This window comes from Streptomyces sp. bgisy159 (genome assembly GCF_965341775.1).
GTDB lineage: Bacteria > Actinomycetota > Actinomycetes > Streptomycetales > Streptomycetaceae > Streptomyces.
On record NZ_CBDQZH010000028.1, the window covers coordinates 57,106 to 104,045 of the forward strand.

Below are 46,940 nucleotides of genomic sequence, written 5' to 3' on the forward strand. Positions count from 1 at the left end.
GACACGCCGTACGGGCCGTGGGGCGGGCTCGCGATCATGGCGGTGTGGGTGGCCGCGGCGGTCGCCGGCGGATACGTGGTGCTGAAGCGGCGGGACGCCTAGCTGTTCTGTCCGGGGAGGCAATCTCGTTTTTACCTGCCCTTGGGCGGAACCGTCAGCTCCCCGATATCCTCCTAACCCTTACGGGGGCACGGGCTCCCCGCTGTCCTGAACCTTTCGATGGGTGCGGAGCATGATCGAGGCAGTCGGCCTGACCAAGCGTTACGGCGACAAGACCGCTGTGTACAACCTTTCCTTCCAGGTGCGGCCGGGGGCCGTCACCGGCTTCCTCGGGCCGAACGGCTCGGGCAAGTCGACGACCATGAGGATGATCCTCGGCCTGGACAACCCGACCTCGGGGGCGGTGACGATCGGCGGCTACCCGTACCGCAAGCTGCCGAACGCGCCCCGCCAGGTCGGCGCCCTGCTGGACGCCAAGGCGGTGCACGGCGGGCGCTCGGCCCGCAACCACCTGCTGTCCCTGGCGCAGTTGTCCGGCATCCCGGCGCGCCGGGTCGACGAGGTGCTGGGCGTGGTGGGCCTGCAGGAGGTGGCGAGGAAGCGCTCCAAGGGCTTCTCCCTCGGCATGGGCCAGCGGCTCGGCATCGCGGCCGCGCTGCTCGGCGACCCGCAGGTGCTGCTGTTCGACGAGCCGGTCAACGGGCTCGACCCCGAGGGCATCCTCTGGGTGCGCAACCTGATGAAGGCGCTCGCCGCCGAGGGGCGGACCGTCTTCGTCTCCTCCCACCTGATGAGCGAGATGGCGCTGACCGCCGACCATCTGATCGTCATCGGGCGCGGGCAGCTGCTCGCCGACATGAGCGTGCAGGACTTCATCCAGGCGAACTCCGCGGGCTTCGCGCGGGTGCGCACGCCCGACACCGAGCCGCAGCTGCGCGAGAAGCTCACGACGGCGCTGACCGAGGCGGGCGGCCACGTGCTGCCCGAGCAGGACGGCGCGCTGCGGGTGACCGGGCTGGCGCTGCCACACATCAGCGACATCGCGCACGACGGCGACGTACGGCTGTGGGAGCTGTCGCCGCACCAGGCGTCGCTGGAGGAGGCGTACATGCGGATGACGCAGGGCGCCGTCGACTACCGCTCCACGATCGACCAGAAGGCCGGCCTGCAGCAGCCGCTGCCGCCCGGCGCCCAGCCGCCGATGCCGGTGCCGGGCCAGGGCCAGCCCGGCTGGTACGCCCCGCCGCCGCCCCAGCCGGGAGCCCAGCCGCCCGCGGGGCCGTACGGCGGCCCAGGAGGCGGGTACGGCGCTCCGGGCGCCCCCGGCGCGCCTCCCGCGCCGGGCACGGCCAACCCGTACGCCCAGCAGGCGCCTGCCCCGGCCGCCCCCGTTCCGGCGGACGCGCCCCCGCAGGCGCCCGCCCCGGCGCCGCAGACCCCCGCCCCCGCCCCGACCCAGTCCGAGGACGCACGATGAGCACCCCCCAGTCGCCGCTGCCGCCGACCGCGCCGGGAGCCGCGTACTCCGGCTACACCTCGCCGATCCCGGTGGTGCGCACGCACCTCGGGCACGCCATCGGCTCCGAGTGGACCAAGATCCGTTCGGTGCGCTCCACGATGTGGACGCTCGGCGTGTTCGTCCTGCTGGTGGTCGGCATCGGCTTCGCGACCGCCGCGCTGGTCGCCGCCAACGCGTCCGAGGACGACATGGCGGGCGAGAACGCGCTCGGCCTGGGCTTCTTCGGACTGCTGCTCGGCAGCATCTGCATCATCACGCTGGGCGTGCTGACGACGGCCTCCGAGTACGGCACCGGCATGATCCGTACGACGATGACGGCCTGCCCCTCGCGCGGCCGGGTCCTCGCCGCCAAGGCGCTGGTGTTCTTCCTCGTCGCGTTCACCGTCACGCTGGTGTCCAGCCTGCTGGTCGCGATGATCGACGTGGCGCTGGTGACCGACGCGGACAGCCCGACGGGCGGGGAGTGGCTCAAGGGCACCGTCGGCGTGTCCCTGTACATCGCGCTGCTCGGCATGATCTCGCTGGCGATCGGCTCGGTCATCCGGCACTCGGCGGGCGCCATCACCATCATGATCGGCCTGCTGCTGGCGCCGCTGGTCATCGCGCTGTTCATGTTCGCGTCCTCGCTTCAGGACCTGCGCGACTTCCTGCTGGAGTACTCGATCCCGAACCAGCTGAGCGTGTTCTACCAGTCGTCCCTCTCCGAGAGCGGCCCGTCGGGCTGGGACCCGCTGTGGATCGCGATCGGCGTCACCGCGGCCGTCTTCGCGCTGGCCGCCGCCCTGCTGGAGAAGCGGGACGTCTAGCAGCCGGCCGCCAGGGCCGGCCGAGGCTCAGAACCTCGGCGCGTTACGGGACCGCCGCACCCCCGGGTCGCGGCGGTCCCGTGCGTTCCAGCACGCCTTGTGCCAGTGCCGGCGGTCGTCGACGCCCGCGTGCTCCGGCCAGGCCACCACGTGCGGCACCCCGTCGGGGATCAGCTGGTCGCAGCCGGGGCACCGGTAGCTCTTGCCCTGCGCGCTGGCCCCGGCCACATGGCGCACGCTCCACTCGTCGCCCTGCCAGCTCACCGTGGACTGCCAGCCGCCGTAGCGGCTCGCGCGGTCGTCCTCGGCGCTCCGGCCGGACGCGCCGGCGGCCTTGGGTCGGTTACGACGCGGGGACACAGGACACCTCACGGGGCTATACAGGATGCGGGGATCGCCTCCAGCCTACGCGGCGGCGCACGGGGTACGCGGAAGGCGGCGTGCCCTCCAAGTCCCTCTCCGGGCACCTGATTCTGCAGACAATCCGCAAATCTCCCCGCCAGGCCGTGTCCTCGGCACGTGTCAGACGGTTATGCCCGGTGGGGGAGCTCCGCGTCGGAGCCAAGGAAGCAGGAAAGTCCCATGCGTGTAGGAAGTTTCGTGTTGGCGGCCCAGTTCCCGGGTCAGGGCCAGGGGGAGGCGCTGCACCGCGCGGTCCGCTCGGCCGAGGTCGCCGAGGAGGCCGGGCTGGAGTCGGTCTGGCTGGCCGAGCACCATTTCGTGCCGTACGGCACCTGTCCGTCCGCCATCACCCTCGCCGCCTTGATCCTGGGCCGCACCCGCCGGATTCGGGTCGGTACGGCGGTCAGCGTGCTGCCCACCGCCCACCCCGTCGCCCTCGGCGAACAGGCGGCCCTGCTGCACCTGACGAGCGGCGGCCGTTTCTCGCTCGGCGTGGGGCGCGGCGGGCCGTGGGTCGATCTGGAGGTCTTCGGGTCCGGACTCGCGGCGTACGAGGAGGGGTTCCCGGAATCACTCGATCTGCTGGTGCGGTGGCTGCGCGAGCCGGCCGTGGGCGCCGACGGCGAGCGGTACCGCTTCCGTGAAGTGCCCGTCGTCCCACGGCCGTCGGAGGCGCTGACGGAGACCGAGGGCCCCGAGGTCGTCGTCGCCTGCACCTCCCCGCAGTCGGTGCGGCTGGCCGCCGAGCGCGGGCTGGCGATGCTCGTCGGGATGCACGTGGGCGACGAGGAGAAGGCCGAGATGATCGCCCTGTGGCGGCGGCACGCGCGCGCGGCCGGGCGGTCGCCGGACGAGATCCGCAGGGCGGCGCACGTCTCGGCGGGGGTCTGCCAGATCGCGGACCGGCGGACCGACGCGGTGGAGACCCTGGTGAAGGCGATGCCGGGCTGGCTGCGGCAGGGGCTGGACGCGCATGTCACGGTGGACGGCCGGCTGCGGCAGATGCGGGACCCGGTGGCGTACACCGAACTGCTCTGCGGGCTGCACCCGGTGGGCACCCCGCGGCTGTGCGCGGACCGGCTCGCGGCGACCAGCGAGCGGACCGGCATCTCCCGTTTCGCGCTGCTCGTCGAGGGCTCCGGCGATCTGGCGGCGACCGAGGAGAACGTACGGCGGCTCGGCGCGGAGGTCCTTCCGCACCTGCGATGACATGCCGAACCGCCCATCCGTGCCGATGCTTGCCGCTCCCGTACCCCAGGCACCTCCCGCGTGAGGAGCGGCAAGCCGCAGGCTCATGGCGTCAGCAGTCCCGCAGCTCCGGGGACTGGTTCAGCAGTTGGGCGCGCACCGAGGTGAAGCGGACGAGGGTCTCGTCGACCGCGGGGTCCAGGGGGAACACGGCCACCCGGTGGCAGTTCTGGAAGGCGAGCCGGACACCGAAGTGCCGCTGCAGGGCACCGCGTATGGCGTCACTCGCCAGCGCGCGCAGCAGCTGGCCGCGCGCCTGCTCGTCCGGCGGCGGCGTCTGGTTGTCGGCGAAGGCTCCGCCGTCCACCTTCAACTGGGCCACCAGGGAGCTGATCATCTGCCACGCGAACGGCAGGGACGTCCGGACGCAGTCGACGAATTCTGCTTCGTCGACCTCGCCTCGCTCGGCCTGTTCGAGTAGGGCCGGTGAGACGTCGAGCGACATGGGTTCTCCTCTCGCACCCCGGAAGAACAGGGGTTGCCGGACAGGGAAGGGGGAGATCGCCATGCCGGATTCCCGCGCACGCTCAGTACACGCATCGCGACCTCCCGTTCACTACGGTAGGCAACCGCCGGAAGCGGCACCAGGAGAATGGGCACAAAGGGAATCCCCGTTGGGATCACAATCGGCCAGGGAGGAAACCCCTGGTTTCCAGGAGAAATGGGTGGGGCGGGGGGCCCACGGGATGAGGGGGCGACAGGTGGGCGAATCGCGTGCCGGGCGGCGCGTCGAGTAGCGTTGCCGACCATGCGTCTCGTCATCGCCAGGTGCTCCGTGGACTACGCGGGCCGGCTCACCGCACATCTGCCCTCCGCTCCCCGTCTGATCCTGGTGAAGGCGGACGGCAGCGTGTCGATCCACGCGGACGACCGGGCCTACAAGCCCCTCAACTGGATGTCTCCGCCCTGCACGCTGAAGGAGGGCAGCGGCGAGGAGGACGGCGTCTGGACCGTCGTCAACAAGGCGGGCGAGAAGCTCATCATCACGATGGAGGAGGTCCTGCACGACTCCTCGCACGAACTCGGGGTGGACCCCGGCCTGATCAAGGACGGCGTGGAAGCGCACCTCCAGGAACTGCTCGCCGACCGCATCGACACCCTCGGCGAGGGCTACACGCTGATCCGCCGTGAGTACATGACCGCCATCGGGCCGGTGGACATCCTGTGCCGGGACGCGAACGGGGCGACGGTGGCCGTGGAGATCAAGCGGCGCGGCGAGATCGACGGTGTCGAGCAGCTCACCCGCTACCTCGACCTCCTCAACCGCGACCCCCACCTCGCGCCGGTGCGCGGGGTCTTCGCGGCCCAGGAGATCAAGCCCCAGGCGCGGGTCCTCGCCACCGACCGGGGCATCGACTGCCACGTCCTCGACTACGACGCCCTGCGCGGCATCGAGGACGACAAACTCCGCCTGTTCTGATCCCTGTCCCCGGCCGCTCCGCGCCTTCCCCGGGGCGTGCGACGGCGCCCGGCCGTGTCCCGGCCGGGCGCCGTGGCACGTTCGGGGCCGGTCACATCACGGTGTCGGGTGAGGCGGGCCCGCTGCTCTCGGGCGTGCTCGTTCCAGGCGTGCTCGTCCCGGGTGTGCCCGCGGACTGGCTCATGGATTCGCTCTGGGTCGGGCTGGAGGACACCGAACCGCTGGCGGACGTCGTGGTGTCCCCCGTCGGTGACTCGGAGGCGGGCGGGGTGGTCGCCGTCGACGGGGGCCCGGTCGGGGACTTCGACGGGGACGCGCTCGGGGACTCGCTTCCCGTCGACGCCGACGGGGGCGGCGAGGTCGTCGCCGGCTCCGACGGCCCGGCCGGGGAACTCGCGCCGGTCTCCGTGCCGCCCTGGGTGCTGCCGTCCCCGGGGGTGGCACCACCCGTGCCGGTGGTGGGCGAGGGCGTGGCGGACGTGGTGGGGCCGGTGTCGGCGGGGCGGGTGGTGGCCTCGCCGGCGTCGCCGTCCGCGCCCGCCTCCTCGGTGTCCGGGCCGTCGCCGGCGAGCCCGTCGTCGGTGCCGATGCCGACGGAGGGGCTGACGCCGCCCCGGTCGGCAGGGTCGTCCGCGGTCTTGTCGGAGGTGGCGCCGAGGGTGACGACGGTACCGAGCACGGCGACGAGCAGCGCCCCGGCGCCGGCCGCGACCAGGTTGCGCCGGGCGAACCCGCGCAGCCGGTCCCGCCGGTGGGCCATGGGTCCGGTCGCCTCGACGGGCGGGGTGACCAGGGTCGGCGCGGTGGACGGCCCGGGGGGCAGCGCGCGGGGCGCGCGCTGCGCCGGTTCCGCGGGCCGGGCGTCGGGTGTCCCGGCCTCGCCGGTCCCGGCCGCCGCCGTGATCGCGGCGATCCCGGGCACGTCCCCGGAGCGGTCGGCGACCAGGGCGAGCGCCCGGCGGCCGGCGACGGTGCCGCGCTTGTCGGCGAGCGCGCCGCGCAGCCCGATGGAGGACTCCAGTTCGGCGCGGGCGCGGTCGAGGTCTCCCTCGCACAGGGCGAGCACGCCGAGTTCATGGTGGAAGTAGGCCTGCTCGGCGACTTCCCCGGCGAGTCGCGCGGCCTCGGCGCCGGCCCGCAGTGTGTTCTCCCAGGCGTCCCAGCGCAGTCCGGCGGCGAAGGCGGGCGCCGCCGCCCGGGCCAGCCGTACGGGAACGCTCTCCTCGCCCTCGGCGGGCGGTGCGGCGGCCGGGGCGAGGGTGCCGAGGGCGGCGAGGACGGCGTCGGCCTCCGCGCAGACCCGCTCGGGGGCGACCGAGGGGTGCCCGGCCCACCAGGCGTAGTGCTGGGCGGCGGTGTGCAGCAGGTCGTCGGCGTCGTCGGCGTATCCGGCGGCCTCCAGCTGGGTCTGGACGCCGGCGGCGAGCCGGTAGCGGGAGCCGACCGGGGAGACCAGTCCGCAGGCGGCGAGTTCGCCGAGGGCGGCGTCGGCGTGGGTGTCGCCCACGAGGGCGGGCAGGTGGGCCTGGTGCGGCACCTCGCCGTCGAGGGCCACGGCGAAGCGCAGGGTGGCCCGGGCGGAGGCGGAGAGCCGGGAGGCGAGCAGCGGGGCGGGGGCGGCGGCCTCGCCGAGGGAGGGCAGGGGTATCGGCTCGCCGTCCCCGGACGCCGTGTCGGCCGGGACGGCGTCGGCGGGCTCGGACAGGGCGCGGGCGTCCTCGAAGACCCCGAGTTCGTCGACGGCGTCGGCGCCGGCCCGCAGCCGGTCGCGCTGCCGCAGCAGGGCCCCGGCCTGGACGAAACGCAGCGGCAGGCCCTCGGACTCGAACCAGAGGTCGCCGGCCCAGTTGGTCTCCTCCTCGGTGAGGGCCCGGCCGACGACGCGTTCGATGATGTCGATGCCGCCGGGGCGGTCCAGGCCGGACAGGGTGACCTCCTCGACGCCGGACTCGGCGGAGGGGGCCGGGGCGCCGGGGGCGGTGCCGAACAGGTAGGCGCACTCGGGGGTGGCGTCGAGCAGGCCGTCGAGGGCCGTGCCGCCGAGGTCGAGGTCGTCGATGACGACGACCGCGCCGATCTCGCCGACGAGGGAACGCAGTTCGGCGGGGTCGGGCCGGCGGTCGGGGGCGTCGTGGACGGCGTGGAAGAGGTCGTGCAGCAGGTCGTCGGTGGTGCGGTGCAGGCCGCAGAGGCGGACCACGCCGTCGGGGGCGAGGTCGGCGCAGTCCTCGGCGACGAGGTCGAGCAGCCGGGTGCGGCCGGAGCCGGCCGGGCCGACGAGGCGGACGGAGCGGCCGCGCGCGAGGAGCCGGACGAGCTGTTCGCGTTCGTCCTGGCGGCCCAGCAGCGGCAGCGCGGGCTGGGCGGGCCCGGCGGGGGCGGGCGGGCGGGCGGCGCGTTCGGCCTCGGCGCGGGCGGTGGCCGTCCGCCGGCCGGGGCGGTCGGGGCGTGCCTTTCCGGCGTCCGGTCCGCTCGGCAGACCGGCTCCGCCGGGCGGGCACAGCTCGATCTCGCTGCCGTCGACCGGGTTGACGGTGACCAGGTACTCGCCGGCGAAGACCTGCGCGGTGCGGGCGACGGCCGGGGCGTGCTGGCCGAGCTCGGGTGTCAGGGGCTCCCTGGACGGACGTGGGCGTGGCGCGCGGCGGTCGCCCTCATGGCCGTACTCCTCGGGTCCCCGGTTGGTCGGGTCCATGGGTTCAAGCCCCCCAAAAGCGTCGTGTGGCGGTAGCCCCTCCCGGCCTTGCTGCACACTGCGCTGTCGCTTCTGGTCCGGTGCCCGCGCGAGGGATGCGGGCGGCGGGCAGACGAACGGTAAACCTTCGCACAGTATCTCCGACAGGCCGGGGTGCCATGCAGTCCGAATGTCCGACCGACAGGGGGGGCATGCCGTCCGAGACGTCACGGTCCGGTGAGGATTGGGCGCGACGCGCGGTGCGCGGCGGCCGGGCCGACCGGCGGCCGGTCAGACCCGGGGCAGCGACTCCGCCGCCAGGCCGCCCTCGATGGCCAGGATGCGGTGCAGCCGGGTGGCCACCAGCAGGCGCTGCAGCTGCGGCGGTACGCCGCGCAGCACCAGGCGGCGGCCGCAGCGGCCCGCCCGCCGGTGGGCACCCATGATCACACCGAGCCCGGTGGCGTCCCAGGAGTCCAGTTCGGACAGGTCGAGCACGAGGTCGCCGACGCCGCGGTCGACGGCCGTGTGCAGGGCCGTACGGGCGTCCGCCGCGCTGCGGACGTCGAGGCGGCCCCCGACGACCAGCTCGGCATGGTCGCCCCTGATGTGCATATGCGCTCCCCTAAGCGTGTGCGTCCTGTGCTCCGCGTGTGGCTGTCCGGCGTTGCAACCTCTGACTGCGGGAAGCGGCCGGAGGTTGCCGTCTGTGAGCGAACCGATACCGAATTCACCCCTAGGTGTGATGCGCCCGAGGTGTGTGCGGTGCGTGTGCAAGATCTCAGTATCCGTAAAGCCCTGCCCGCTCCGGTGGCGGACGTCACCGGCGTCCACCGTCCGGCGCATCGACGGCGGCCCGCCGCCCGACCACCGTGCGCGGTTCCCTTCGCCGGACATTAGCGCTCGCGCGGGGCGGCGCGGCGGGCTTAGTAACGCGTTTCACGTCTCACGGGGTGAGACGCCCGTCACGTGTCCGGTGAGAAGTCCCGGCGGCGGGCGGGAAGTTCACCGTTTCGCCCCGAGTCACCTTCTTTGTCCCACCTGTCCGTGCGCTGGAATCGCGGGCGGAGCCTCCGGTACAACCGGGCACCCACCGACCCCGAGGTCGCCCGGACCGCGCCCTCGGGAGCCCTCAGGAGCCCGCAGGAGCCCCCCGGATGAGAACCCGTTCCGCAGTGGCCGCCACCGCCCTGGCCGCCCTCCTCTGCCTGCCGCTGACCGGATGCGGCGGCGGGGACGGCGGCGCCGACGCGGCACCGCCCACGGCCACTCAGACGCCGACGCCGTCCCCCGCCGCGGAGCCGCGGAACGCCGCGGAGTTCCTCGCCCGCGCGCGGGAGGCGATGGCCGCGCGGCCCGGCTGGACGTTCACGGTGCGGGGCGACGAGGGCCTCACCTCACCCGGCGGCGACAGCGCCGCCTCGTACACCGCCACCGTCGACCGGACGACCGGTGAGCCGATGACGCTGCACTCCACCGGCACCACCCACGTCAAGGGCGCCGACAAGCCGGAGGAGGTCTACGTCGTCGACGGCACCGGCCACATCAGGAAGGGCGCCCACGGCGTGTGGACGAGCGGCCCGGTCTCCGACCCGGGGATCGCGGCCGTGGTCGAGGACCCGATCGCCGCGCTGGACGCGTTCGCCGAGCACGGGGACGCCGTGACCGTGCGGAAGTCCGCCGGGGCCGTCGAACTGCGCGCGGCCCTCGGCTCGGCGGCACCTCTGTCGGCCGTCCGCGGCCGGGCGGTCACCGAGAAGGCGATACGCGAGTTCGCCCCGACCCGGGAGCAGTTGCGGGGCGCCGGGATCGCACCGTCGGACGACCGGATCACCGTCGAGAGCGTCGAGGAGACCCTGACGCTCGACCCCACGACGTACCGTCTCACCGCCCACCGCTTCACCTGCGTGTTCCTGATCCCCTATCAGGGCGGGGCCATGCGATACCACCAGGAGGTGACGGAGCACACGAAGGGCGTCTTCTCGGGGACGGTGACGCTGCCGGCGGGGGTGACGGGCGGCTCCTGACGCCCTGACGCCACCCCGTCTCCGCCGCCCCCACCCGGCGACGACCGTGCCGCCCGTCACAGCCCCACGACGGCCGGAAGCTCGCACCAGACGTACTTCCCTCGGTCCCCGAACCGGGACAGCGGCTGCCACCCCCACACGGCGGAGCAGGCCCGCACGATCCCCAGCCCCCGCCCGCCCTCGTCCCGCGTCAGGTCGGCGCACTCCCCCGGAAACAGGGGAGGTTCGGGATCGGCGTCCCACGCCCCGATCCGTAGCACCCCGTCCGCCCACCGCACGCGCAGGGCGGCGGGCCCGTCGGTGTGCCGTACGGCGTTGGAGACCAGCTCGGCGGCGAGCAGTTCGGCGTCGTCGACGAGGTGGATGAGGCCGTGCAGGGTGAGGATCAGGCGGAGGGTGCGGCGGCAGACGGTGACGGCGCGGAGGTCGTTCGGGATGTACAGGGAGTACTCCCAGGAGTCGCCGGCCTCGGCGGCACGGGTTTCTGACATGCGTCAACTCCGTTGAGGTGGTGGGGTTTCGGAGGGATGTGCGAGCAATTCCACAGCGTGTGCGTCGCGTCACCGACAGTAGGACCTAAATTTAGGCCCCTGCAACCCACTGTCGTAATCTCACTCCGAACGGGTCGTGACCATCCGGACGGTCGAACGGCGAGGAGGAACCGCATGGGGCGGCGCAAGCAACCCACCGCGCGCCAGCTGCGCCTTGGCCTTGAGTTGCGGAAGCTACGCGAAGCGGCGGGGCTCAAGGGACTGGAGGCGGCAGCGCTGCTGGGGGCCGACTCCGTGCAGATAAGCCAGATCGAGTCCGGTATCGCGGGGGTGAGCGAGGAACGGGTGCGACGTCTGGCCGCCCATTACTCCTGCACCGACGCGGAGTTGATCGAGGCGCTGGCGGCCATGGCGACCGACCGGACGCGCGGCTGGTGGGAGGAGTACCGAGAACGCCTGCCCACGTCGTTTCTCGACCTGTCCGAGCTGGAGCACCACGCCACCCACCGCTGGGACGTGGAGCTCCTGTACGTTCCCGGCCTGCTCCAGACCGAGGACTACGCGCGGATGCTGTTCTCCTCCCGCGTACCCGAACTTCCGCGTACCGAGATCGAGCTGCGCGTCCAACACCGCACACGGCGGCGCGGCATCCTGCAAGGGCCGAAACCGGTCCCGTACACAGCGGTGGTCCACGAGTCGGCGCTGCGTATGCGGGTGGGCGGCCGGAGTACCTTGCGGGCCCAGCTCGCACACCTCCTGGAAGCGTCCGAGGCCGACCACGTGACGGTGAGGGCCATCCCGTTCGAGACGGACAGCTTCACGCCGCTCGGAAGCACCATCGTGTACGCGGGCGGAGACATCCCGAAGCTGGACACCGTGGTGCAGGACGCTCCACACGGCACGGTGTTCATCGACGCCGAAGCCCAGCTCGGCGTCTTTCGAACACTCCTCCGTAGAGTGGAAGCCGCATCACTGGACCCCGAGCGGTCACGGGACTTCATCCACAGGGTGGCAAAGGAGCTGTGAGGCCATGACGACCTCCGACACCTGGCGCAAGTCGTCGTACTCAGGCGGCGGCGACGGCAACGCCTGCGTCGAAATAGCCGTGCGTCGCGGCCAGATGGCGATACGCGACTCCAAGGCCCCCGCCCACGCCACCCTCACGTTCCCCGCTCCGGCCTTCACCGCCTTCGTCGGTTCCCTCCGGGATGGCGGGCCGGGTATCACGGGAGCCGGCGTCGCCGGTTCGACGTAATTCTCCGGGCGTTCCCGGACCGCCTTCCGGCCGCCGCACGACGACGCCGGTTTCATGGGCCGGGTGATCCCAGGAATCCACCGCTCCCCCGCCCCGTCCCCCCGTACCCGCGGGCTGTGCGTCGCCGCGGCGGCCGTCGGCGCGCTGCTCCTCGCCCACGGCTACCCGGCCGCCGGTGCCGAAGCCCCTCGCCCGGTGTTCCCCGTTCCGGTCGACGTCGGCGACGCCGCCCAGGTCATCACCGTCGAGGCCGACGGCTCGCACGCCACGGTCACCGCCTGGACCAAGGGGCCGCTGCGCTGGAGGGCGCGGTTCGGCACGGGTGCCGGGCGCGTCGGGCAGAACGGTGTGACCGACGGGACGACCCGGCGGCAGGGGACCCGGACGACGCCCTCCGGCACGTACACGATCACCGAGGGGTTCGGCGTGCAGCCGAGCCGTACGAGGATGCCGTACCACGTGGTGGACGCGGGCGACTGGTGGGTGCAGGACCCGGAGTCACGGTTCTACAACTCGATGCACGGGGAGGCCGGTGCCGACTTCCCGCTCACCGAGGCGGGTGACCGGGGCAGCGAGCATCTGATCGACTACCCCGTCCAGTACGCGAAGGCGCTGGTCATCGACTTCAACCGGTGGCCCGCCGTGCCCGGCCGGGGCGCCGGGATCTTCCTGCACGTCAACGGGTCGGGCGCGACCGCCGGCTGTGTGTCCGTGCCGCGCGCCACGATGGACCGGATCATGCGCTGGATCCGGCCGGGCGCCCACCCCCGCATCGCCATCGGGTGACCGAACGGCCGCTGACCTCACCTACGCTGGCCCCATGGTCAACCTGACACGCATCTACACCCGTACCGGCGACCAGGGCACGACGGCCCTCGGTGACATGAGCCGGGTCAAGAAGACGGACCTGCGGATCTCCGCGTACGCCGACGCCAACGAGGCCAACGCGGTGATCGGCACGGCGATCGCGCTGGGCGGGCTGGACGAGGAGGTCGTCAAGGTCCTCACCCGCGTGCAGAACGACCTGTTCGACGTGGGCGCGGACCTGTCGACCCCGGTGGTGGAGAACCCGGAGTTCCCGCCGCTCAGGGTCGAGCAGTTCTACGTGGACCGGCTGGAGGCCGACTGCGACCGCTTCAACGCCGAACTGGAGAAGCTGCGGTCCTTCATCCTGCCCGGCGGCACCCCGGGCGCGGCCCTGCTGCACCAGGCGTGCACGGTCGTACGCCGGGCCGAGCGGTCCACCTGGGCCGCCCTGGAGGCCCACGGCGAGGCGATGAACCCCCTCACCGCCACCTACCTCAACCGCCTCTCCGACCTGCTGTTCATCCTGGCCCGGACGGCGAACAAGGCGACGGGGGACGTGCTGTGGGTGCCGGGCGGGGAGCGGTAGCCGGCGGCTAGCTCCGTTTCGACGCGGGCTCCCGTTTCGGGAACAGCGTGTAGCTCGCCGCGATGAGCAGGTTGATGCCGATCACCCACAGCATCCGCTGCTGCCAGGCCACCAGGGACCCGGTGTCGCCGTCGTCGCCGACGTACCAGACCGCGGCCTGCAGCAGCGCGATGGCGACGGCCGCGGCCAGGCTCCAGCGGCCGGCCACCTTCCACTCGTGGACGGCGCGGGCGGTGCCGTACTTCGGGGGGCGCGCGGGCGGCGGGCCGTCGGCGAAGCGGTGGGCGATGCGGGCGTCGGCCCACTTGACCGTCGCGTGCCCGAGCCCCACGGTGAAGCCGATGTAGACGGCGGCGAGGCCGTGCCGCCAGTCCGGTTCGGCGCCGCCTCGGAGGTCGACCGCGGTCACGGCGAACAGCACCACCTCCAGCAGCGGCTCGCACAGCAGCAGGGCGAGGCCGGTCCGGGGCATCCGCAGCGCGTACCGGAAGACCAGCCCGGCGGCCAGCAGCACCCAGAAGGCCACCTCGCAGGCGACGATCAACCCGACGATCACGGTCCGCTCCTCTCGCTCACCCCTCCAGGCTCGCTGCGGATTCCGCCGGACACGTCGTCTCCGGCGACGATGTCGGGGCCCCTCGGGTCCGTCGAAAGATGCAGTGCGCGACCCTCCCCGGGCATCAGGCGAGCACCCCGCGCGCGGTGTTGGATGGGGATCATGGCCACCGCCCCGCCGATCCCCCGCCCGAACCGCTTCGACGTGTCGATCGCCGTCGGCGGGCTGCTCGGCGGGGTCACGATGTGGGCGCTCGGCCTGTACACCTCGGGCAGCGGCCTCCTCCCGGCCGACTGGGGGCTCGTCCCGCTGGTGGTGATGGCGGCCCTGGAGCTGCTGCGCCGGTCCCGGCCGAGCTTCGCGCTCGTCGTGGGCACCCTGGCGCTGACCTTCGACATGCTCACCCCGGGCAACGCCGCGACGATCATCATGTACACGGATCTCGCCTACGCGGCCGTGCTGTACGGCACCCCGGCCGCCGCCCGCCGGATCCCGGTGACCACCGGTCTGGCCACGGTCGCGATCACGCTCGGCTTCCTCGTCTGGTGGCGTGATCCGCAGGCGCTGTTCGTCGGACTGGGCGCGGCCATCGTCTCGTTCGGGCCGGCGGCCACCGGGGCACTGGTGCGCGACCACCGCGACGCCGCGGAGGCGGCCCGGCTGCGCGCCGAACAGACCGCGCTGCTCGCCGAGATGGACCGCTCCCAGGCGGTGACCGCGGAACGGGCGCGGGTGGCACGGGAGTTGCACGACATGGTCGCCAACCACCTGTCCGCCATCGCCATCCACTCCACGGCCGCGCTCTCCCTGGACGACCCGGCGACCTCGAAGGACGCGCTCGCCGTCATCCGGGAGAACAGCGTCGCGGGGCTGGCCGAGATGCGCCGGCTGATCGGGATCCTGCGCGACAGCGGCGCCGGGACGGAGCCGGCGGTGGCGCCGACCCTCGACGGTCTGACCGCGCTGGTCGAGGGGGCCCGCACCAACGGCCTCGACGTGACTCTGGCCGGCCTCGGAGGCGGCCCCCTGCCCGCCCCCGTCGAGCTGGCCGCCTACCGCATCGTGCAGGAGTCCCTCACCAACGCCCTCAAGCACGCCGCCCCCGGCCCGGTGCGGGTGTCGCTGGCCCGCAGGGACGGCGCCCTGGAGGTCGCGGTGAGCAGCCCGTACGGCGCGGCGGGCGGCGAGCACGGGGACGGGGACGGTGGCCCCCGGGCGCCCGGTTCCGGCGCCGGGCTGGTCGGGATGCGGGAGCGGGCCACGCTGCTCGGCGGTACGTTCGCCGCCGGGGCCAGGGGTGCGCAGTGGACGGTCCACGCGACGCTGCCGCTCGCGGACACCCCGCCGGAATGAGCCGACAAGGAGATGCCGTATGAGTCCCGCCATCCGTGTCCTCGTCGCCGAGGACCAGTCCGCCGTGCGCGCCGGACTGGTGCTCATCCTGCGCAGCGCGCCCGGCGTCGAGGTGGTCGGCGAGGCGGCGGACGGCGAGGAGGCGGTGGCGCTGGCCCGGCGGCTGCGTCCGGACCTGGTGCTGATGGACGTTCAGATGCCGCGTCTGGACGGGGTGTCGGCGACCCGGCAGGTGGTCGGGGAGGGGCTGGCCGACGTGCTGGTGCTGACCACGTTCGACCTCGACGAGTACGTGTTCGGCGCGCTGCGGGCGGGGGCCGCCGGCTTCCTGCTGAAGAACACCGAGGCACGCGATCTGATCGCGGCGGTGCGGACGGTGGCGGCCGGTGAGGGGATCGTCGCGCCGGCCGTGACGCGCCGGCTCATCGCGGAGTTCGCGGCCGGTTCCGCGCGGCGGCCGGATACGGACGGGGCGGTTCTGGAGGGGCTGACGCGGCGGGAGCGCGAGGTGCTGTCGTGCCTCGGCGAGGGGCTGTCCAATGCGGCGATCGCGGAGCGGCTGCGGATGGCGGAGGCGACGGTGAAGACGCACGTCAGCCGGTTGCTGGCGAAGCTGGAGCTGCGCAGCCGGGTGCAAGCGGCGGTGCTCGCCAGGGAGTTGGGTCTGTGACCGGGACCCGGTGACCGCCGCCGGTCCAGTGGTCCAGACCTATTGACCTATGGTCCAGACCTTTCTATTCTCGCCGCACTGTGGGCTGAAGGCTCAGTCATGCCCACGGCACCCCACACCTCGTACGAGGACGACAAGAGGAGGCGCAGGATGCGCTTCAGACACAAAGCGGCGGCCGGCTTCGCCACCCTGCTGCTCCCACTCGCCGGACTGGTCGGGCTCGCGGCGCCCGCCGAGGCCGCCACGTCCGCCACCGCGACCTACGCCAAGACCCAGGACTGGGGCACCGGCTTCGAAGGCAAGTGGACCGTCAAGAACACCGGGACCACCTCGCTCAGTTCCTGGACCGTCGAGTGGGACTTCCCCACCGGCACGTCCGTCACCTCCGCCTGGGACGCCGACGTCACCTCCGCCGGCAACCACTGGACCGCCAAGAACAAGTCCTGGAACGGCACGCTCGCCCCGGGGGCCTCGGTCTCCTTCGGCTTCAACGGCGCCGGCTCCGGCTCCCCGGCCGACTGCAAGCTCAACGGCGGCAGCTGTGACGGCGGTTCGCTCCCCGGCGACTCCGCCCCGTCCGCCCCGGGCACCCCGACCGCCTCGAACGTCACCGACACCTCGGTCAAGCTGACCTGGTCGGCGGCCACCGACGACAACGGCGTCAAGAACTACGACGTGCTGCGCGGCGGCAGCAAGGTCGCCACCGTGACCACCACGTCGTACACCGACAGCGGCCTGACCGCCGGCACCGACTACTCCTACTCCGTCCAGGCCCGCGACACCGCCGACCAGACCGGACCGGTCAGCGGCTCGGTCGCCGTGCGCACCACCGGCGGCTCCACCGAGCCCCCGCCCACCGGCGACAAGGTCAAGCTCGGCTACTTCACCGAGTGGGGCATCTACGGCCGGAACTACAACGTCAAGAACCTGGTGACCTCCGGCTCCGCGTCCAAGATCACGCACATCAACTACGCCTTCGGCAACGTCACCGGCGGCAAGTGCGCGATCGGCGACTCCTACGCCGACTACGACAAGGCGTTCACCGCCGACCTCTCCGTCGACGGCGTCGCCGACACCTGGGACCAGCCGCTGCGCGGCAACTTCAACCAGCTGCGCAAGCTGAAGGCCAAGTACCCGCACATCAAGGTGCTGTGGTCGTTCGGCGGCTGGACCTGGTCCGGCGGCTTCGGCCAGGCGGCGGCCAACCCGGCCGCGTTCGCCCAGTCCTGCTACGACCTGGTCGAGGACCCGCGCTGGGCCGACGTCTTCGACGGCATCGACATCGACTGGGAGTACCCGAACGCCTGCGGTCTGAGCTGTGACACCAGCGGGGCGGCTGCCTTCAAGAACCTGATGTCGGCGCTGCGCGCCAAGTTCGGCCAGAACTACCTGATCACCGCGGCCACCACCGCCGACGGCTCCTCCGGCGGCAAGATCGACGCCGCCGACTACGCGGGCGCCGCACAGTACGTCAACTGGTACAACGTGATGACGTACGACTTCTTCGGCGCCTGGGAGGCCAAGGGCCCGACCGCCCCGCACTCCCCGCTCACCTCGTACGCGGGCATCCCGCAGCAGGGCTTCACCACCGCCGACGCCATCGCCAAGTACAAGGCCAAGGGCGTGCCCGCGAGCAAGCTGCTCGTCGGCATCGGCTTCTACGGCCGCGGCTGGACCGGCGTCACCCAGGACGCCCCCGGCGGCACCGCGACCGGCCCGGCGGCCGGCACCTACGAGCAGGGCATCGAGGACTACAAGGTCCTCAAGAACTCCTGCCCGGCCACCGGCACCGTCGCCGGCACCGCGTACGCGCACTGCGGCACCAACTGGTGGTCGTACGACACCCCCGCCACCATCGGCGCCAAGATGACCTGGGCCAAGAACCAGGGCCTGGGCGGCGCCTTCTTCTGGGAGTTCAGTGGCGACACCGGCAACGGTGAGCTGGTGAGCGCCATCGACAGCGGCCTGCGGTAGACCCACCGCGGCCCCAGGACGCCGCGGCCGGACCACGAGTCCGGCCGCGGCTTCGTCGTTGCGAGACCGCTCGGGCGGGTGATCAGGCCACGTTCACCCGCTGCCCGGGGGGCGCCGCCTCCAGCCAGGCCAGGAAACCGGTCAGGGCGTCCTCGCTCATCGCCAGCTCCAGCCGGACGCCCTGGTGCAGACAGGTGAGGATCACCGCGTCGGAGAGCAGCGCCAGCTCCTCCTCGCCCTCGGGCAGCCGACGGCCGGCCACCTCGACGGAGGCCCGCTCCAGCACACGGCGCGGCCGGTAGGCGTAGGAGAAGACGCGGAACCACGCGACGCGGTCACCGCTGTAGCGGGCCACACCGTAGCCCCAGCCCTTGCCACTGGTGTCGGGGTTCTCCGCCACGTCCCAGCGCAGGGAGCAGTCGAAGGTGCCGCCGGAGCGCTGGATGAGTCTGCGGCGCAGGCCGAAGACGAACAACCCCAGCACCACCAGGGCGACGACGATTCCGCACACAGTCAGAGCGAGGACCATCGACACCGACCTCCTCGTCTCCTAGATCGCGGAACAGGTAACGGAATATAAAAAACACCCGGATTCACCTCAGCCGCGGCTGGGACCGGATCGCTCCGGTTCCAGCCGCGGCTGAGATACGTCACGCGTGGCAGGCTGTGTCAGCGCGCCGCCACCGCCCGCAGGCGGACCTCCGCGCGGCGCTCGGCGAAGGCGTCGGCCTTCGTCTTGGCGCGCTCCAGGGCCCGCTCGGCACGCTGGACGTCGATCTCGTCCGACAGCTCGGCGATCTCGGCCAGCAGCGACAGCTTGTTGTCCGCGAACGAGACGAAACCGCCGTGCACCGCGGCGACGACCGTCCCACCTTCACTCGTACGGATGGTCACCGGGCCCGACTCCAGCACACCGAGCAGCGGCTGGTGACCGGGCATGACGCCGATGTCGCCGGACGTGGTGCGCGCGACGACCAGGGTGGCCTCGCCGGACCAGACCTGGCGGTCCGCGGCGACCAGCTCGACGTGCAGCTCAGCAGCCAAGGGTGGCTCCTCGGGTCACCACCCGGCGCTCTCGCCGGGTGTCAGTTACAAGTCTAATGGGCGTGACTGAGGGGGCGGGACGAACCCGCCCCCTCTTACGTCACACAGGTACCGGGGTCAGGAGACGCCCAGTTCCTTCGCGTTCTTCTTGAGGTCCTCGAGACCACCGCACATGAAGAACGCCTGCTCCGGGAAGTGGTCGTACTCGCCGTCGCAGATCGCGTTGAACGCGGCGATCGACTCGTCCAGCGGCACGTCCGAACCGTCCACGCCGGTGAACTGCTTGGCGACGTGGGTGTTCTGGGACAGGAAGCGCTCCACGCGACGGGCACGGTGGACGACGAGCTTGTCCTCCTCGCCGAGCTCGTCGATACCGAGGATCGCGATGATGTCCTGGAGGTCCTTGTACTTCTGCAGGATCGTCTTGACGCGCATGGCGGCGTCGTAGTGGTCCTGCGCGATGTAGCGCGGGTCCAGGATGCGGGACGTGGAGTCCAGCGGGTCCACGGCCGGGTAGATGCCCTTCTCGGAGATCGGACGGGACAGAACCGTCGTCGCGTCGAGGTGGGCGAAGGTGGTGGCCGGGGCCGGGTCGGTCAGGTCGTCCGCGGGGACGTAGATCGCCTGCATCGAGGTGATCGAGTGACCGCGGGTCGAGGTGATGCGCTCCTGGAGGAGACCCATCTCGTCGGCCAGGTTCGGCTGGTAGCCCACCGCGGAGGGCATGCGGCCGAGCAGGGTCGACACCTCGGAACCGGCCTGCGTGAAGCGGAAGATGTTGTCGATGAAGAACAGCACGTCCTGCTTCTGGACGTCACGGAAGTACTCGGCCATGGTCAGGCCGGCCAGCGCGACGCGCAGACGGGTGCCCGGCGGCTCGTCCATCTGACCGAAGACCAGCGCGGTCTTGTCGATGACGCCGGAGTCCGACATCTCCTCGATGAGGTCGTTGCCCTCACGGGTGCGCTCGCCGACACCGGCGAACACGGAGACACCGTCGTGGTTGTTGGCGACGCGGTAGATCATCTCCTGGATGAGCACCGTCTTGCCGACGCCGGCGCCGCCGAACAGACCGATCTTGCCGCCCTTGACGTACGGGGTCAGCAGGTCGATGACCTTGACGCCGGTCTCGAACATCTCGGTCTTCGACTCGAGCTCGTCGAAGTTCGGCGCCTTGCGGTGGATGGACCAGCGCTCGCCGTCGTAGGACTCGTCGACGTTCAGCACCTCACCGAGGGTGTTGAACACCTTGCCCTTGGTGAAGTCGCCGACCGGGACGGTGATGCCCGTGCCCGTGTCGGTGACCGGGGCCTGGCGGACCAGACCGTCGGTGGGCTGCATGGAGATGGTGCGGACCAGGCCGTCACCCAGGTGCTGGGCGACCTCCAGGGTCAGCGTCTTCTTCTCGCCGGCGTTGGCCGGGTCGGCCACCTCGACGTGAAGGGCGTTGTAGATGTCCGGCATCGCGTCGACGGGGAACTCCACGTCGACGACCGGGCCGATGACCCGCGCGACGCGGCCCGTCGCCGTGGCCGTCTGAGCAGTGGTGGTCATTAGTTGTCACTCCCCGCGGTCGCGTCGGCCAGGGCACTCGCGCCACCGACGATCTCGCTGATTTCCTGGGTGATTTCGGCCTGGCGGGCCGCGTTGGCAAGCCGCGAGAGCGTCTCGATGAGCTCTCCGGCGTTGTCGGTGGCCGACTTCATCGCGCGCCGCGTGGCGGCGTGCTTGGAGGCGGCCGACTGGAGCAGCGCGTTGTAGATCCGGCTCTCCACGTAGCGCGGCAGCAGGGCGTCGAGGACGTCCTCCGCGGAGGGCTCGAAGTCGTACAGCGGGAGAATCTCGTTCTGAGGCTTCTCCGCCGCCACCTCGTCGAGGCTGAGCGGCAGCAGGCGGGAGTCGACCGCCGTCTGCGTCATCATCGACACGAACTCGGTGTAGACGATGTGGAGCTCGTCCACGCCGCCGTCCGCCGTGTCCTTCTCGATGGCCTCGATCAGGGGGGCCGCGACCTTCTTGGCGTCCGCGTACGTCGGCTCGTCGGTGAAGCCCGTCCACTGCTCCGCGATCTTGCGCTCGCGGAAGTTGTAGTGGGCGACACCGCGCCGGCCGACGATGTACGTGTCGACCTGCTTGCCCTCGCGCTCGAGGCGCGCGGTGAGCTGCTCCGCCGCCTTGATGGCGTTGGAGTTGAACGCGCCGGCGAGGCCGCGGTCACTCGTCAGGAGCAGCACCGCGGACCGCACGACCGTCTCGGCCTGCGTGGTCAGCGGGTGCCTGGTGTTCGAACCGGTACCGACCGCCGTGACCGCGCGGGTGAGCTCGGTCGCGTACGGCGTGGAGGCCGCCACCTTGCGCTGCGCCTTGACGACGCGCGAGGCGGCGATCATCTCCATCGCCTTCGTGATCTTCTTGGTCGCGGTGACGGATCGGATGCGACGCTTGTAGACCCGGAGCTGGGCTCCCATGAGTCAGGTCCCTTCCTTACGTCACTTGGAGACGCTGACGGCCGTGTCCTCGCCGAGCAGCTTGCCGTCCGAGGTCTCGAACTGCTTCTTGAACTCCGCGACGGCGTCGTCGATCGCCTGGATGGTGTCGTCCGACATCTTGGCGCCCTCCTTGATGGAGGTCATCAGGCCCTGCTCCTTGCGGTGCAGGTACTCCAGCAGCTCCTTCTCGAAGCGGCGGATGTCGTTGACCGGGACGTCGTCCATACGGCCGTTGGTGCCGGCCCAGATCGACACGACCTGGTCCTCGGTGGCCATCGGCGCGTACTGGGCCTGCTTCAGCAGCTCGACCATGCGCTGGCCGCGCTCCAGCTGGGCCTTGGACGCGGAGTCCAGGTCGGAACCGAAGGCGGCGAACGCCTCCAGCTCGCGGAACTGGGCGAGGTCCACGCGGAGGCGGCCGGAGACCTGGCGCATCGCCTTGTGCTGCGCGGAACCACCGACTCGGGAGACGGAGATACCGACGTTCAGCGCGGGGCGCTGACCGGCGTTGAACAGGTCCGACTCCAGGAAGCACTGGCCGTCGGTGATGGAGATGACGTTGGTCGGGATGAACGCCGAGACGTCGTTGGCCTTGGTCTCGACGATCGGCAGACCGGTCATCGAACCGGCGCCCATGTCGTCGGAGAGCTTGGCGCAGCGCTCCAGCAGCCGGGAGTGCAGGTAGAAGACGTCACCCGGGTAGGCCTCGCGGCCCGGCGGGCGGCGCAGCAGCAGGGAGACGGCGCGGTAGGCGTCGGCCTGCTTCGACAGGTCGTCGAAGATGATCAGGACGTGCTTGCCCTCGTACATCCACTGCTGGCCGATGGCCGAGCCGGTGTACGGGGCGAGGTACTTGAAGCCGGCCGGGTCGGACGCCGGGGCGGCGACGATGGTCGTGTACTCCAGCGCGCCGTTCTCCTCCAGCGCGCGGCGGACCGACGCGATGGTCGAGCCCTTCTGGCCGATGGCGACGTAGATGCAGCGGACCTGCTTCTTCGGGTCGCCGGAGCGCCAGTTGTCACGCTGGTTGATGATCGTGTCGACGGCCAGGGCGGTCTTGCCGGTCTGGCGGTCGCCGATGATCAGCTGACGCTGACCACGGCCGATCGGGGTCATCGCGTCGACGGCCTTGTAGCCGGTCTCCATCGGCTCGTGCACCGACTTGCGCTGCATGACCGTGGGGGCCTGCAGTTCGAGGGCGCGGCGACCGGACGTCTCGATCTCGCCGAGGCCGTCGATCGGGTTGCCGAGCGGGTCGACGACGCGGCCGAGGTAGCCCTCGCCGACCGCGACGGAGAGGACCTCACCGGTGCGCGTGACCGGCTGACCCTCCTCGATGCCGCTGAACTCGCCCAGGACGACCGCACCGATCTCGCGCTCTTCCAGGTTCAGCGCGAGACCGAGGGAGCCGTCCTCGAACTTCAGCAGCTCGTTCGCCATGGCCGAGGGCAGACCCTCGATCTTGGCGATACCGTCGCCGGCGACGGTGACCGTACCGACCTCCTCGCGCGAGGCCGCGTCCGGCTTGTACGACTGGACGAAGGTCTCCAGTGCGTCCCGGATCTCCTCCGGCCGGATCGTGAGCTCCGCCATCTGGGTTCCCTGCTCTCCTTGTTGGGCCCGAAGTTTCACTTGGGGGTATTCCACGAGTTCGGGACTCCCCCCAATAAGAGGTGAATCCTCTGCACGGCCCAACCAGGGCCGTTAAGTACGTTCTGGCTATGAAGTTGCTGAGTGCTGCTAGCTCGCCATGCGGCGGGCGGCGTCCTCGATGCGGTCCGCGATGGAGCCGTTGATGACCTCGTCACCGACCTGCACCCGGATCCCGCCGACGACCTCGGGGTCGACGTCGAGGTTGAGGTGCATCGTGCGGCCGTACAGCTTCGCCAGGGCGGCGCCCAGGCGCTGCTTCTGCACGTCGCTCAGCGGCACCGCCGAGGTGACGACGGCCACGATGCGGTCGCGGCGCTCGGCGGCGAGCTTGGACAGGGAGTCCAGGCCCGCTTCCAGGCTACGTCCCCGCGGCGCGGTCACCAGACGCGTGACCAGACGGACGGTGGCCGCGTCGGCCCGGCCGCCGAGCAGGCTGCGCAGCAGCTCGCCCTTGGCCGAGACGGTGGCCTTCCGGTCCGTCAGCGCGGCGCGCAGCTCGGTGTTGCCGGAGACGATCCGCCCGAAGCGGAACAGCTCGTCCTCGACGTTGTCGAGCGTGCCGGCGCGCTGTGCGGCGGTGAGGTCGGCGGTGTTCGCCAGCTCCTCCAGCGCGTCCACCAGGTCGCGCGACTGCGACCAGCGCGAGCGCACCATGCCGGCCACCAGGTCGGCGGCCGTGCCGCTGACCTGGGCGCCGAGCAGACGCTGGACCAGTTCGGCCTTGGCCTCGCCGGCCTGCGCCGGGTCGGTGAGGACCCGACGCAGCGACACCTCGCGGTCGAGCAGCGCGGTGACGGCCGCCAGCTCGTCGGCGAGCTGCGCCGCGTCCACGGACGTGGCGTCGGTCAGCGCGTCGAGACGCTCGCGTGCGGCTGCCAGTGCCTCGCGGCTCGCTCCGTTCATCGCGCGGCCTCGGCCTTCTCCTCGAGCTCGCCGAGGAAGCGGTCGATCACGCGGCTCTGCCGGGCGTGGTCCTCGAGGGACTCGCCGACGAGCTTGCCGGCCAGCTCGGTGGCGAGCGTGCCGACGTCCTGGCGGAGCGCCTGCGCGGCGGCCTTGCGGTCGGCCTCGATCTGGGCGTGGCCGGCCGCGACGATCTCCTCGCGCTGGCGCTGGCCCTCGGCCCGCATCTCGGCGATCAGCGCGGCACCCTGCTCCTGCGCCTCCTGGCGCAGGCGCGCGGCCTCGTGCCGGGCCTCGGCGAGCTGGGCCTTGTACTGCTCGAGGACGCTCTGGGCCTCGGTCTGCGCGGCCTCGGCCTTCTCGATACCGCCCTCGATGGCCTCGCGGCGCTCCTCCAGAACCTTGTTGATGTTCGGGAGGAGCTTCCAGGCAAGGAAGCCGAAGACGATGACGAAGGCGATAAGGCCGATGACAAGCTCGGGGATCGGCGGGACGAGGGGGTTCTCCATATCCTCGGCCGCAACCGTGAGCAACGGGCTCATGTGTGTGCCTTTCGTCTAGTCGGCTGGTCTGGCTTCGGAGATCAGTAGCCGTAGACGAACGGCATGACCAGACCGATCAGGGCGAGCGCCTCACAGAAGGCGAAGCCGAGGATCTGGTTGGCACGGATCAGGCCGGCGGCCTCGGGCTGGCGGGCCAGGGCCTGGGTGCCGTTACCGAAGATGATGCCGACGCCGACGCCCGGGCCGATCGCGGCGAGGCCGTAACCGATGGAGCCGAGGGAGCCTTCAACAGCAGCAAGGGTCTGCATGCCAGTTCTTCCTTTTCTTTACGGACCGGTGGGGGTTGGCCACCGGACGATCTGTGGAGGTGGGAGGGCAGTGGCTCAGTGGTGCTCGGCCATGGCGCCCTGGATGTAGGTGCAGGTCAGCAGGACGAACACGTAGGCCTGCAGCGCCTGGATGAACAGCTCGAAGGCGGTCATCACTACAGTCATGACGAACGAGACACCCGCGTAGGCGATCCCGATGCCGTTCAGCAGGTACCAGCTGGCGATCGTGAAGAGCAGCAGCAGGGTGTGCCCGGCGAACATGTTGGCGAACAGTCGCACGGCGTGGGTGAACGGGCGGATCAGCAGGTTCGAGAAGAGCTCGATCAGCATGGCCAGCGGGAGCACCGCGCCGAGCGACTTGTCGTAACCGGTGACGTTCTTGAAGAAGCCGACGAAACCGTGCCTCTTGAAGGTCAGCGACACCCAGGTGACGTAGACGATCCCCGCGAGGGCCGCCGGGTAGGAGATGATCGCGGTGACCGGGAAGGCGGCCACCGGGATGATCGCCCAGAGGTTCATCATCCAGACGAAGAAGAACAGCGAGACGACGAGCGGGACGTACTTCTCGCCTTCCTTCTTGCCGATCGTCTCGTAGACGACACCGCGCCGGATGAAGTCGTAGCCGGCCTCGGCGACCATCTGGAGCTTGCCCGGGACGACCTTCGGCTTGCGGAAGGCGGCCCAGAAGAACCCGACGATGACGACGGAACCCAGCAGCGCCAGCAGCATCGTCTTGTTGAAGTACAGGTTGCTGTCCCCGTCTCCCCACAGGGGCTCGAACAGGAACGAGTGCAGGCCGGGAGAGGGAAAGCCACAGCCGTCGAAGATGTGGCAGTCGGTCTCGAAGGCGAGCACCTGCGTCGGGTCAGCACTCACCGCGGGCTCCTTCAGCGTGGCGCATAGGTACGGCAACCTCGTTGTGTCGGCGCGGCGTACGGCCGCGGTTCGGCACGGGACTGGTGTTACGGATGTGGGGGCGGCTGGGGGGCATCTCGCCTCGCGATGGAACAGGCGTCAGCTCGGATGCCCGCGCCCGCGATGCCGCAGTTGGCACCGGACGATAGCAGGATCTCTCAGGCGTCTTTATCCCGGCCCTACCCCTCACGACGAGTGCCCCGATTTTTCGGGTTCGACGTAGAGGATCTTGGCCTTCATATGCGCCCGCGTCTGTGCCGCGATCCAGGCAAGAGTGCCGGCGAGCAGGGTGAACGCGAACGCCTTCGGGTGGAACAGCGTGGTGTTCTTGAACGCGGCCATGAAGATGAACAGCAGAAGAATCTGGGCCGCGTAGAGCATCAGTCCCATCGCCTGGAACAGATGCGGAAGCGATTTGGCGGTGCGCTGCAGGACGTAGAGACCGAGCCCCATGAAAAGGATCACGATGACCGTCGCCACGACGGCGCCGATCGCTCCTTTTCCACCCGCGACCACACCGCTGACGACGGCGGCGATCGCGCCGACGGCGGCTGTGGGCACAGCGGCCTGGGCAAGGATCCGGACGTCGTTGGACGGCATGGCGGCAACTCCGCTTTCAACGGGGGGCAGGGGTGTCGTCATGGACGAGCGTAGTCCCGGCGCGAGGCGGTCAGACCTCGGCGAAGGGCCCATCGCACTGGGGTCCTTCGGCTCTGTCCGGGGTTCTCGTGAACCGTATCACAAACTATTTGATGAGGTCTTTACCTGGTTGGTGTGCTGGCTGTCACACGTGAGAGTGACAGTGCGCGTCTGAGCGAGAACCGAGACCTCTTGTCTGGTATTGGCCCGATTCGCTCCCCCATGAATGGGCAATGCTCTAGTCAGATTCTTACCTTGACCGAGGACCCACGGCCGACGCCCCATTGACACCGGACACCCCGGCGGCCACCGGCGTACGCGCCTCCTCCTCGTCCGCCGGGACCGTCTCCACCACCCCGGCGACCGGCCGGCGCCGCCGGTACCGCGGCGGTACGAAGGACTGCGCCCACATCGGGGCGCGCGGCGTGAACCGGGGCAGCAGAAGCAGCACCAGGCCGATGGCGCTGAGGAACACGATGCCGAGGACGATCCACATGGACGCCGAGTTGACGGAGTAGGCCAGCGCGCCGAACGCGATCAGCGCCGACCAGAAGTACATGATCAGCACGGCGCGGCTGTGGGAGTGGCCGATCTCCAGGAGGCGGTGGTGGAGATGGCCCCGGTCCGCCGCGAACGGCGACTGGCCGCGCCAGGTGCGCCGTACGATCGCCAGGATCAGGTCGGCCGCCGGGATCGCGATGATGGTCAGCGGCATCAGCAGCGGGATGTACACCGGCACCATCTGGTGCACGGAGTTGCGCTCGGACCCGGAGAACAGCTTCATCACATCGGGGTCCACCTGACCGGTGACCGAGATCGCGCCCGCCGCCAGCACCAGCCCGATCAGCATCGACCCCGAGTCGCCCATGAAGATCCGCGCCGGGTGCATGTTGTGCGGCAGGAAGCCCAGGCACATGCCCATCAGGATCGCGGAGAACAGCGTCGCGGGCGCCGCGGCCTCGATGTTGTAGCCGTACCAGATGCGGTAGGCGTACATGAAGAACGCCGCCGACGCGATGCACACCATGCCGGCCGCGAGCCCGTCCAGCCCGTCCACGAAGTTCACCGCGTTGATCGTGATCACGACCAGCGCCACCGTCAGCAGCGTGCCCTGCCACTGGGTCAGCGCGACGGTGCCGACACCCGGGATGGGCAGCCACAGGATCGTCAGACCCTGCACGACCATCACGCCCGCGGCGATCATCTGCGCGCCCAGCTTGATCAGGGCGTCGATCTCGAACTTGTCGTCGAGGACGCCGATCAGCCAGATCAGCGCGGCCCCGGACAGCAGCGCGCGCGGCTCGTTCGACCGCTCGAAGACCTCGTTGAGGTTGGTCAGGTGGTCGGCGACCAGCAGACCCGCGCACAGACCGAAGAACATCGCGATCCCACCGAGCCGTGGAGTGGGCTCCCGGTGCACGTCACGCGCCCGGATCTCCGGCATCGCCCCGGCCACGATCGCGAACTTGCGTACCGGCCCCGTCAGCAGATACGTCACCGCGGCCGTGACGCACAGCGTCAGCAGGTATTCACGCACGGGCTTCCCCACAGGTCTCGCTGGCCATCTCAGCCTCACACCCTAGCGACGGCCGCATACGGTTGGGGACTTCCGGGTAGCCAGGATGGTTGCACGCAAGGCTGTGAGTACCCCGGGTAACCGGCTCCCAAGGGGTACGGACACCGGCTCGGACCCGTTCAGTCAGGGTACGGCGGGAACGCCGCCGTCAGGTCCCGCACGTCCTCCCGGACCCGCTTGGCGTCGGCCTCCTCCCGCAGTACGCCCGCCATCAGGGCCGCGATCCGCGCCATCTCGGCCTCCCCCATGCCCTGCGTGGTCACCGCCGCGGTGCCCAGGCGCAGGCCGCGGGCGTCCGCGTGGGGCAGGGCGCAGCAGTCCAGGACGATCCCGGCGGCCACCAGCCGGCCCCGCGCGGTGCGGCCGTCGACGCCCAGCGGGGACGGGTCCGCGGTGATCAGATGGGTGTCGGTACCCCCGGTGGTGACCGCCATCCCCTCGGCCGCCAGACCGGCGGCGAGCGCTCGCGCGTTGGCGACCACCTGATGGGCGTACGCGGCGAACGCCGGTGTCGCCGCCTCGCCGAACGCGACCGCCTTCGCGGCGATGGTGTGCATCTGCGCCCCGCCCTGGGTGAACGGGAAGACGGCCCGGTCGACGCGCTCGGCCAGGTCCGCGCCGCACAGCAGCATGCCGCCGCGCGGGCCGCGCAGCACCTTGTGCGTCGTGGCGCACACGATGTCGGCGTACGGCACCGGGCTGGGCGCCGCGCCACCCGCGACCAGCCCGATGGGGTGCGCGGCGTCGGCGATCAGACAGGCGCCCACCTCGTCGGCCACGGCCCGGAAGTACGCGTGGTCGATGTGGCGCGGATAGGCGATCGAGCCGCACACGATCGCCTTCGGCCGGTGGGTGTGGGCGAGGGTGCGCATCTGGTCGTAGTCGATGAGGCCGGTCTCGGCGTCCACCCCGTAGGGGACGAAGTCGAACCAGCGGCCGGAGAAGTTCGCGGGCGAGCCGTGGGTGAGGTGGCCGCCGTGCGGCAGACCGAGGGCCAGCACGGTGTCGCCGGGACGCAGCAGCGCCGCGTAGGCGGCCAGCACGGCCGACGAGCCGGAGTGCGGCTGGACGTTGGCGTGCTCAGCGCCGAACAGCTCCCTCGCCCGGTCCACGGCGATCCGCTCGGCCACGTCGACGATCTCGCAGCCGGAGTGGTGCCGGGCACCCGGATAGCCCTCCGCGTACTTGTTCGCCAGGGGCGAGCCGAGCGCGGACAGCACGGCCGGCGAGGTGAAGTTCTCGGCGGCGATCAGCTGCAGCGTGCGCGCCTGCCGCGTCCGCTCCGCGTACAGGATCTCGGCCAGTTCGGGGTCCTGCCGGCGCAGGACGTCGGTTTCGAGGGTGTGACTGACCGTCATGGTGCACTCCGGACGCGTCGACGCTGACGTACGTCCAATGTAGGCCGGTACGTCACGTGTCGCCCGTGTTCTTCACCCGGTCCGGGCCGGCACCCCGGTCAGTGCGGTCACCACCGGATCCAGTGCCTGGTGTATCTCGTCCCCGATCGACCGGAAGAACGTCAGCGGCGCCCCGTAGGGGTCGTACACCTCGTCCGCCTCGGCGGTGGGCGCCAGCAGCCAGCCCCGCAGCGCAGCGGCGGCCCGCACCAGGGCTCGCGCGCGGACGACCACCCCGTCCTCCAGCGGCGGCAGCGTGGTCGGGTCTATGGCCCTCACCAGCCGGGTGAACTCCTTCAGGGTGAAGGTCCGCAGCCCCGCCGAGTGCCCCATGGAGATCACCTGCGCCCGGTGGTCGCGGGTGGCCGTCAGCACCAGGTCCGCCATGATGACGTGCTCGTCGAGCAGTTCGCGCCCCACGAACCCGGAGGCGTCCGCGCCGAAGTCGGCGAGCACGGTCTCCGCGTGCGACTCCATGGGCGCGCCCTCGTGCCCCCAGGTGCCGGCGCTCTCCACGATCACCGCGCCGCCGAGCATGCCGAGCCGCTCCGCCACGAAATGGCGGGTCAGCCGCTCGGTGATGGGCGAGCGGCACACGTTGCCGGTGCTGACGTGCAGGATGCGGAAGCAGTCGCGCGGCAGCCCGACGAAGGTCGTCGTGATCTCCGCGGCCCGTTCCCCGCCGCCTATGCCACGCCCCGCGTCAGGGGCTGTCAATTGGCCACCTCGAGGTCGGGTACCACCTTGCGCAGATCGTCGGCGGAGATGGCCCCCTCGCGCAGCAGCAGCGGCACCTCGCGGCTGACGTCCACGATCGACGAGGGGACGTTGCCGGGGGTGGGGCCGCCGTCGAGGTAGACGGAGACGGAGTCGCCGAGCATGCCCTGCGCCTCGTCGCAGTTCTCCGGCGCGGGGTGGCCGGTGAGGTTGGCAGAGGACACGGCCATCGGGCCGACCTCGGTGAGCAGCTCGATGGCGACGGGGTGCAGCGGCATGCGCACGGCGACGGTGCCCCGGGTGTCGCCCAGGTCCCACTGCAGGGACGGCTGGTGCTTGGCGACGAGCGTGAGAGCGCCCGGCCAGAACGCGTCGACCAGCTCCCAGGCCAGCTCGGAGAAGTCGGTGACCAGGCCGTGCAGGGTGTTGGGCGAGCCGATCAGCACGGGGGTGGGCATGTTGCGGCCCCGGCCCTTGGCCTGCAGCAGGTCGCCGACGGCGTCCTTGGCGAAGGCGTCGGCGCCGATGCCGTAGACCGTGTCCGTGGGCAGCACCACGAGCTCGCCCCGGCGGACGGCGGACGCGGCCTCGCGCAGACCGGTCACACGGTCGGTCGCGTCGTTGGTGTCGTATCGCCGAGCCATAACTAGCGGGCCTCCTCGTACACGTACTGCGGGATCGAAGTGGGGGTGGTCACGGCAGCGCCTTGCGCGCGGTCGCGAAGCGCGGCCGGTTGTTGAGATCGGGGTGGTCGGCCGCGTCGGCCCAGCCCCGCTCCTCGGTGAAGATCCACGGCACCTGGCCGCCCTGGGTGTCGGCGTGCTCGATGACGACGACGCCGCCGGGCCGCAGCAGGCGGTGCGCGGTGCGTTCGATGCCCCGGATCAGGTCGAGGCCGTCCTCGCCCGAGAACAGCGCCAGCTCGGGGTCGTAGTCGCGGGCCTCCGGGGCGACGTACTCCCACTCGGTGAGCGGGATGTACGGCGGGTTGGAGACGACCAGGTCGACCTGGCCGTCGAGGTCGCGGAAGGCGTCCAGGGCGTTGCCCTGGCGCAGGTCGACCCGGGAGCCGGCCATGTTCTTGCGGGTCCACACCAGGGCGTCCTCGGAGAGCTCCACGGCGTGCACCCGCGAGCGCGGGACCTCCTGGGCGAGCGCGAGGGCGATGGCGCCGGAGCCGGTGCACAGGTCGACGATGCAGGGCTCGACCACGTCCATGGCGCGCACCGCGTCTATGGCCCAGCCGACCACGGACTCGGTCTCGGGCCGGGGCACGAAGACGCCCGGCCCGACCTGGAGCTCCAGATAGCGGAAGTAGGCCCGCCCGGTGATGTGCTGCAGCGGCTCGCGCTGCTCGCGCCGGGCGATGACCTCCCAGTACCGGGCGTCGAAGTCGGAGTCCTTCACGCTGTGGAGTTCGCCGCGCTTGACGCCGTGCACGAACGCGGCGAGCTCCTCCGCGTCGGTGCGCGGCGAGGGCACGCCGGCGTCGGCCAGCCGCTGGGTGGCCTGGGCCACCTCCGCGAGCAGCAGGTTCACGCGAGTCCTCCGTGTCGTACTGGTTCGTGCGTAGGGGGGTCCTCAGGGTCCTTACGCGGCCGCGAGCTTCGCCGCCGAGTCCGCGTCGATGCACGCCTGGATCACCGCGTCGAGTTCGCCGTCCAGGACCTGGTCCAGGTTGTACGCCTTGAAGCCGACGCGGTGGTCCGAGATGCGGTTCTCCGGGAAGTTGTAGGTGCGGATCTTCTCGGAGCGGTCGACGGTGCGGACCTGGCTTCGGCGGGCGTCGGCGGCCTCCCTCTCCGCCTCCTCCTGCGCCATGGCGAGCAGCCTGGAGCGCAGGATACGCATCGCCTGCTCCTTGTTCTGCAGCTGGCTCTTCTCGTTCTGGCAGGAGGCGACGACCCCGGTGGGGATGTGCGTGATGCGCACGGCGGAGTCGGTGGTGTTGACGGACTGCCCGCCGGGCCCGGAGGAGCGGTAGACGTCGACGCGCAGGTCGTTCGGGTTGATCTCGACGTCCACCTCCTCGGCCTCGGGGGTGACGAGGACGCCGGCGGCGGAGGTGTGGATGCGGCCCTGGGACTCGGTGGCGGGGACGCGCTGCACGCGGTGCACGCCGCCCTCGTACTTCAGCCGGGCCCAGACGCCCTGCCCGGGCTCCAGCTGGCCGCGGGCCTTCACGGCGACCTGGACGTCCTTGTAGCCGCCCAGCTCGGACTCGGTGGCATCGATGATCTCGGTCTTCCACCCGACGCGCTCGGCGTACCGCAGGTACATGCGCAGCAGGTCCCCGGCGAACAGGGCGGACTCGTCGCCGCCGGCGCCCGCCTTGATCTCCAGGATGACGTCCTTGTCGTCGCTCGGGTCGCGCGGGACGAGCAGCAGGCGGAGCTTCTCCGTCAGCTCCTCGCGCTGTTCGGTGAGGTCCTTGACCTCGGCCGCGAAGTCCGGGTCGTCGGCGGCGAGTTCGCGGGCGGTCTCGATGTCGTCGCCGGTCTGCTTCCAGGAGCGGTAGGCGGCGACGATCGGGGTGAGCTCGGCGTAGCGCTTGTTGAGCTTGCGCGCGTTGGCCTGGTCGGCGTGGACCGAGGGGTCCGCGAGCTTCTTCTCCAGGTCAGCGTGCTCGGTGACCAGTTCCTCGACGGCCTCGAACATCTTGGGGCTCCTGTGTGCGTACGGGGGGTGAAGTGGCGGGCGACCAAAAACGCCGGTCCCGGACGCACCCCGGGCGGGGGCGCGGCCGTGGACCGGCGAAAAGGGGCTCGCTACTTCTTGGAGCCGGCGGCAGCCTTGCCGAAGCGGGCCTCGAAGCGGGCCACACGGCCACCGGTGTCGAGGATCTTCTGCTTGCCCGTGTAGAACGGGTGGCACTCGGAGCAGACCTCGGCACGGATGGTGCCGGACTCGATGGTGCTCCGGGTGGTGAACGACGCGCCGCAGGTGCAGCTGACCTGCGTCTCGACGTACTCGGGGTGGATGTCGCGCTTCAAGGTGTCTCCTAGGTTTCGGGAGGGCGCCGGGTCGCCGTCGCGGGCTGCGAGAGCGTGAACCGGAGCCGACGTACCAGTCTGCCAGGACTGGCGCCATCAGCCCAAACCGGGGGGTGGGCGGAAGTATTCCCGGCGCCGGCCCGGGGAGCCCGGGCAGCCGGCCGTGCCCGCACTGGGGTGCCCGTGCAGGTACGGCCCCTCCCCCTCAGGGGGTGGCCACGCCCCGGGCGTCGCCGGTGGCCGTGCCCTCGGTCGCCGTCCCGGGGACCGGCCGGTCGTGCTTCAGGGCCGTCCAGACCTGCCGGGCCTTGGCCGGGACGACGACGACGCGGTTGGGGTCGTCGGCGTCGTAGCGGACCGGCAGGGTGATCATGGTCATGTTGTCGGCGCCGATGCCTTTCAGGCCGTCCGCGAAGGACATCAGGGAGGTGACCGAGCCGAGGTCGGAGTCGGTGGTGACGGCCTTGGTGGCCGCGTCGGCGAGGTCGTACAGCTTCTTGGGGCTGGTGAGCACGCCGATGTGGTCGACCCGCTCGATGAGCGCCTTGACGAAGGCCTGCTGCAGCTGGATGCGGCCGAGGTCGGAGCCGTCGCCCACACCGTGCCGGGTACGGACCAGGCCGAGGGCCTGCTCGCCGTCGAGGGTGTGGGTTCCGGCCTTCAGCCTCAGGTGGCTGTCGGGGTCGTCGATGTCCTTGGTGGTGGTGATCTCCACGCCGCCCAGTTCGTCGATCAGCTTCCGGAAGCCGGAGAAGTCGACCTCCAGGTAGTGGTCCATGCGGATCCCGGTGAGCGACTCGACCGTCTTGACCGCGCAGGGCGCGCCGCCGGTGGAGTACGCCGAGTTGAACATCACCCTGCGGGCCGCGTCGTGGGTGACACCGCGGACGTCCGTGCACTCGGGGCGGTCGATGAGCGTGTCGCGGGGGATGGAGACCACGGTGGCCTTCTCACGGCCCTCGTACACGTGGACGACCATCGCGGTGTCGGACCGGGCGCTGCCGTCGTCGGGGCCGCCGCCGAGCTCCTTGTTGGCGCCGGAGCGGGTGTCCGAGCCGAGGACCAGGATGTTCTCGGAGCCGTTGCCGGGCTTGGCGGGGCGGTCGGTGCCCAGCACCTGGTTGATGTCGACGCTGGTGATGTTGCCGTTGAGCTTGAGGTACAGGAAGCCGGCGCCGGCCCCGCCGAGCACGACGACGCCCGCGGCCACCCAAGCCGCCACCGCCAGGCTCCCCCGCCTGCCCCGGGCCTTGCGGCGGCCACGGGAGCGGTGACGACGTATGCCGGGCTCCGGCGTGCTCTTGGCGGACATGTACACCTCGGGTTCCCTACGGCTCCATCTTCACTCCGTCCACTGAGACGGGCGCGGCGGGCAGGGGGTTGCACATCCCCACATGTCTCCCCTGTAGCGATTGGCACAGGAAACGACGGGAACGCACGGGAAACGCACAGCGGACCCACAGGAAGGGCCGCCCCGGGAGATCCCGGAGCGGCCCTCGGTGCCCTGGACGGGCGTGGTGGCGGGGTCAGCCGAACAGGTTGAAGCCCTGCCAGCCCCAGCCGACCTTGACGCGGGTGCTGCCCGTGAACGGCATGGAGGCGACACCGCGGCCGGGGTACAGCCACAGGTTGCCCGAGCCGTCCCGGGTCACCAGGTCGGCCTTGCCGTCGCCGTTGACGTCACCGGTGGTGACGTAGGCGTTGAAGTTCCAGCCCCAGCCGGCCTTGACCCGGCTGCCCAGCGGCCAGCTGCCCACACCGCGGCCCGGGTAGAGCCACAGGGTGCCGGAGCTGTCGCGGGCCAGCAGGTCGGGCTTGCCGTCGTTGGTGTAGTCGCCCTTGCCGAAGATGGTCAGGGCGCCCCACCCCCAGCCGGCCTTGATGCGGGTGCCGAAGAACCCGTTGCCCTTGCCCGGGTACATCCACAGGTCGCCGTTGTTGTCCTGGGCGAGCAGGTCGGGCAGACCGTCGCCGGACAGGTCGCCGGGAACGACGATGTTCTTCATGACGTTCCAGCCGCCGCCGATGCGGAGCGTCTCGTAGCTGTCGACGCCGTTGAAACCGAAGAAGTACAGCGAGCCGTCCGGGGTGCGGATCAGGTAGTCCTGATACGTGTCCCGGTTGAGGTCGGCCTGACGGACCAGGTTGACGCCGCTCCAGTCGCCGAGCGAGTAGCGGTTGCCCAGCGTGGCGCCGGGACGCGCGTAGTACTCGAACGCCTCGCCGCCGGACGTACGGGCGAACAGGTCCGCCAGTCCGTCGAAGTTGAGGTCCGTGTCGTCGACGCGCTCGTTGATCGCGCCCACGTAGGAACGGGTCTTGGCGTAGACGCTGTACGCGCCCGACTCCACACAGTCCTCGACGCCCCACGACACCACGCCCGCGATGCGGCCGTTGACCACCAGCGGGCCACCGGAGTCACCGTTGCACGGCGAGACCGTACCGGCGTCCTGGCCGGTGGCCGGGTCGCCGGCGCAGGCCATCTGGCCGGGCACGAAGTCGGCGCCGTAGTACGACGTGCAGGCGGAGTCCGCCTGCATCGGCACGGACGCCTTCTTCAGCGTCAGCGAGATGTCGTCGCTGGTGGAGCTGGTGCGCCCCCAGCCGTAGACGGTCGCCGGGGTGCCGGACTTGTACGAGACGGTGTCGGAGCTGGACGTCACCTGGAGCGTCTTGTACGGCAGCGGCCTGTCCAGCGTCAGCACCGCGAGGTCGCCGCCGGTGACGGTGGCGAGGTCGAACGTCGGGCTGACCCACTGGCGTGCCACGTTGGCGACCTGGCCGCCGTGCAGATCACTGCCGTCCGGCAGCTGGCTGGTGCCGGCCAGGATGGCGCCCTTGTTCCTCCAGTCCAGCCCGTACACGCAGTGCGCGGCGGTGAGGACCTTGGCAGGGGCCACCAGCGTGCCACCGCAGAAGTAGCCCTCGTCGTCGGAGGTGTCCGCGGTGCCCTTGTCGTCGTAGTAGTGCAGCTGCACCATCCACGGCGCCTCGGAGATGCTGGCCTGCGTACCACCGATGATCTTCGGATCGACGGTGGTCGAGGTGGACGCAGAGGGGCTTGCGTCGGCCTCGGGCTCGGCCGCCGGGGTGGTGCTGTCCTCCTTCAGCGCGGCCTGGGCGCCCTCGATCCGCCGGAGGAGTTCGGCCTGGGAGGCGCCGGCCGGCTTCTGCGCGGCCCGGGGGGCCGGAAGCGGAGCCGGGTCGGTCGCCTCGGCCGGAGCCGCCGTGAGCACCGCACTTCCCAGCGCGAGTGCGGCGGCGGCCGCCGGAAGAGCTCTGCGGGCTCTTCGAGAGGTAGATGTCACTCAGGATCTCCTGTCGCAGTAAGGATGCTTGCAGGAGAGAGAAGGACCCACGGGCGGGCATGACCGAACTCCGTGGGCGTATCAGAAAATACGTTCCCCCCCACTACAGGCCGCCGATCCTACAAGGCCCCCGTACGACGGAAGTCCCGCCCCTCACCTGAAGTGAGGAGCGGGACTCCCTGTAACGGCCGGGCCGTTGGGCTGTGGCTCAGTCGCCGTTGCCCGGGGTCGGCGTCGTCTTCTGGATCTGCATCAGGAACTCGACGTTCGACTTGGTCTGCTTCATCTTGTCGAGGAGCAGCTCGATCGCCTGCTGCTGGTCGAGCGCGTGCAGCACCCGGCGCAGCTTCCAGACGATGCCGAGCTCCTCGGCGCCGAGCAGGATCTCCTCCTTGCGGGTGCCGGACGCGTCGACGTCCACCGCGGGGAAGATGCGCTTGTCGGCGAGCTTCCGGTCGAGCTTGAGCTCCATGTTGCCGGTGCCCTTGAACTCCTCGAAGATCACCTCGTCCATGCGGGACCCGGTGTCCACCAGGGCGGTGGCGAGGATGGTCAGCGAGCCGCCGTCCTCGATGTTGCGGGCCGCACCGAAGAAGCGCTTCGGCGGGTACAGGGCGGTCGAGTCGACACCACCGGACAGGATGCGGCCGGAGGCCGGGGCGGCCAGGTTGTAGGCACGGCCCAGACGCGTGATCGAGTCGAGCAGGACGACCACGTCGTGACCCAGCTCCACCAGTCGCTTGGCGCGCTCGATGGCGAGTTCGGCGACCGTGGTGTGGTCCTCGGCCGGGCGGTCGAAGGTCGAGGAGATGACCTCGCCCTTGACCGACCGCTGCATGTCGGTGACCTCTTCCGGACGCTCGTCGACGAGGACGACCATCAGGTGGCACTCGGGGTTGTTGTGGGTGATCGCGTTGGCGATCGCCTGCATGATCATGGTCTTGCCGGTCTTCGGCGGGGCCACGATCAGACCGCGCTGGCCCTTGCCGATGGGCGAGACGAGGTCGATGATGCGGGTGGTCAGGACGCCGGGGTCCGTCTCCAGCCGCAGGCGGTCCTGCGGGTAGAGCGGGGTCAGCTTGTTGAACTCCGGTCGGCCGCGGCCGTGTTCGGGCGCCATGCCGTTGACGGAGTCCAGGCGCACCAGCGCGTTGAACTTCTCGCGGCGCTCGCCCTCCTTGGGCTGGCGGACCGCGCCGGTGATGTGGTCGCCCTTGCGCAGGCCGTTCTTGCGGACCTGGGCGAGGGAGACGTACACGTCGTTCGGGCCGGGCAGGTAGCCGGAGGTCCGGATGAAGGCGTAGTTGTCGAGGATGTCCAGGATGCCCGCGACGGGGATCAGGACGTCGTCCTCGGCGATCTGCGGCTCGTTGACCTCGTCGCGGCCACGGCGGCCACGGCGGTCGCGGTAGCGGCCGCGACGGCCCCGGCGGCCGCCCGCCTCGTCGTCGTAGCCGTCGTCCTGCTGGCGGTCCTGGCGGCCGCCGCCCTGCTGCTGGCCCTGCTGCTGACCGCGCTGCTGGCCCTGCTGGTCGTCGCCCTTGCCGCGGCGGTCACGGTCCCGGCCGCGCTCGCGGCGGTCGCGGCGGCGGCCCTCGGCCTCGCCGGCGTCGCTCTTGCCGTCGGCCTTGGCCTCGCCCTGCGGCTGCTGGGCGGGCGTCTCGGCCTTCGTCTCGGTCCTGGCCTCGGCGGTGACCGTCTCGGTGGCGGTGCCGCCCGGGGCACCCGCCTCGGCGGTGGCCCGGCGCCGGCCCCGACGCTCGGCGGGTGCCTCGGTGTTCGTCGGCTGGGGCTGGCCGGGGATCTCGATCTGCTGCTGGGCCGCGGCCTTCTCGGCCGGCGCCTCGGCGGCCTTCGCCGCGGCCTTCTTGTCGGCCTTGTCGGCGCTCTCCTCACCCGTACGGGTGCGCGAGGTGGCGCGGCGCTTCGGCTTGGTCTCGGCGGCGGCGTCGGCCTGCGGGGCGGCGGCGCCGCCCGCGGCCTGCGCCTCCTTGATGACCTCGATCAGCTGGCTCTTGCGCATCCGCGCGGTGCCCCTGATTCCGAGGCCGGATGCGACCTGCTGCAGCTCGGCCAGCACCATGCCCTCGAGGCCGGTACCGCGGCGCCGCCGGGAGCCGGCACCGGTGGCAGGCGCGGAGGCGTCCGTGGCGGGCGCGGCAGCGGTCTCCTCGACACGTGCGCCCATCAGATCGGTGGTGTCGCTCACGAAGGGTCCTTCCCTGGAGCGGACGTCGGCCTGTCTGGCTCGGCGACCGGTTGTGCTGTCCGGATCCGGTCCTTGCTGTGCGGACGGAGCCGGGGCGGTGGTCCGCCAAAGCGGCGGAAGAGAATTTCTGGTGACGGCGCTTCCCCGACGAGCCGTGGCACCCGGTGTCAGTGTCACGTGGCGCGGTCGCACCGATTCCGGAGCGTGCCCTGGGGACCGCTCAGCGTCGCTGTACGGCGTACTGCCCAGGTACGTCGTACGGAACGCAGTGCGACTCGGGGAGCTCCCGGAAGAATGTCTGTCCCGGACGGGGACACGAGGCACCTCGCCATGGTGGGGTCGGGTGCAGACTTGAGGTTAACACTACCGGATCCAACAAACATTCCCCCTCTCCAAATCCGGCAACCGCGGCCTTTCAGCTGTCACCGGAAGCCGTGCCGCCGGAGACCGTGTCGCCGGAACCGCCCTCACCGGACCTTTCCCCCGTCGTTCGTCCGCCGGCGACCGCGCCGCCGGCGCCCTGCTCACCGGTGGTCCTGTCGCCGGGCGGGGCCAGCGGCAGGACGCTCGCGCCGCGCAGGTCCAGGCTCAGCCGGTTGGCGGCCCAGTCGGTGCCGGCCAGCGCCTCGACCTTGGCCGCGGAATCCGCGTCGGCCAGCGCCATCACGGTCGGTCCGGCACCGGAGATCACCGCGGGGACCCCGTCGGCGCGCAGCCGCTCCACCAGCGCCGCGCTCTCCGGCATGGCGGGGGCGCGGTACTCCTGGTGCAGGCGGTCCTCGGTGGCGGGCAGCAGCAGCTCGGGACGCCTGGTCAGGGCCTCGACGAGCAGTGCGGCGCGGCCGGCGTTGGCGGCGGCGTCCACATGCGGCACGGTGCGCGGGAGCAGGCCGCGCGCCGTTTCGGTGAGTACCGGCTTCCCGGGCACGAAAACCACCGGAACGATGGAATCCGAGGGGTCCATCCTGATCGCCCGCGCGGCGCCCGCCTCCATCCAGGAGAGGGTGAAGCCGCCGAGCAGACAGGCCGCGACGTTGTCGGGGTGACCCTCGATCTCGGTGGCGAGCTCCAGCAGCGCCGCGTCGTCGAGCCGGGACTCGCCGCCTATGGTCACGGCGCGCGCGGCGACGATGCCGGCGCAGATGGCGGCCGAGGAGGAGCCGAGGCCGCGGCCGTGCGGGATGCGGTTGGCGCAGACGATCTCCAGGCCGCGCGGCTGGCCGCCCAGGGCGTCGAAGGCGGCTCGCAGGGAGCGGACGAGGAGGTGCTTCTCGTCGCGCGGCAGCGTCTCGCTGCCCTCGCCCGCGATGTCGATGTGCAGCCCGGAGTCGGCCACCCGGACGACGACGTCGTCGTAGAGCCCCAGCGCGAGGCCGAGGGCGTCGAAGCCCGGGCCGAGGTTGGCGCTGGTGGCGGGGACGCGCACCCGGACGGCGGCGGCGCGGAACGCTGGACCGGCCATCGCTCGTTGACTCTCCTTGAGCTGCGGAACTGTCGAATGACATTCGATACGTACGGGAGACACCCGGAACGCCCCGGGACGGCGCCGTACTGCGGCACAGCGCGAGGCACGGCGGCATGTGCGAGCGAGGCACATGCGGCGGGCGGGTTCCTCCCAGCCTATCGAAGGAAGGTTCTGTGGCGACATAGGGCGCACAGGAGGCGCACGATGCGTGTCGTAAGCCCCCTGTGCCCCCCTTGTGGGGATTACCCCGTCAGGCGAGCCCCAGGCGCTCGGCCGCCGTCGCCGCGTCGACCGGTACGGTGACCGGCTGCGGGGCGCCGGCGACCGCCCAGTCGGGGTCCTTCAGACCGTTGCCGGTGACCGTGCAGACGATGCGCTGGCCCGGGTCGACCTTGCCCTGCTCGGCCGCCTTGAGCAGGCCGGCCACCGACGCGGCGGACGCGGGCTCCACGAAGACGCCCTCCTGTGCGGCCAACAGCCGGTAGGCGCGCAGGATCTCACGGTCCGTCACCTCGTCGATGAGGCCGCCGGACTCGTCCCGCGCCGCCAGCGCGTACTGCCAGGAGGCGGGGTTGCCGATGCGGATGGCGGTGGCGATGGTCGACGGGTCCTTGACGACCTCGCCGCGCACGATCGGGGCGCTGCCGGAGGCCTGGAAACCCCACATCCGGGGCGTCCTGGTGGACACGCCGTCGGCGGCGTACTCCCGGTACCCCTTCCAGTACGCGGTGATGTTGCCCGCGTTGCCGACCGGCAGGACGTGGATGTGGGGCGCGTCGCCGAGCATGTCCACGATCTCGAACGCGGCGGTCTTCTGACCCTCGATACGCACCGGATTGACCGAATTGACCAGCGCCACGGGATAGTTGTCGCTCAGCGCGCGGGCCAGCGTGAGGCAGTCGTCGAAGTTGCCGTCGACCTGGAGGATCTTGGCACCGTGGACGAGCGCCTGGCCCATCTTGCCGAGCGCGATCTTGCCCTGCGGGACGAGCACGGCGGACACCATGCCCGCGCGCACCGCGTACGCGGCGGCCGAGGCGGAGGTGTTGCCGGTGGAGGCGCAGATGACCGCCTTGGCCCCCTCCTCCTTGGCCTTGCTGATGGCCATGGTCATGCCCCGGTCCTTGAAGGACCCGGTGGGGTTCGCGCCCTCCACCTTGAGGTGGACGTCGCAGCCCGTGCGCTCGGAGAGCACCTGCGCGGGCACGAGCGGCGTACCGCCCTCGCGGAGCGTCACGACCGGCGTGCCGTCGGACACCGGGAGCCGGTCCCGGTACTCCTCGATGATTCCGCGCCATTGGTGGGTCATTGCTGGTTACTCTCCTTCAACCCGCATGATGCTGGCGACACCCCGCACGGTGTCGAGCTTGCGCAGCGCCTCGACGGTCCCGTTCAGGGCGGCGTCGGAGGCCCGGTGGGTGACGACCACGAGGGACGCGTCGCCGACCCCGTCCTGCCGTCCCTGCTGCCGAACCGTATCGATGGACACCCCGTGCTCCGAGAACACGGTGGCGACCTGGGCGAGAACACCCGGTTTGTCCGCCACGTCCAGACTGATGTGGTACCGCGTGACGACCTCGCCCATGGGCGAGACGGTCAGCGCGGCGTACGCCGACTCGCCGGGCCCCGTCGCCCCGCTGAGCCGGTTGCGGCAGACGGCGACGAGGTCGCCGAGGACGGCGGAGGCCGTGGGCGCGCCGCCGGCGCCGGGCCCGTAGAACATCAGCTGGCCCGCCGCGTCCGACTCGACGAACACCGCGTTGTACGCCCCTCGCACGGAGGCGAGCGGGTGAGTGAGCGGAATCATGGCCGGGTGCACGCGGGCGGTGACCGAGCCGCCGTCCTTCGCCCGCTCGCAGATGGCGAGCAGCTTGATGGTGCAGCCCATCTCCTTGGCGGAGGCGAAGTCGGCCGCCGTCACCTCGGTCATGCCCTCGCGGTAGACGTCGTCGAGGCGCACGCGCGTGTGGAAGGCGATCCCGGCGAGGATGGCCGCCTTGGCGGCCGCGTCGAACCCCTCGACGTCGGCGGTCGGGTCGGCCTCGGCGTACCCCAGGGCGGTCGCCTCGTCGAGGGCCTCCTGGTAGCCGGCGCCCGTGGTGTCCATCTTGTCGAGGATGAAGTTGGTCGTCCCGTTGACGATGCCCATCACCCGGTTGATCTTGTCGCCGGCGAGCGACTCGCGCAGCGGCCGGATCAGCGGGATGGCGCCGGCGACGGCCGCCTCGTAGTAGAGGTCCCTGCCGTGCTCGCCGGCGGCGGCGTGCAGGGCGGCCCCGTCCTGGGCGAGCAGGGCCTTGTTGGCGGAGACGACGGAGGCGCCGTGCTCGAAGGCGGTGGTGATGAGGGTCCGGGCGGGCTCGATCCCACCGATGACCTCGACCACCACGTCGATGTCGCCGCGTTTGACGAGGGCGGTGGCGTCGGTGGTGACCAGCGCGGGGTCGATACCCTCACGCACCTTGGAGGGCCGCCGCACGGCCACGCCCGCCAGCTCGACGGGGGCACCGATCCGGGCGGCGAGGTCGTCGGCGTGCGTCGTCATGATGCGCGCCACCTCTGAGCCGACCACTCCACAGCCCAGCAGCGCCACCTTCAGCGGACGCGTACGCATCATCCGACCTCGTTTCCTCATACCGTCTAGGTTGAACCAGTCTCACCCACCGGACCGGAGTTTCTATCCCCGGTCCGGATCGTGAGACGTCTATTTCATTTTCGCGGGCGCGGTGCGCAGGAGATCTTCCACGCGTCTTCTCCGGAGGCCTTCCGGGGGCGCTCCTCGGTCAGCCGGGACGCTCCCGGGGCGGGCCCGGGGTCGCTCCCGGTCATCCGACGTCGAGACGCAGGAGGTCCTCCTCCGTCTCACGGCGGACGATCACCCGCGCCTCGCCGTCGCGCACGGCGACGACCGGCGGGCGCAGGACGTGGTTGTAGTTGCTCGCCATGGACCGGCAGTACGCGCCCGTCGCGGGTACGGCGACGAGGTCGCCCGGCGCCAGGTCGGCGGGCAGGAACGCGTCCCGCACGACGATGTCGCCGCTCTCGCAGTGCTTGCCGACGACCCGGGTCAGCATCGGCTCGGCGTCGGAGCTGCGGGAGACCAGCGCGACGCTGTACTCGGCGTCGTACAGCGCGGTCCGGATGTTGTCCGACATGCCGCCGTCGACGGAGACGTAGGTGCGGAGGTGATCGAGGGGCTTGATCGTGCCGACCTCGTACAGCGTGAAGGCGGTCGGCCCGACGACGGCTCGCCCCGGCTCCACCGAGATCCGGGGCGTGCGGAGCCGGGCGGACTCGCACTCGCGCGTCACGATCTCGGTGAGCGCCTTGGCGATCTCGTGCGGCTCACGCGGGTCGTCGTCGCTGGTGTACGCGATGCCGAGGCCGCCGCCGAGGTCGATCTCGGGCAGCTCGACGCCGTGCTCGTCCCGGATCTCCTTCAGCAGCCCCACGACCCGGTGGGCGGCGACCTCGAAGCCGGACATGTCGAAGATCTGCGAGCCGATGTGGGAGTGGATCCCGATCAGCTCGATCCCGTCCAGCCGCAGCGCCCACCGCACCGCCTCGGCGGCCTGCCCGCCGGCCAGCGGGATGCCGAACTTCTGGTCCTCGTGGGCGGTGGCGATGAACTCGTGGGTGTGCGCCTCGACCCCGACGGTGACGCGGATCTGCACGCGCTGGCGCTTGCCGAGTTCCTGCGCGATGTGGGCGACGCGCACGATCTCCTGGAAGGAGTCGAGCACGATCCGCCCGACGCCGGCCTCGACGGCCCGGCGGATCTCCGCGACGGACTTGTTGTTGCCGTGGAAGGCGATCCGGTCGGCGGGCATGCCGGCCGACAGCGCGGTGGCCAGCTCGCCGCCCGAGCAGACGTCGAGGTTCAGCCCCTCCTCGTGCAGCCAGCGCACCACGGCCCGGGACAGGAACGCCTTGCCGGCGTAGAAGACGTCGGCGTCCTGACCGAAGGCGGTGCGCCAGGCGCGGGCGCGGGAGCGGAAGTCGGTCTCGTCGAGGACGTAGGCCGGCGTGCCGAACTCCTCGGCGAGCCGCCGGACGTCGATCCCGCCGACGGTGAGCACGCCCTGGTCGTCCCGGGTGACCGTCTCGGCCCAGACCTTCGGGTCGAGGGCGTTCAGATCGGCGGGCGGGGCGGTGTAGTGCCCCTCGGGCAGGACGTCGGCGTGGCGGGGCCCGGCGGGGTGTGCGGAACGGCTCATGACTTCGTGGGGCTCTCTGTGGGCTCTGGCACGCGGTGTCTTCTCGTCTTCCCCGCTGTGCTCAGAGGTGGTCGGGTGCGTCGATGCCGAGCAGGGACAGGCCGCCGGCCAGCACCGTCCCGGCGGCTTCGGCGAGGGCGAGCCGGGCACGGTGGGCGGCCGAGGGTTTCTCCGCCCCGCGGGGCAGGACGGTGGGCAGGAAGGTGAGCGTCGCGTCGGCGACCGCCACCAGGTGGCGGGCCAGGCGGGAGGGGGCGGCGGGGTCGGGGGCACCACCCGTGCCGTCCGCGCCGCCCGCAGGGCGGGGGTGGGTGACGGCGGAGGCGAGGAGGCGGGGGTGGTCGGCGAGGAGGGGGAGGAGGAGGGAGTGGGGGGTGCTGTGCTCGGCGTACTGGCCGGGCGCGGCCTGCTCGATGCCCGCGGCTTGCTCGATGCGCTGGGCTTGCTCGATGCGCTCGGCTTGTTCGGCGGAGCCGAAGGGAAGGTCTTCGGCGGAGCCGAGGTCTGCTGCGAAGCCCAGGTCGGCGGCGTTGCGGCTGACGGCCCGGGTGCGGGCGTGGGCGTAACGGACGAGGAAGAGAGGGTTGCTCTCGCGCTGCACCAGGTGCTCGGAGGTGATCCGGGGCCGGTCGTGCGGGGCGGGGTGCAGCAGCGCCCAGCGGGCGGCGTCCGGGCCGAGCGGTGCGGGGTCCTCGGGCGCGGGCACGGGCCGCAGAGTCACGGGTTCACGGTGATCGACCTCGACACGCCCGCCCTGCGAGCCGATGAGGCGGGCCAGTACGTCGGCCAGCACCTCGGCGCGTACGTCATAGGGGACGCGCACCGGGAAGACCTGCCCGGCGAGGCGGTCGCTGTGGCCGTAGCGCGCCCCGTCCCGCAGCACCGTCCGCACCAGCTCGGCGTCGGCGGCGCGGTCGAGGCGGATGTTCAGGAACCCGGGTCCGGTGATCTCGACACCGGCGACACCGGCGGCACCGTCGAGATACGGCCGCAGCACCTCGGCGACCCGAAGCGGGGGCTGCCCGGCGGGCCGGGCGAGCTGCAGGGCGACATTGGTCGCGTAGTCCCCGCACCCCCCGGGCCCCGGCGGCGTGACGGACACCCGCGCGGGAAGCGCCGGCACCTCCACACACAGCTCACCGGCCTCGACGGCACGCCGGACGGCGTGCAGCACGGTGCGGGAGAGCTCGACGGGGGTCACGGGACAAGCGTATGGGAGGAGGGGGGTGGGTAGGCGAGCCGGTTTACCCGGGGTCCCGGGATGTGGACGTGTCCTGCGCCACGGGTGCCGTAGGGAGGGAGACCGGCCGGCAGGGGGTGCCCGGCGGGCGCACCGGGCGAGGGAGAGTCACCCGACGTTCCTGTCCTTACCTACCCCTCGACGGTGAGCCGCCCGGGCTCGCTCCCCTCCCCCAGCACCGGCTCACCTCGCTGACCGCCCGTCCGCTCCATCAGGCGCCGAACGACCTCGACGAGTTCCGCCGGCTCGAACGGCTTGGCGAGGAACGCGTCGACACCCACTTCGAGGCCGGCGTCGACCTCGTACTGGGTGCAGGCGCTGACGATGGCGAGCGGAAGATCACGGGTCCGGGGGTCGGCGCGCAGACGAGCGGCGGTCCGCAGCCCGTCCATGCGGGGCATGACCACATCGAGGGTGACGGCATCGGGCTGCACCTGATGCACGACGTCCAGGCACTCGGCACCATCAGCCGCGGTCACGACCTCGAACCCCTCCAGTTCGAGATTGACCCTGATCAGCTGGCGGATGACCTTGTTGTCGTCCACGACAAGCACCCGCCCCGACGCGCCCGGCACAACTCGAGAGTAGGTCCGGACCGGCCACCGCGTCCGGGTTTTCCCCACTTCCGCCCCCTGCGGGGGACCCGACCCCCGGAAACCCGTTCATGACCACCCCGGAGGAGCTGGTAGTGTTCTACCCGTCGCCGCGAGCAACAAGCTCCACACCGACACGCCCCCGTAGCTCAGGGGATAGAGCAACGGCCTCCGGAGCCGTGTGCGCAGGTTCGAATCCTGCCGGGGGCACTCGCCAGTCAGCCAGCAAGAACCAGGGTCTGACCAGGGCGAATGCCGACATAAGAGAGCGGGAGTCAGTCTCACTGACTCCCGCTCTCTCTCGTTGTCTCTCAGCGTTCGCGACACACCTCGCCTCGCGCTTTCATGAAGCGGGCTGTCCGGCAGGCGGTCAGCAAAGCAGAAAGTACCTCTGACCAGCAAGAATGAGGGGGGAAACGCTGGCTCAAAGACCGCTGCCGACCACATCACCACCGCCGAACTGGCCCTCGCCCAGCTACCGAAGCACTACCGGCGAGGGCGCCAGACGCTGATCCGCACGGACTCCGTCGGCGGCACTCATGACTTCGTGTCCTGGCTCGCGAAACGAGGCCGATGGCTGTCCTACTCGGTCGGCATGGTGATCACCGAAGCAATCCACGAACACGTGCTGAAGATCCCCGCCTCAGCCTGGACCCCAGCCGTCGAGACCAACGGTGAGACCCGTGACGGGGCCTGGATCGCCGAGCTCACCGGCAAGCTCCTGGACTGCTGGCCCAAGGGCATGCGACTGATCATCCGCAAGGAACGGCCCCATCCTGGCGCCCAGTTGAGGATCACAGACGCGGACGGCATGCGGATCACGTGCTTCGCGACCAACACTCCTGACCGGCCGATCGCCACCCTCGAGCTCCGTCACCGGCTGCGGGCCAGGGCCGAGGACCGGATCCGGGCCGCCCGGTCCACCGGCCTACGCAACCTGCCCCTGCACCACACCGCGCAGA

General features: G+C 71.2%; 45 protein-coding genes, 1 tRNA gene and 1 pseudogene (1 of these 47 running past the window's edge). 15 read left to right on the forward strand and 32 right to left on the reverse strand.

All coding sequences use genetic code 11. From position 1 onward, the window contains the following. From ACSLTV_RS24480 to ACSLTV_RS24490, 3 genes are all read left to right on the forward strand, one after another. Positions 1 to 102: the 3' end of an ABC transporter permease gene (locus ACSLTV_RS24480; RefSeq protein WP_432134141.1), read on the forward strand. It extends 669 nt beyond the left edge of the window; the window shows 102 of its 771 coding nt (coding positions 670-771); the start codon falls outside the window, past its left edge; it ends in the stop codon at positions 100 to 102. A gap of 130 nt (positions 103 to 232) precedes the next feature. Then, a complete protein-coding gene (locus tag ACSLTV_RS24485) occupies positions 233 to 1,477 on the forward strand; it encodes an ABC transporter ATP-binding protein (protein WP_435612891.1) in 1,245 nt (414 codons plus the stop codon). After that, positions 1,474 to 2,325: an ABC transporter permease subunit gene (locus ACSLTV_RS24490; RefSeq protein WP_432134139.1), complete on the forward strand. Its 852-nt coding sequence runs from the start codon at positions 1,474 to 1,476 to the stop codon at positions 2,323 to 2,325. The genes ACSLTV_RS24485 and ACSLTV_RS24490 overlap by 4 nt, the downstream gene beginning before the upstream one ends. A 27-nt stretch (positions 2,326 to 2,352) precedes the next feature. Here the strand turns inward: ACSLTV_RS24490 and ACSLTV_RS24495 are convergent, their stop codons facing one another. Further along, the gene (locus tag ACSLTV_RS24495; RefSeq protein ID WP_432134138.1) at positions 2,353 to 2,685 is read right to left on the reverse strand and encodes an ATP/GTP-binding protein; all 333 of its coding nucleotides are present in this window, start codon (positions 2,683 to 2,685) and stop codon (positions 2,353 to 2,355) included. A 222-nt stretch (positions 2,686 to 2,907) separates the two neighbouring features. Here ACSLTV_RS24495 and ACSLTV_RS24500 point away from each other — a divergent pair, with 222 nt between their 5' ends. Further along, positions 2,908 to 3,936, forward strand: a complete 1,029-nt coding sequence (locus ACSLTV_RS24500) for an LLM class flavin-dependent oxidoreductase (protein WP_432134137.1) — start codon at positions 2,908 to 2,910, stop codon at positions 3,934 to 3,936. A gap of 91 nt (positions 3,937 to 4,027) precedes the next feature. Here the strand turns inward: ACSLTV_RS24500 and ACSLTV_RS24505 are convergent, their stop codons facing one another. Then, the gene (locus tag ACSLTV_RS24505; RefSeq protein WP_432134136.1) at positions 4,028 to 4,420 is read right to left on the reverse strand and encodes an SCO5389 family protein; all 393 of its coding nucleotides are present in this window, start codon (positions 4,418 to 4,420) and stop codon (positions 4,028 to 4,030) included. Positions 4,421 to 4,723: 303 nt separating this feature from the next. Here ACSLTV_RS24505 and nucS point away from each other — a divergent pair, with 303 nt between their 5' ends. Continuing rightward, complete coding sequence (gene nucS, locus ACSLTV_RS24510; protein ID WP_432134135.1) at positions 4,724 to 5,395, forward strand: endonuclease NucS; 672 nt, start codon at positions 4,724 to 4,726, stop codon at positions 5,393 to 5,395. Positions 5,396 to 5,486: 91 nt separating this feature from the next. Here nucS and ACSLTV_RS24515 read toward each other — a convergent pair whose 3' ends face one another. Beyond that, positions 5,487 to 8,090, reverse strand: coding sequence for an ATP-binding protein (locus ACSLTV_RS24515; RefSeq protein WP_435612892.1), 2,604 nt, complete (start codon positions 8,088 to 8,090; stop codon positions 5,487 to 5,489). Positions 8,091 to 8,360: 270 nt separating this feature from the next. Further along, on the reverse strand, positions 8,361 to 8,684 hold the full coding sequence (locus ACSLTV_RS24520; protein ID WP_432134133.1) for an STAS domain-containing protein: 324 nt from the start codon (positions 8,682 to 8,684) through the stop codon (positions 8,361 to 8,363). Between the two features lie 542 nt (positions 8,685 to 9,226). Here ACSLTV_RS24520 and ACSLTV_RS24525 point away from each other — a divergent pair. Next, on the forward strand, positions 9,227 to 10,096 hold the full coding sequence (locus tag ACSLTV_RS24525; protein ID WP_435612893.1) for a hypothetical protein: 870 nt from the start codon (positions 9,227 to 9,229) through the stop codon (positions 10,094 to 10,096). 56 nt (positions 10,097 to 10,152) lie between these two features. On the opposite strand, the gene ACSLTV_RS24530 is transcribed toward ACSLTV_RS24525, so the two are convergent. Continuing rightward, positions 10,153 to 10,587, reverse strand: a complete 435-nt coding sequence (locus tag ACSLTV_RS24530; RefSeq protein WP_432155824.1) for an ATP-binding protein — start codon at positions 10,585 to 10,587, stop codon at positions 10,153 to 10,155. 174 nt (positions 10,588 to 10,761) lie between these two features. Between ACSLTV_RS24530 and ACSLTV_RS24535 the strand changes: the two genes are divergently transcribed. The 4 genes from ACSLTV_RS24535 (at position 10,762) to ACSLTV_RS24550 (ending at position 13,235) form a co-directional block, all read left to right on the forward strand. After that, positions 10,762 to 11,613 carry a helix-turn-helix domain-containing protein gene (locus ACSLTV_RS24535; protein WP_435612894.1) on the forward strand — a complete coding sequence of 284 codons (852 nt, stop codon included), beginning with the start codon at positions 10,762 to 10,764 and terminating at the stop codon, positions 11,611 to 11,613. Between the two features lie 4 nt (positions 11,614 to 11,617). Continuing rightward, entirely contained in the window at positions 11,618 to 11,842 is a 225-nt protein-coding gene (locus ACSLTV_RS24540; RefSeq protein ID WP_432134129.1) for a DUF397 domain-containing protein, read from the forward strand. Between the two features lie 63 nt (positions 11,843 to 11,905). Next, the gene (locus ACSLTV_RS24545; protein ID WP_435612895.1) at positions 11,906 to 12,628 is read left to right on the forward strand and encodes a L,D-transpeptidase family protein; all 723 of its coding nucleotides are present in this window, start codon (positions 11,906 to 11,908) and stop codon (positions 12,626 to 12,628) included. Between the two features lie 34 nt (positions 12,629 to 12,662). After that, positions 12,663 to 13,235: a cob(I)yrinic acid a,c-diamide adenosyltransferase gene (locus ACSLTV_RS24550; protein ID WP_432134127.1), complete on the forward strand. Its 573-nt coding sequence runs from the start codon at positions 12,663 to 12,665 to the stop codon at positions 13,233 to 13,235. Positions 13,236 to 13,242: 7 nt separating this feature from the next. Here ACSLTV_RS24550 and ACSLTV_RS24555 read toward each other — a convergent pair whose 3' ends face one another. Then, positions 13,243 to 13,791 (reverse strand): hypothetical protein, encoded by a 549-nt coding sequence (locus ACSLTV_RS24555; protein WP_435612896.1) that lies wholly within the window; start codon positions 13,789 to 13,791, stop codon positions 13,243 to 13,245. 162 nt (positions 13,792 to 13,953) lie between these two features. Here ACSLTV_RS24555 and ACSLTV_RS24560 point away from each other — a divergent pair, with 162 nt between their 5' ends. The 3 genes from ACSLTV_RS24560 to ACSLTV_RS24570 all read left to right on the forward strand — a co-directional run bounded on the left by ACSLTV_RS24560 (position 13,954) and on the right by ACSLTV_RS24570 (position 17,788). After that, complete coding sequence (locus ACSLTV_RS24560; RefSeq protein WP_435612897.1) at positions 13,954 to 15,144, forward strand: sensor histidine kinase; 1,191 nt, start codon at positions 13,954 to 13,956, stop codon at positions 15,142 to 15,144. 19 nt (positions 15,145 to 15,163) lie between these two features. Next, on the forward strand, positions 15,164 to 15,814 hold the full coding sequence (locus tag ACSLTV_RS24565) for a response regulator (RefSeq protein WP_432134124.1): 651 nt from the start codon (positions 15,164 to 15,166) through the stop codon (positions 15,812 to 15,814). Between the two features lie 150 nt (positions 15,815 to 15,964). Then, on the forward strand, positions 15,965 to 17,788 hold the full coding sequence (locus ACSLTV_RS24570) for a glycosyl hydrolase family 18 protein (RefSeq protein WP_432155830.1): 1,824 nt from the start codon (positions 15,965 to 15,967) through the stop codon (positions 17,786 to 17,788). A gap of 82 nt (positions 17,789 to 17,870) precedes the next feature. Here ACSLTV_RS24570 and ACSLTV_RS24575 read toward each other — a convergent pair whose 3' ends face one another. From ACSLTV_RS24575 to ACSLTV_RS24700, 26 genes are all read right to left on the reverse strand, one after another. Next, entirely contained in the window at positions 17,871 to 18,317 is a 447-nt protein-coding gene (locus ACSLTV_RS24575) for a DUF2550 domain-containing protein (RefSeq protein ID WP_432134122.1), read from the reverse strand. A 140-nt stretch (positions 18,318 to 18,457) separates the two neighbouring features. Continuing rightward, on the reverse strand, positions 18,458 to 18,832 hold the full coding sequence (locus ACSLTV_RS24580; RefSeq protein ID WP_432134121.1) for a F0F1 ATP synthase subunit epsilon: 375 nt from the start codon (positions 18,830 to 18,832) through the stop codon (positions 18,458 to 18,460). A 117-nt stretch (positions 18,833 to 18,949) separates the two neighbouring features. After that, the gene (gene atpD, locus ACSLTV_RS24585; protein ID WP_432134120.1) at positions 18,950 to 20,386 is read right to left on the reverse strand and encodes a F0F1 ATP synthase subunit beta; all 1,437 of its coding nucleotides are present in this window, start codon (positions 20,384 to 20,386) and stop codon (positions 18,950 to 18,952) included. Then, positions 20,386 to 21,300: a F0F1 ATP synthase subunit gamma gene (locus tag ACSLTV_RS24590; protein WP_432134119.1), complete on the reverse strand. Its 915-nt coding sequence runs from the start codon at positions 21,298 to 21,300 to the stop codon at positions 20,386 to 20,388. Before ACSLTV_RS24590 ends, atpD begins: the two co-directional genes overlap by 1 nt. A 21-nt stretch (positions 21,301 to 21,321) precedes the next feature. Continuing rightward, positions 21,322 to 22,914 (reverse strand): F0F1 ATP synthase subunit alpha, encoded by a 1,593-nt coding sequence (gene atpA / locus ACSLTV_RS24595; protein ID WP_435612898.1) that lies wholly within the window; start codon positions 22,912 to 22,914, stop codon positions 21,322 to 21,324. 147 nt (positions 22,915 to 23,061) lie between these two features. Beyond that, positions 23,062 to 23,877 (reverse strand): F0F1 ATP synthase subunit delta, encoded by an 816-nt coding sequence (locus ACSLTV_RS24600; RefSeq protein ID WP_432134117.1) that lies wholly within the window; start codon positions 23,875 to 23,877, stop codon positions 23,062 to 23,064. After that, positions 23,874 to 24,419: a F0F1 ATP synthase subunit B gene (locus ACSLTV_RS24605; RefSeq protein ID WP_432134116.1), complete on the reverse strand. Its 546-nt coding sequence runs from the start codon at positions 24,417 to 24,419 to the stop codon at positions 23,874 to 23,876. Before ACSLTV_RS24605 ends, ACSLTV_RS24600 begins: the two co-directional genes overlap by 4 nt. A gap of 41 nt (positions 24,420 to 24,460) precedes the next feature. Further along, positions 24,461 to 24,688: an ATP synthase F0 subunit C gene (gene atpE / locus ACSLTV_RS24610; protein WP_398859966.1), complete on the reverse strand. Its 228-nt coding sequence runs from the start codon at positions 24,686 to 24,688 to the stop codon at positions 24,461 to 24,463. Between the two features lie 75 nt (positions 24,689 to 24,763). Further along, positions 24,764 to 25,585 (reverse strand): F0F1 ATP synthase subunit A, encoded by an 822-nt coding sequence (atpB, locus tag ACSLTV_RS24615; protein ID WP_432134115.1) that lies wholly within the window; start codon positions 25,583 to 25,585, stop codon positions 24,764 to 24,766. Between the two features lie 225 nt (positions 25,586 to 25,810). Next, positions 25,811 to 26,224: a hypothetical protein gene (locus ACSLTV_RS24620; protein ID WP_432155911.1), complete on the reverse strand. Its 414-nt coding sequence runs from the start codon at positions 26,222 to 26,224 to the stop codon at positions 25,811 to 25,813. A 289-nt stretch (positions 26,225 to 26,513) separates the two neighbouring features. Continuing rightward, positions 26,514 to 27,800, reverse strand: a complete 1,287-nt coding sequence (locus ACSLTV_RS24625; RefSeq protein ID WP_432134114.1) for an MraY family glycosyltransferase — start codon at positions 27,798 to 27,800, stop codon at positions 26,514 to 26,516. Positions 27,801 to 27,958: 158 nt separating this feature from the next. Then, the gene (gene glyA, locus ACSLTV_RS24630; protein ID WP_432155832.1) at positions 27,959 to 29,197 is read right to left on the reverse strand and encodes a serine hydroxymethyltransferase; all 1,239 of its coding nucleotides are present in this window, start codon (positions 29,195 to 29,197) and stop codon (positions 27,959 to 27,961) included. A gap of 72 nt (positions 29,198 to 29,269) precedes the next feature. Continuing rightward, on the reverse strand, positions 29,270 to 29,953 hold the full coding sequence (locus ACSLTV_RS24635; protein WP_432134112.1) for a protein-tyrosine-phosphatase: 684 nt from the start codon (positions 29,951 to 29,953) through the stop codon (positions 29,270 to 29,272). Beyond that, on the reverse strand, positions 29,950 to 30,597 hold the full coding sequence (locus ACSLTV_RS24640) for an L-threonylcarbamoyladenylate synthase (RefSeq protein WP_435612899.1): 648 nt from the start codon (positions 30,595 to 30,597) through the stop codon (positions 29,950 to 29,952). The genes ACSLTV_RS24635 and ACSLTV_RS24640 overlap by 4 nt, the downstream gene beginning before the upstream one ends. 49 nt (positions 30,598 to 30,646) lie before the next feature. Then, positions 30,647 to 31,492, reverse strand: a complete 846-nt coding sequence (prmC, locus tag ACSLTV_RS24645; RefSeq protein WP_432134110.1) for a peptide chain release factor N(5)-glutamine methyltransferase — start codon at positions 31,490 to 31,492, stop codon at positions 30,647 to 30,649. 51 nt (positions 31,493 to 31,543) lie between these two features. Then, entirely contained in the window at positions 31,544 to 32,611 is a 1,068-nt protein-coding gene (prfA, locus tag ACSLTV_RS24650) for a peptide chain release factor 1 (protein WP_432134109.1), read from the reverse strand. Between the two features lie 110 nt (positions 32,612 to 32,721). Further along, positions 32,722 to 32,946: a 50S ribosomal protein L31 gene (gene rpmE / locus ACSLTV_RS24655; RefSeq protein ID WP_019326867.1), complete on the reverse strand. Its 225-nt coding sequence runs from the start codon at positions 32,944 to 32,946 to the stop codon at positions 32,722 to 32,724. A gap of 205 nt (positions 32,947 to 33,151) precedes the next feature. Continuing rightward, on the reverse strand, positions 33,152 to 34,258 hold the full coding sequence (locus tag ACSLTV_RS24660; RefSeq protein ID WP_435612900.1) for an LCP family protein: 1,107 nt from the start codon (positions 34,256 to 34,258) through the stop codon (positions 33,152 to 33,154). 214 nt (positions 34,259 to 34,472) lie between these two features. After that, entirely contained in the window at positions 34,473 to 36,254 is a 1,782-nt protein-coding gene (locus ACSLTV_RS24665) for a trypsin-like serine protease (RefSeq protein ID WP_432155834.1), read from the reverse strand. A gap of 208 nt (positions 36,255 to 36,462) precedes the next feature. Next, the gene (gene rho, locus ACSLTV_RS24670) at positions 36,463 to 38,463 is read right to left on the reverse strand and encodes a transcription termination factor Rho (protein WP_432134106.1); all 2,001 of its coding nucleotides are present in this window, start codon (positions 38,461 to 38,463) and stop codon (positions 36,463 to 36,465) included. Positions 38,464 to 38,878: 415 nt separating this feature from the next. Next, on the reverse strand, positions 38,879 to 39,925 hold the full coding sequence (thrB, locus tag ACSLTV_RS24675) for a homoserine kinase (RefSeq protein ID WP_435612901.1): 1,047 nt from the start codon (positions 39,923 to 39,925) through the stop codon (positions 38,879 to 38,881). 253 nt (positions 39,926 to 40,178) lie between these two features. Next, positions 40,179 to 41,237, reverse strand: coding sequence for a threonine synthase (thrC, locus tag ACSLTV_RS24680; RefSeq protein ID WP_432134104.1), 1,059 nt, complete (start codon positions 41,235 to 41,237; stop codon positions 40,179 to 40,181). A 6-nt stretch (positions 41,238 to 41,243) separates the two neighbouring features. Next, entirely contained in the window at positions 41,244 to 42,542 is a 1,299-nt protein-coding gene (locus ACSLTV_RS24685) for a homoserine dehydrogenase (RefSeq protein ID WP_432134187.1), read from the reverse strand. Positions 42,543 to 42,753: 211 nt separating this feature from the next. Next, on the reverse strand, positions 42,754 to 44,145 hold the full coding sequence (gene lysA, locus ACSLTV_RS24690) for a diaminopimelate decarboxylase (RefSeq protein WP_435612902.1): 1,392 nt from the start codon (positions 44,143 to 44,145) through the stop codon (positions 42,754 to 42,756). A 61-nt stretch (positions 44,146 to 44,206) separates the two neighbouring features. After that, complete coding sequence (gene nrtL, locus ACSLTV_RS24695) at positions 44,207 to 45,346, reverse strand: ArgS-related anticodon-binding protein NrtL (RefSeq protein WP_435612903.1); 1,140 nt, start codon at positions 45,344 to 45,346, stop codon at positions 44,207 to 44,209. A 170-nt stretch (positions 45,347 to 45,516) separates the two neighbouring features. Next, positions 45,517 to 46,008, reverse strand: coding sequence for a response regulator (locus ACSLTV_RS24700; RefSeq protein WP_435612904.1), 492 nt, complete (start codon positions 46,006 to 46,008; stop codon positions 45,517 to 45,519). A 108-nt stretch (positions 46,009 to 46,116) separates the two neighbouring features. Between ACSLTV_RS24700 and ACSLTV_RS24705 the strand changes: the two genes are divergently transcribed. Both ACSLTV_RS24705 and ACSLTV_RS24710 read left to right on the forward strand, forming a co-directional pair. Further along, a tRNA-Arg gene (locus ACSLTV_RS24705) sits at positions 46,117 to 46,188 on the forward strand. A 199-nt stretch (positions 46,189 to 46,387) separates the two neighbouring features. After that, positions 46,388 to 46,940, forward strand: a pseudogene (locus ACSLTV_RS24710) (transposase); the annotation flags it as partial.

What these genes read in the sequence shown, in the direction of transcription:
- ACSLTV_RS24485 (WP_435612891.1), top strand. Translation starts at nt 233, where the DNA reads ATGATCGAGGCAGTCGGCCTGACCAAGCGTTACGGCGACAAGACCGCT.
- ACSLTV_RS24490 (WP_432134139.1), top strand. Translation starts at nt 1,474, where the DNA reads ATGAGCACCCCCCAGTCGCCGCTGCCGCCGACCGCGCCGGGAGCCGCG.
- ACSLTV_RS24500 (WP_432134137.1), top strand. Translation starts at nt 2,908, where the DNA reads ATGCGTGTAGGAAGTTTCGTGTTGGCGGCCCAGTTCCCGGGTCAGGGC.
- ACSLTV_RS24505 (WP_432134136.1), bottom strand. Translation starts at nt 4,420, where the DNA reads ATGTCGCTCGACGTCTCACCGGCCCTACTCGAACAGGCCGAGCGAGGC.
- nucS (WP_432134135.1), top strand. Translation starts at nt 4,724, where the DNA reads ATGCGTCTCGTCATCGCCAGGTGCTCCGTGGACTACGCGGGCCGGCTC.
- ACSLTV_RS24515 (WP_435612892.1), bottom strand. Translation starts at nt 8,090, where the DNA reads ATGGACCCGACCAACCGGGGACCCGAGGAGTACGGCCATGAGGGCGAC.
- ACSLTV_RS24520 (WP_432134133.1), bottom strand. Translation starts at nt 8,684, where the DNA reads ATGCACATCAGGGGCGACCATGCCGAGCTGGTCGTCGGGGGCCGCCTC.
- ACSLTV_RS24525 (WP_435612893.1), top strand. Translation starts at nt 9,227, where the DNA reads ATGAGAACCCGTTCCGCAGTGGCCGCCACCGCCCTGGCCGCCCTCCTC.
- ACSLTV_RS24530 (WP_432155824.1), bottom strand. Translation starts at nt 10,587, where the DNA reads ATGTCAGAAACCCGTGCCGCCGAGGCCGGCGACTCCTGGGAGTACTCC.
- ACSLTV_RS24535 (WP_435612894.1), top strand. Translation starts at nt 10,762, where the DNA reads ATGGGGCGGCGCAAGCAACCCACCGCGCGCCAGCTGCGCCTTGGCCTT.
- ACSLTV_RS24540 (WP_432134129.1), top strand. Translation starts at nt 11,618, where the DNA reads ATGACGACCTCCGACACCTGGCGCAAGTCGTCGTACTCAGGCGGCGGC.
- ACSLTV_RS24550 (WP_432134127.1), top strand. Translation starts at nt 12,663, where the DNA reads ATGGTCAACCTGACACGCATCTACACCCGTACCGGCGACCAGGGCACG.
- ACSLTV_RS24560 (WP_435612897.1), top strand. Translation starts at nt 13,954, where the DNA reads ATGGCCACCGCCCCGCCGATCCCCCGCCCGAACCGCTTCGACGTGTCG.
- ACSLTV_RS24565 (WP_432134124.1), top strand. Translation starts at nt 15,164, where the DNA reads ATGAGTCCCGCCATCCGTGTCCTCGTCGCCGAGGACCAGTCCGCCGTG.
- ACSLTV_RS24570 (WP_432155830.1), top strand. Translation starts at nt 15,965, where the DNA reads ATGCGCTTCAGACACAAAGCGGCGGCCGGCTTCGCCACCCTGCTGCTC.
- ACSLTV_RS24575 (WP_432134122.1), bottom strand. Translation starts at nt 18,317, where the DNA reads ATGGTCCTCGCTCTGACTGTGTGCGGAATCGTCGTCGCCCTGGTGGTG.
- atpD (WP_432134120.1), bottom strand. Translation starts at nt 20,386, where the DNA reads ATGACCACCACTGCTCAGACGGCCACGGCGACGGGCCGCGTCGCGCGG.
- ACSLTV_RS24590 (WP_432134119.1), bottom strand. Translation starts at nt 21,300, where the DNA reads ATGGGAGCCCAGCTCCGGGTCTACAAGCGTCGCATCCGATCCGTCACC.
- atpA (WP_435612898.1), bottom strand. Translation starts at nt 22,914, where the DNA reads ATGGCGGAGCTCACGATCCGGCCGGAGGAGATCCGGGACGCACTGGAG.
- ACSLTV_RS24600 (WP_432134117.1), bottom strand. Translation starts at nt 23,877, where the DNA reads ATGAACGGAGCGAGCCGCGAGGCACTGGCAGCCGCACGCGAGCGTCTC.
- ACSLTV_RS24605 (WP_432134116.1), bottom strand. Translation starts at nt 24,419, where the DNA reads ATGAGCCCGTTGCTCACGGTTGCGGCCGAGGATATGGAGAACCCCCTC.
- atpE (WP_398859966.1), bottom strand. Translation starts at nt 24,688, where the DNA reads ATGCAGACCCTTGCTGCTGTTGAAGGCTCCCTCGGCTCCATCGGTTAC.
- ACSLTV_RS24620 (WP_432155911.1), bottom strand. Translation starts at nt 26,224, where the DNA reads ATGCCGTCCAACGACGTCCGGATCCTTGCCCAGGCCGCTGTGCCCACA.
- glyA (WP_432155832.1), bottom strand. Translation starts at nt 29,197, where the DNA reads ATGACGGTCAGTCACACCCTCGAAACCGACGTCCTGCGCCGGCAGGAC.
- ACSLTV_RS24640 (WP_435612899.1), bottom strand. Translation starts at nt 30,597, where the DNA reads ATGGCTCGGCGATACGACACCAACGACGCGACCGACCGTGTGACCGGT.
- prfA (WP_432134109.1), bottom strand. Translation starts at nt 32,611, where the DNA reads ATGTTCGAGGCCGTCGAGGAACTGGTCACCGAGCACGCTGACCTGGAG.
- ACSLTV_RS24660 (WP_435612900.1), bottom strand. Translation starts at nt 34,258, where the DNA reads ATGTCCGCCAAGAGCACGCCGGAGCCCGGCATACGTCGTCACCGCTCC.
- thrB (WP_435612901.1), bottom strand. Translation starts at nt 39,925, where the DNA reads ATGGCCGGTCCAGCGTTCCGCGCCGCCGCCGTCCGGGTGCGCGTCCCC.
- thrC (WP_432134104.1), bottom strand. Translation starts at nt 41,237, where the DNA reads ATGACCCACCAATGGCGCGGAATCATCGAGGAGTACCGGGACCGGCTC.
- ACSLTV_RS24685 (WP_432134187.1), bottom strand. Translation starts at nt 42,542, where the DNA reads ATGCGTACGCGTCCGCTGAAGGTGGCGCTGCTGGGCTGTGGAGTGGTC.
- lysA (WP_435612902.1), bottom strand. Translation starts at nt 44,145, where the DNA reads ATGAGCCGTTCCGCACACCCCGCCGGGCCCCGCCACGCCGACGTCCTG.